Origin of the sequence: Nocardia sp. GP40 (assembly GCF_050434125.1) — a bacterium.
Lineage (GTDB): Bacteria > Actinomycetota > Actinomycetes > Mycobacteriales > Mycobacteriaceae > Nocardia > Nocardia albiluteola.
Window position 1 is genome coordinate 170,409 of record NZ_JBNPVW010000005.1, and the last position, 55,917, is coordinate 226,325.

General features: G+C 69.0%; 55 protein-coding genes and 1 pseudogene (2 of these 56 running past the window's edge). 22 read left to right on the forward strand and 34 right to left on the reverse strand.

The window, feature by feature from the left end; genetic code table 11:
- Nucleotides 1-30, forward strand: partial view of a homoserine O-acetyltransferase MetX gene (gene metX / locus ABH933_RS17240; protein ID WP_429420770.1) — the 3' end only. It extends 1,122 nt beyond the left edge of the window; the window shows 30 of its 1,152 coding nt (coding positions 1,123-1,152); its start codon lies beyond the left edge, outside the window; its stop codon occupies nucleotides 28-30.
- A gap of 58 nt (nucleotides 31-88) precedes the next feature.
- Here the strand turns inward: metX and ABH933_RS17245 are convergent, their stop codons facing one another.
- Entirely contained in the window at nucleotides 89-409 is a 321-nt protein-coding gene (locus ABH933_RS17245; RefSeq protein WP_372451959.1) for a DUF3017 domain-containing protein, read from the reverse strand.
- Nucleotides 410-463: 54 nt separating this feature from the next.
- Complete coding sequence (locus ABH933_RS17250) at nucleotides 464-946, reverse strand: nucleoside deaminase (RefSeq protein WP_429420884.1); 483 nt, start codon at nucleotides 944-946, stop codon at nucleotides 464-466.
- Between the two features lie 128 nt (nucleotides 947-1,074).
- Between ABH933_RS17250 and ABH933_RS17255 the strand changes: the two genes are divergently transcribed.
- Nucleotides 1,075-1,527 carry a tRNA (cytidine(34)-2'-O)-methyltransferase gene (locus tag ABH933_RS17255; RefSeq protein WP_245400683.1) on the forward strand — a complete coding sequence of 151 codons (453 nt, stop codon included), beginning with the start codon at nucleotides 1,075-1,077 and terminating at the stop codon, nucleotides 1,525-1,527.
- A 31-nt stretch (nucleotides 1,528-1,558) separates the two neighbouring features.
- On the opposite strand, the gene ABH933_RS17260 is transcribed toward ABH933_RS17255, so the two are convergent.
- From ABH933_RS17260 to ABH933_RS17275, 4 genes are all read right to left on the reverse strand, one after another.
- Entirely contained in the window at nucleotides 1,559-1,789 is a 231-nt protein-coding gene (locus tag ABH933_RS17260) for a DUF167 domain-containing protein (RefSeq protein ID WP_429420768.1), read from the reverse strand.
- 108 nt (nucleotides 1,790-1,897) lie between these two features.
- Nucleotides 1,898-3,007: a hypothetical protein gene (locus tag ABH933_RS17265; RefSeq protein ID WP_429420765.1), complete on the reverse strand. Its 1,110-nt coding sequence runs from the start codon at nucleotides 3,005-3,007 to the stop codon at nucleotides 1,898-1,900.
- A 56-nt stretch (nucleotides 3,008-3,063) separates the two neighbouring features.
- Entirely contained in the window at nucleotides 3,064-4,497 is a 1,434-nt protein-coding gene (locus ABH933_RS17270) for a glycoside hydrolase family 19 protein (RefSeq protein ID WP_429420763.1), read from the reverse strand.
- Nucleotides 4,494-4,808, reverse strand: coding sequence for a hypothetical protein (locus ABH933_RS17275; protein ID WP_429420761.1), 315 nt, complete (start codon nucleotides 4,806-4,808; stop codon nucleotides 4,494-4,496). Before ABH933_RS17275 ends, ABH933_RS17270 begins: the two co-directional genes overlap by 4 nt.
- 282 nt (nucleotides 4,809-5,090) lie before the next feature.
- Here ABH933_RS17275 and ABH933_RS17280 point away from each other — a divergent pair, with 282 nt between their 5' ends.
- The gene (locus tag ABH933_RS17280; RefSeq protein WP_429420759.1) at nucleotides 5,091-6,029 is read left to right on the forward strand and encodes a hypothetical protein; all 939 of its coding nucleotides are present in this window, start codon (nucleotides 5,091-5,093) and stop codon (nucleotides 6,027-6,029) included.
- 29 nt (nucleotides 6,030-6,058) lie between these two features.
- On the opposite strand, the gene ABH933_RS17285 is transcribed toward ABH933_RS17280, so the two are convergent.
- The gene (locus ABH933_RS17285; protein WP_429420757.1) at nucleotides 6,059-9,508 is read right to left on the reverse strand and encodes an error-prone DNA polymerase; all 3,450 of its coding nucleotides are present in this window, start codon (nucleotides 9,506-9,508) and stop codon (nucleotides 6,059-6,061) included.
- Between the two features lie 176 nt (nucleotides 9,509-9,684).
- Here ABH933_RS17285 and ABH933_RS17290 point away from each other — a divergent pair, with 176 nt between their 5' ends.
- On the forward strand, nucleotides 9,685-10,662 hold the full coding sequence (locus ABH933_RS17290) for an SDR family NAD(P)-dependent oxidoreductase (RefSeq protein ID WP_429420755.1): 978 nt from the start codon (nucleotides 9,685-9,687) through the stop codon (nucleotides 10,660-10,662).
- A 30-nt stretch (nucleotides 10,663-10,692) separates the two neighbouring features.
- On the opposite strand, the gene ABH933_RS17295 is transcribed toward ABH933_RS17290, so the two are convergent.
- The 3 genes and pseudogenes from ABH933_RS17295 to ABH933_RS17305 form a co-directional block, all read right to left on the reverse strand.
- Nucleotides 10,693-11,262, reverse strand: coding sequence for a GNAT family N-acetyltransferase (locus ABH933_RS17295; RefSeq protein WP_429420753.1), 570 nt, complete (start codon nucleotides 11,260-11,262; stop codon nucleotides 10,693-10,695).
- Between the two features lie 237 nt (nucleotides 11,263-11,499).
- Nucleotides 11,500-12,411, reverse strand: a complete 912-nt coding sequence (locus ABH933_RS17300; RefSeq protein ID WP_429420882.1) for a sucrase ferredoxin — start codon at nucleotides 12,409-12,411, stop codon at nucleotides 11,500-11,502.
- A 34-nt stretch (nucleotides 12,412-12,445) separates the two neighbouring features.
- Nucleotides 12,446-13,208: pseudogene (locus tag ABH933_RS17305) on the reverse strand (alpha/beta fold hydrolase).
- Nucleotides 13,209-13,319: 111 nt separating this feature from the next.
- Here ABH933_RS17305 and ABH933_RS17310 point away from each other — a divergent pair.
- Complete coding sequence (locus ABH933_RS17310) at nucleotides 13,320-14,288, forward strand: class I SAM-dependent DNA methyltransferase (RefSeq protein WP_429420751.1); 969 nt, start codon at nucleotides 13,320-13,322, stop codon at nucleotides 14,286-14,288.
- A 7-nt stretch (nucleotides 14,289-14,295) separates the two neighbouring features.
- On the opposite strand, the gene ABH933_RS17315 is transcribed toward ABH933_RS17310, so the two are convergent.
- From ABH933_RS17315 to ABH933_RS17330, 4 genes are all read right to left on the reverse strand, one after another.
- Nucleotides 14,296-16,449, reverse strand: coding sequence for a DNA polymerase Y family protein (locus ABH933_RS17315; protein ID WP_429420749.1), 2,154 nt, complete (start codon nucleotides 16,447-16,449; stop codon nucleotides 14,296-14,298).
- 418 nt (nucleotides 16,450-16,867) lie between these two features.
- The gene (locus tag ABH933_RS17320) at nucleotides 16,868-17,608 is read right to left on the reverse strand and encodes a hypothetical protein (RefSeq protein ID WP_429420747.1); all 741 of its coding nucleotides are present in this window, start codon (nucleotides 17,606-17,608) and stop codon (nucleotides 16,868-16,870) included.
- A 322-nt stretch (nucleotides 17,609-17,930) separates the two neighbouring features.
- Nucleotides 17,931-18,842: an NADP-dependent oxidoreductase gene (locus ABH933_RS17325; protein WP_215916462.1), complete on the reverse strand. Its 912-nt coding sequence runs from the start codon at nucleotides 18,840-18,842 to the stop codon at nucleotides 17,931-17,933.
- Between the two features lie 47 nt (nucleotides 18,843-18,889).
- On the reverse strand, nucleotides 18,890-20,422 hold the full coding sequence (locus tag ABH933_RS17330) for an MFS transporter (protein WP_429420744.1): 1,533 nt from the start codon (nucleotides 20,420-20,422) through the stop codon (nucleotides 18,890-18,892).
- Nucleotides 20,423-20,543: 121 nt separating this feature from the next.
- Here ABH933_RS17330 and ABH933_RS17335 point away from each other — a divergent pair, with 121 nt between their 5' ends.
- Nucleotides 20,544-21,278, forward strand: coding sequence for a TetR/AcrR family transcriptional regulator (locus ABH933_RS17335; RefSeq protein WP_429420742.1), 735 nt, complete (start codon nucleotides 20,544-20,546; stop codon nucleotides 21,276-21,278).
- 86 nt (nucleotides 21,279-21,364) lie between these two features.
- Here ABH933_RS17335 and ABH933_RS17340 read toward each other — a convergent pair whose 3' ends face one another.
- From ABH933_RS17340 to ABH933_RS17360, 5 genes are read right to left on the reverse strand one after another with little or no spacing between them, the layout of a single operon-like run.
- Nucleotides 21,365-22,129: a MerR family transcriptional regulator gene (locus ABH933_RS17340; protein ID WP_429420740.1), complete on the reverse strand. Its 765-nt coding sequence runs from the start codon at nucleotides 22,127-22,129 to the stop codon at nucleotides 21,365-21,367.
- Nucleotides 22,130-22,178: 49 nt separating this feature from the next.
- Nucleotides 22,179-23,642 (reverse strand): flavin-containing monooxygenase, encoded by a 1,464-nt coding sequence (locus tag ABH933_RS17345; RefSeq protein WP_429420738.1) that lies wholly within the window; start codon nucleotides 23,640-23,642, stop codon nucleotides 22,179-22,181.
- Nucleotides 23,639-24,559, reverse strand: coding sequence for a ferritin-like domain-containing protein (locus tag ABH933_RS17350; RefSeq protein ID WP_429420736.1), 921 nt, complete (start codon nucleotides 24,557-24,559; stop codon nucleotides 23,639-23,641). The genes ABH933_RS17345 and ABH933_RS17350 overlap by 4 nt, the downstream gene beginning before the upstream one ends.
- 1 nt (nucleotide 24,560) lies before the next feature.
- A complete protein-coding gene (locus ABH933_RS17355) occupies nucleotides 24,561-25,451 on the reverse strand; it encodes an SDR family NAD(P)-dependent oxidoreductase (protein WP_429420733.1) in 891 nt (296 codons plus the stop codon).
- Nucleotide 25,452: 1 nt separating this feature from the next.
- A complete protein-coding gene (locus tag ABH933_RS17360; RefSeq protein WP_429420731.1) occupies nucleotides 25,453-26,436 on the reverse strand; it encodes an alpha/beta hydrolase in 984 nt (327 codons plus the stop codon).
- A 241-nt stretch (nucleotides 26,437-26,677) separates the two neighbouring features.
- Here ABH933_RS17360 and ABH933_RS17365 point away from each other — a divergent pair, with 241 nt between their 5' ends.
- Entirely contained in the window at nucleotides 26,678-27,397 is a 720-nt protein-coding gene (locus ABH933_RS17365; protein WP_429420729.1) for a VC0807 family protein, read from the forward strand.
- Between the two features lie 57 nt (nucleotides 27,398-27,454).
- On the opposite strand, the gene ABH933_RS17370 is transcribed toward ABH933_RS17365, so the two are convergent.
- The gene (locus tag ABH933_RS17370; protein ID WP_429420727.1) at nucleotides 27,455-28,099 is read right to left on the reverse strand and encodes an SRPBCC family protein; all 645 of its coding nucleotides are present in this window, start codon (nucleotides 28,097-28,099) and stop codon (nucleotides 27,455-27,457) included.
- A 144-nt stretch (nucleotides 28,100-28,243) separates the two neighbouring features.
- Here ABH933_RS17370 and ABH933_RS17375 point away from each other — a divergent pair, with 144 nt between their 5' ends.
- The gene (locus ABH933_RS17375; protein ID WP_429420726.1) at nucleotides 28,244-28,873 is read left to right on the forward strand and encodes a TetR/AcrR family transcriptional regulator; all 630 of its coding nucleotides are present in this window, start codon (nucleotides 28,244-28,246) and stop codon (nucleotides 28,871-28,873) included.
- 83 nt (nucleotides 28,874-28,956) lie between these two features.
- Nucleotides 28,957-30,087: a serine/threonine-protein kinase gene (locus ABH933_RS17380; protein WP_429420725.1), complete on the forward strand. Its 1,131-nt coding sequence runs from the start codon at nucleotides 28,957-28,959 to the stop codon at nucleotides 30,085-30,087.
- Nucleotides 30,088-30,159: 72 nt separating this feature from the next.
- Here ABH933_RS17380 and ABH933_RS17385 read toward each other — a convergent pair whose 3' ends face one another.
- A complete protein-coding gene (locus tag ABH933_RS17385; protein WP_429420723.1) occupies nucleotides 30,160-30,915 on the reverse strand; it encodes a hypothetical protein in 756 nt (251 codons plus the stop codon).
- A gap of 92 nt (nucleotides 30,916-31,007) precedes the next feature.
- A complete protein-coding gene (locus ABH933_RS17390) occupies nucleotides 31,008-31,724 on the reverse strand; it encodes a response regulator (protein ID WP_215916700.1) in 717 nt (238 codons plus the stop codon).
- A 220-nt stretch (nucleotides 31,725-31,944) separates the two neighbouring features.
- Here ABH933_RS17390 and ABH933_RS17395 point away from each other — a divergent pair, with 220 nt between their 5' ends.
- From ABH933_RS17395 to ABH933_RS17405, 3 genes are all read left to right on the forward strand, one after another.
- Nucleotides 31,945-32,637 (forward strand): hypothetical protein, encoded by a 693-nt coding sequence (locus ABH933_RS17395; protein ID WP_429420721.1) that lies wholly within the window; start codon nucleotides 31,945-31,947, stop codon nucleotides 32,635-32,637.
- Between the two features lie 147 nt (nucleotides 32,638-32,784).
- Complete coding sequence (locus tag ABH933_RS17400) at nucleotides 32,785-33,654, forward strand: helix-turn-helix domain-containing protein (RefSeq protein ID WP_429420719.1); 870 nt, start codon at nucleotides 32,785-32,787, stop codon at nucleotides 33,652-33,654.
- A gap of 69 nt (nucleotides 33,655-33,723) precedes the next feature.
- Complete coding sequence (locus ABH933_RS17405; RefSeq protein WP_429420717.1) at nucleotides 33,724-34,842, forward strand: serine hydrolase domain-containing protein; 1,119 nt, start codon at nucleotides 33,724-33,726, stop codon at nucleotides 34,840-34,842.
- Between the two features lie 73 nt (nucleotides 34,843-34,915).
- On the opposite strand, the gene ABH933_RS17410 is transcribed toward ABH933_RS17405, so the two are convergent.
- The 4 genes from ABH933_RS17410 to ABH933_RS17425 all read right to left on the reverse strand — a co-directional run bounded on the left by ABH933_RS17410 (nucleotide 34,916) and on the right by ABH933_RS17425 (nucleotide 38,062).
- Nucleotides 34,916-35,182, reverse strand: coding sequence for a type II toxin-antitoxin system RelE family toxin (locus tag ABH933_RS17410; RefSeq protein ID WP_429420715.1), 267 nt, complete (start codon nucleotides 35,180-35,182; stop codon nucleotides 34,916-34,918).
- Nucleotides 35,179-35,565, reverse strand: a complete 387-nt coding sequence (locus ABH933_RS17415) for a type II toxin-antitoxin system Phd/YefM family antitoxin (RefSeq protein ID WP_429420713.1) — start codon at nucleotides 35,563-35,565, stop codon at nucleotides 35,179-35,181. Before ABH933_RS17415 ends, ABH933_RS17410 begins: the two co-directional genes overlap by 4 nt.
- Nucleotides 35,566-35,643: 78 nt before the next feature.
- On the reverse strand, nucleotides 35,644-37,077 hold the full coding sequence (locus tag ABH933_RS17420) for an ATP-binding protein (protein ID WP_429420711.1): 1,434 nt from the start codon (nucleotides 37,075-37,077) through the stop codon (nucleotides 35,644-35,646).
- A 97-nt stretch (nucleotides 37,078-37,174) separates the two neighbouring features.
- Nucleotides 37,175-38,062, reverse strand: a complete 888-nt coding sequence (locus ABH933_RS17425; RefSeq protein WP_429420709.1) for an SDR family oxidoreductase — start codon at nucleotides 38,060-38,062, stop codon at nucleotides 37,175-37,177.
- Nucleotides 38,063-38,177: 115 nt separating this feature from the next.
- On the opposite strand from ABH933_RS17425, the gene ABH933_RS17430 reads away from it, so the two are divergent.
- The 3 genes from ABH933_RS17430 to ABH933_RS17440 all read left to right on the forward strand — a co-directional run bounded on the left by ABH933_RS17430 (nucleotide 38,178) and on the right by ABH933_RS17440 (nucleotide 40,560).
- Entirely contained in the window at nucleotides 38,178-38,750 is a 573-nt protein-coding gene (locus ABH933_RS17430; protein ID WP_429420707.1) for a TetR/AcrR family transcriptional regulator, read from the forward strand.
- 66 nt (nucleotides 38,751-38,816) lie between these two features.
- Entirely contained in the window at nucleotides 38,817-40,373 is a 1,557-nt protein-coding gene (locus ABH933_RS17435; RefSeq protein ID WP_429420705.1) for a PspC domain-containing protein, read from the forward strand.
- Nucleotides 40,366-40,560, forward strand: coding sequence for a hypothetical protein (locus tag ABH933_RS17440; RefSeq protein ID WP_215916443.1), 195 nt, complete (start codon nucleotides 40,366-40,368; stop codon nucleotides 40,558-40,560). Before ABH933_RS17435 ends, ABH933_RS17440 begins: the two co-directional genes overlap by 8 nt.
- Before the next feature lie 92 nt (nucleotides 40,561-40,652).
- Here ABH933_RS17440 and guaA read toward each other — a convergent pair whose 3' ends face one another.
- Nucleotides 40,653-42,227 carry a glutamine-hydrolyzing GMP synthase gene (gene guaA / locus ABH933_RS17445; RefSeq protein ID WP_429420703.1) on the reverse strand — a complete coding sequence of 525 codons (1,575 nt, stop codon included), beginning with the start codon at nucleotides 42,225-42,227 and terminating at the stop codon, nucleotides 40,653-40,655.
- Between the two features lie 473 nt (nucleotides 42,228-42,700).
- Here guaA and ABH933_RS17450 point away from each other — a divergent pair, with 473 nt between their 5' ends.
- The gene (locus ABH933_RS17450; RefSeq protein ID WP_429420702.1) at nucleotides 42,701-43,492 is read left to right on the forward strand and encodes an alpha/beta fold hydrolase; all 792 of its coding nucleotides are present in this window, start codon (nucleotides 42,701-42,703) and stop codon (nucleotides 43,490-43,492) included.
- A gap of 12 nt (nucleotides 43,493-43,504) precedes the next feature.
- On the opposite strand, the gene ABH933_RS17455 is transcribed toward ABH933_RS17450, so the two are convergent.
- Nucleotides 43,505-44,638 carry a GuaB3 family IMP dehydrogenase-related protein gene (locus ABH933_RS17455; protein ID WP_429420700.1) on the reverse strand — a complete coding sequence of 378 codons (1,134 nt, stop codon included), beginning with the start codon at nucleotides 44,636-44,638 and terminating at the stop codon, nucleotides 43,505-43,507.
- Nucleotides 44,639-44,738: 100 nt separating this feature from the next.
- Between ABH933_RS17455 and ABH933_RS17460 the strand changes: the two genes are divergently transcribed.
- Complete coding sequence (locus tag ABH933_RS17460) at nucleotides 44,739-44,903, forward strand: hypothetical protein (RefSeq protein WP_429455046.1); 165 nt, start codon at nucleotides 44,739-44,741, stop codon at nucleotides 44,901-44,903.
- Nucleotides 44,904-44,959: 56 nt separating this feature from the next.
- Here ABH933_RS17460 and guaB read toward each other — a convergent pair whose 3' ends face one another.
- Entirely contained in the window at nucleotides 44,960-46,501 is a 1,542-nt protein-coding gene (guaB, locus tag ABH933_RS17465) for an IMP dehydrogenase (RefSeq protein ID WP_429420698.1), read from the reverse strand.
- Between the two features lie 412 nt (nucleotides 46,502-46,913).
- On the opposite strand from guaB, the gene ABH933_RS17470 reads away from it, so the two are divergent.
- Entirely contained in the window at nucleotides 46,914-47,327 is a 414-nt protein-coding gene (locus tag ABH933_RS17470) for a DUF5319 domain-containing protein (RefSeq protein WP_215916438.1), read from the forward strand.
- A gap of 263 nt (nucleotides 47,328-47,590) precedes the next feature.
- On the opposite strand, the gene ABH933_RS17475 is transcribed toward ABH933_RS17470, so the two are convergent.
- The 3 genes from ABH933_RS17475 to ABH933_RS17485 all read right to left on the reverse strand — a co-directional run bounded on the left by ABH933_RS17475 (nucleotide 47,591) and on the right by ABH933_RS17485 (nucleotide 50,365).
- The gene (locus tag ABH933_RS17475) at nucleotides 47,591-48,790 is read right to left on the reverse strand and encodes an anti-sigma-D factor RsdA (protein WP_429420695.1); all 1,200 of its coding nucleotides are present in this window, start codon (nucleotides 48,788-48,790) and stop codon (nucleotides 47,591-47,593) included.
- Nucleotides 48,783-49,361 (reverse strand): sigma-70 family RNA polymerase sigma factor, encoded by a 579-nt coding sequence (locus ABH933_RS17480; protein ID WP_429420693.1) that lies wholly within the window; start codon nucleotides 49,359-49,361, stop codon nucleotides 48,783-48,785. Before ABH933_RS17480 ends, ABH933_RS17475 begins: the two co-directional genes overlap by 8 nt.
- A 137-nt stretch (nucleotides 49,362-49,498) precedes the next feature.
- A complete protein-coding gene (locus ABH933_RS17485) occupies nucleotides 49,499-50,365 on the reverse strand; it encodes a hypothetical protein (RefSeq protein ID WP_429420691.1) in 867 nt (288 codons plus the stop codon).
- A 625-nt stretch (nucleotides 50,366-50,990) separates the two neighbouring features.
- Here ABH933_RS17485 and ABH933_RS17490 point away from each other — a divergent pair.
- From ABH933_RS17490 to ABH933_RS17500, 3 genes are all read left to right on the forward strand, one after another.
- Complete coding sequence (locus tag ABH933_RS17490) at nucleotides 50,991-51,284, forward strand: WhiB family transcriptional regulator (RefSeq protein ID WP_215916435.1); 294 nt, start codon at nucleotides 50,991-50,993, stop codon at nucleotides 51,282-51,284.
- A 471-nt stretch (nucleotides 51,285-51,755) separates the two neighbouring features.
- Nucleotides 51,756-52,409 (forward strand): sigma-70 family RNA polymerase sigma factor, encoded by a 654-nt coding sequence (locus tag ABH933_RS17495; protein WP_429420688.1) that lies wholly within the window; start codon nucleotides 51,756-51,758, stop codon nucleotides 52,407-52,409.
- 1 nt (nucleotide 52,410) lies between these two features.
- Nucleotides 52,411-52,722: an RskA family anti-sigma factor gene (locus ABH933_RS17500; RefSeq protein ID WP_429420686.1), complete on the forward strand. Its 312-nt coding sequence runs from the start codon at nucleotides 52,411-52,413 to the stop codon at nucleotides 52,720-52,722.
- A gap of 142 nt (nucleotides 52,723-52,864) precedes the next feature.
- On the opposite strand, the gene groL is transcribed toward ABH933_RS17500, so the two are convergent.
- Together groL and groES are read right to left on the reverse strand one after the other, a co-directional pair.
- Entirely contained in the window at nucleotides 52,865-54,472 is a 1,608-nt protein-coding gene (groL, locus tag ABH933_RS17505; RefSeq protein WP_429420684.1) for a chaperonin GroEL, read from the reverse strand.
- A gap of 87 nt (nucleotides 54,473-54,559) precedes the next feature.
- Nucleotides 54,560-54,859, reverse strand: a complete 300-nt coding sequence (gene groES, locus ABH933_RS17510) for a co-chaperone GroES (protein WP_215916433.1) — start codon at nucleotides 54,857-54,859, stop codon at nucleotides 54,560-54,562.
- A gap of 687 nt (nucleotides 54,860-55,546) precedes the next feature.
- Here groES and ABH933_RS17515 point away from each other — a divergent pair.
- Nucleotides 55,547-55,917 carry the 5' end (the start) of an Hsp70 family protein gene (locus ABH933_RS17515; protein WP_429420681.1) on the forward strand. Its footprint extends 1,096 nt past the window's final position, so only the first 371 of its 1,467 coding nucleotides appear in the window; its start codon is at nucleotides 55,547-55,549; its stop codon lies beyond the right edge, outside the window.

The window sequence follows — 55,917 nt, forward strand, 5'->3', positions numbered from 1 at the left end:
ACGATGGATCTGGCGCGCAACTCGCTGTAGCGGGGTCAGCCGAGGCTCGGCGGGGCACCGGGCCGCAGTGCCTTGGCGCCGTAGTGCCTCAGCCGATGCCGAGGGTGCTGATGGTGACCGCCAGGGCAATGATCGTGCCGCCCAGCACCGCGTAGGCGCCGACGTCGAACGGTCTGCTGCGCACCGCCAGCAACCCGACCCGCGCCTCGGGCAGTACCAGCCGCAGTACCGCCGCGAGCAGCGGTGCGCCGCCGATGAAGAGGGCACCGCGCCGCCATCGGTCCTGCGCCATGAACACCACGGCCACCAGCAGCACCACCGCCACCAGCAGTATCGGCAGCTGGTTGCGCAGTGACCCGAGGAATCCGAGCGGGCGGGTGGGCGGAGTGGTCGCGGGCGCATCGGTCACCCCCAGATTCTCGCATTCACCCGGCGGCGGCGCGGTGGTCAGTCGGCTCGGACGTCAGTCGCCCCGGCTCCGCTCGGCGTGCCGGACGTGCAGCCGGCGAACCTGGTCGGCGAGTTCGGGATCTGGACCCGCGACGGGAATTCCGGGTGCGACCTCGTTGATCGGCAGTGGCCGGACCGGGCCGGACGGCAGCCCGAGTTCGGCGCGCCAGGCGGTCAACTGGGTGGTGGAGCTGGCATAGACGATGCGCCCGAGCCCCACCCAAGCGTGCGCGGCCGAGCACATCGGGCAATGCTCGCCGGAGGTGTAGACGGTCGCCTCGGCGCGCCGATCGGCGGGCAGATTGCCCGCGGCCCAGCGCGCCAACTCGAACTCCGGATGTTGCGTCGCATCACCGCCGCCGACCTCGTTGATGGCCTCGGCGACGATCGCATCGCCTGCCAGGAGCAGCGAGCCGAACGGTTCGTGCCCCAGGTCGAGTGCGCGCGCGGCGAGTTCGACGCAGCGTGCGAGGTAGGTGTGGTCGTCGGCGCTGATCATGGTGCCGATCCTAGGACGGGAGCGCTCGGCGGTGACCAGGCCGACGCCGCAGGACGGCCCGGACCACGCGTAGAGTTCTCGCAGCCGGACGTGACGAGAGGCTGTCTCCTGCTGTGTTGAAGCTGATGTTCTTCGAGCCGCGCATCCCGCCGAACACCGGCAATGCGATCAGGCTGTCCGCGGGGACGGGATGTTCGTTGCATCTGATCGAGCCGCTGGGGTTCGATCTGTCCGAGCCGAAGCTGCGTCGCGCCGGGCTGGACTATCACGACCTCGCCTCGGTGTCGGTGCACGAAAATCTCGCCGCCGCCTGGAAAGCCATTCGCCCGGACCGAGTGTTCGCCTTCACCACCGGCGGCGCCACGCGCAACACCGATATCGTGTACCGCCCCGACGACGTGCTGCTGTTCGGTCCCGAGCCGACAGGGCTGCCACCGGAGGTGCTCGCCGATCCGCACATCACCGACCAGGTGCGGATCCCGATGCTGCCGGGCCGGCGCTCGATGAACCTGTCGAATGCCGCGGCGGTCGCGGTGTACGAGGCGTGGCGACAGCTGGGATTTCCCGGCGGGGTGTGAGTCGGCGGGCTGCCCTGTCTCGGAGGGTGCCTCAGGCGTCGATCTCGAAGCGCTTGAAGCGCGAGGTGGCGCCGCCGGTGAGGCGGACCGAGCCCTTGGACACGCCGAGGTGCCTGGCCAGCAGCTCGATCGCCGCCTTGTTCGCCTTTCCTTCGACCGCGGGCGCGCGCACGTACAGTCGCAGGGTGCCGTCGTCGAGGGTCTCGACGACGGGGCCCTTGCGGCTGTTGGGCGTGACGGTCGCCCGGACCACGGTCGGCATGCGATGCTCCTGGCTCGGCGGGGTGACCGCAGCCTAATCGGCGCTGCCTGCGCAGCCGTTGGTACACCGCGCACCGCCGGAGCGAAGGCGGAGGTACGCACAGTGGGCTCACCCATGGGAAAGCCTCAGGTCCAGGACGTCGTGCGCGAGGACGAGGGAGTCTCCGGCGGCGGCGAGAACCAGATCGCCCGAGTGGGATCCGTGGGGCCGGTCGTGACCGGTGCGGCGGATCTCGAGCGCCACCTCCGATGTCAGCGCACCGTATCTGACGGTGCGGTCGTCACCGCGCCGATCCCAGCGCGTGCCGGATCTGCTCCAGACCGCGGTGGCGAGCCGGTCCGGGGATCGTGACTCCCACGTTGTATCCGTGACGGTCAGCTCGGCGTCGTCCCAGCGCAGATCGGCCAGCTCCGAGCAGCTGTGGCTCGCCGGAAGCTCGACTGCCTCGAGCCGCTCACGGTACAGGTCGATGCGTAGCAGACGCGTTGTGCCGCAGGCAATTCCGTCCCGCACCCGACCGGACAGGGCGACGGCCTGCCCGTCGGGACGCAGCACTGCCCGATCCAGCGCGGTGTTGACGCCCTCGACCGGCCCCAGTGCCCGCACCGATCCCGTCCCGATGTCGACGAGGGACAGGTGATTGACACCCCAGGATGCACCGGGCGGCGATTCCAGCTGGTCGAGAATCAGTATCCGCTCCCCGGCCGCGAGCAGCCGCGGCCCCGACACCGCTGCACCGGGTACGACCGGCATCGGCAACGGGAGCGAAACCGCCGCCCGCACAGCGGGATCCGGATCGCGCAGATCGGCCTGCATAAGCCGGCCCGGCTCCTGCCACCAGCCGACCTCCGAGTCGTGCAGCGGGAAGACCCGATCGCAACCGCAATCAACCCGCCACGGCAGCCGTATGCCGTCGGCCACCCGGATCGCGGTGAGCACACCCGATTCGTCGAGTGCGTAAATATGCGAATTGTCCTGCGCGAAACCGGCATCGACGTAGACGCCCGGGTACCGCGCGAGGACCCGCTCGGCGGTGGCCAGGACCAGTTCGGTCCGGGAGCGGAAGACGAACGGGCGACCCGCCGCGGCCGCAGGCGCCGAATTGCTCATCAGTGCGGGCGCTTGGACCGCCGCCGACCCGGATACCCCGCCTGCACATCCCGAGGCAACGAGAACCCACACCATCAGCGCCAGCGCGGGCAGGCGGCAGATCCCCATAAGGCCAGGGCGCGGGCGCGCAGGGCGCGGCGGAGCGGCCGGGATGCCGCCCGGGCTCATCCCAGCACCCCCAGCGCCCGCCGGTAGAACGCCTCCCGGGATTCCATGCCGTTGTAGCCGCCGTTGATCGCGCGAGTGACCGCGGCGAAATCACCCGCGTCGGCCAGCGCGTTGATATCGCGAGATGTCCAGTACCACTGGGCGATTCGGAAGCCAACATCCGGACGGGCCGCAATCTCGGGATCACCCTCGAGATCCAGGCCCAGGGCCTGCCCCGCGGCACGGTAGTTGGCACGACCGGTCAACTGAATGGGACCGCGCCCGTGGTAGCGCGGGCCGTCACCCGGCTCGGTGTTGCCGGCCGCGGCATTGGGCCGGCCCAGGTCGTACTGGTGAAAATAATCGTCGTCGCCGAGCTCCTGGAAATACCGGAGCTGGCAGCTCTCGTGGGCCAGCTGTGCCAGAAATGCCGCCTGTCGTTGCGGTGTGGTGATCCCGCCCTCCTGCATGGCAGCGTTTAGCGCGGGCAGATACTCCCGCGCCTGATCCATCGGCAGATCCGGCATGATCGCGATGAGCTGTTCGGCGGAAACCCCCGGACCGGGTGTCGGGGCGACATCGGTCCCCGACAGCGGAAAATGCTGCGCGGCAGCCAATTCCATGGCAGATTCCGTTCGACCGCTGTCTACCGCAGCGGCGACTTCCGTAGCCGAAGACTCGTCCAGGACTGCGGGTTCGGAGTTCGATGCCGCATCGGCCCCCACGGCGGGCAGCATCGACGAATCGGCCCCGGTACCGTTCGACATCGCGCAGCCCGGTCGACCGTTCAAGGCCGCGAGTCTGCTCGCATCGCTGGCCCACCCAGGCAAATCGTCGTCGGTCCGCGCGGGCGAATCGTCGCCGGACTGCTCGGGCAAACCATGGCCGGTCTGCTCGGGCGAATCGTCGCCGGTCGGGCCGGGCACATGGGGGTCCGAGGACCGCGGCCCGAGATCGCCGCCGAACGCGCCGGCCAGGTGCCGCAATTCGTGGCCCACGGCCAAAATCGCCTGTCTGCCTCGCTGTTCGGCGCGCTCGACGGCGGCCAGGGCCTCACCGATGACCTCGCTCCATTCCGCTCCGGCCGCGGATTCGGCGGTGACGGTCCAGTCCTGCGCGACCGTGCAACCGTCCGCCTCGGCATCGGCGACGTAGTCCAACAGCGCCAGCGCCGTATAGTGCAGATCGGACAGGGCTCGTACACCCGCATCGCGCAGGCCCTCGGCGTGATCACACAGCATCCGGTTGTGCCGGTGCGAGGCCTCGACGGTGGCGAGCACCGCCTCGAAGGCCGCACCGCGCCAGCCGGCGCCGTCGAGCCGATGACATTCCGCGCGCACCGCCGCGGACAGTGCCTCCAGATCCCCGATGCGCCGGTCGAATTCGGCGCGTACCCGATCGGCCGCCTCCAGGGCGCGCCAGTTCTCCAGCACCGACCGCGGCGGGGTCATATCCGGACCTCCAGCCCGGCGAACAGCCCCGCGTGCGCGAGATCGGCCTCGAGGTACGCACTCAGCGCGCGGTCGGTGTGCTCGGCCAGGCGCCCGAAACGATCGGCGCTGCGTTGCACGAGATCGGCCGCGGTACTTGCCGATTCGCACCACGCGTGCACCACCACGCTGTGCGGAACCAGCCGCGCGAACAGCCCGACGGTTCCGAGTTCCGCGCCCGGGGAGCCATCGATCTCCCGGCATGCCCGGCGTGCGACGGCCCCGAACCGCCGCACGGCATCGGAATCGACAACACACGAATTCGACATCATCCATCCCCCTTGCCCGAATGATTTCCCACCGATATCCGGCACCGTAATCAGCGTCGACGGCCTTGTCACGAACAAGGCCACATCCGCACCCTCACTCCTGAAACGCACCCCATTAGTCGCCAAACGCACCCGCCGGAACGGCCCGGACGAATATCTCCGCGAAGTCTGGGAACTCACGGGATGCGCGTGCCGAATCCGGACCGCATGGTCTTGTCCGACCGGTTCGGTAGGCTCGCATACGGACGGGGCGGCAGTGTCCCTGTACAACCCAGAGAGTGCGGTATGGCCAAACGACTTGCAGTCCTGCTGGCGATGGCAGCGGCGACGTTTCTGACGACCACGGGTGTGGCGACGGCCGGTCCGGTCACGATCGACGACGCCGCGAACATCCTCGACAGCGGGCAGGTCACCACCGCGGGCAACGCGCTGTCCGACCCGGTGAAGATCTACACCGTCAATGCATTCCCGGGCGGCTCAACGGCGTTCGACAACGAGGCGCGCAAGCACGTCACGGGCGCGACCGACGTGGTCATCGCCATCAATACCAAGCCCCACGAAATCGCGATAAGGACCGGCTCGAACTCCCACATCCGCGATACCTCGGCCGCGATCTCCGCGTTCAAGAGCGGCTACGGCACCGGTAACTACACCGGCGCGACGGTAGCCGCGCTGCAATCGCTGGCCACCACCCTCAACCAGGCGGGCGGCACGAATGCGACCGGCCCGCAGGCCTCGCACTCCAGCAGCCGCGGCCACATCGGACTGTTCGGCATCCTGTGCCCGGTGATCATCATCGGGCTGATCGTGGCGGCCGTGGTGGCGGTGTTCCGGCGGCGCGGCCGGGGTGGCGGCGGCTTCGGCGGCGGCGCCCCCGGCGGCTACGGCCCCGGCGGCCCGGGCTACGGCGACCCCGGCTACGGCGGCGGCGGTTACGGTCCCGGCTACGGCCGGGGTGGCGGCATCGGCCCGGGCATGGCCGGTGGCATCGGCGCGGTCGGCGGCGGCCTGCTCGGCTACGAGCTGGGCAAGATGGAGGGCCGGGACGAGGAGCGCGACCGCGATTACGACCGCGGCGGCTACGACCAGGGCGGCTACCAGGGCGACCAGCAGTTCGGCGGCGGGGGCGGCGACTCCTACTTCGGCGGCGACAGCGGCGGCGGATTCGACGGTGGCGGTGGCGGATTCGACGGCGGCGGTGGCGGAGGCGACAGCAGCTTCTGACTCGGCGGCCCGGCGAGGAGGGCGGCCACTCAGCGGAAGTCGCGCGAACGCGACGCGACGCGTAAATCCATGCGCTGCAGATGTTCCGCGACGACTGTGACCGCTCCCTCGGCGTTCTGCACGCGCCCGCGCACCAGCAGCGCGGACGCCCCCTGGGCGATGCGGCGATAGCGCTGCCACAGCCCCACCGAGCACACCACGTTCACCATGCCGGTCTCGTCCTCCAGATTCAGGAAGGTGACCCCGCCCGCGGTGGCCGGGCGCTGCCGATGCGTGACGGCTCCGCCCACCAGCACTTTCGAGCCATCCGGCACCTCGAGCAGTCTCGCCGCCGGGATCACCCCGAGCGCATCCAGGTGCGGGCGCAGGAATTCGGTCGGATAGCTGCCGGGCGAGACCCCGGTCGCCCAGACGTCGGCCGCAGCCAGCTCCAGTTCGCTCATGCCGGGCAGTGCGGGGGCGGCGGTGGCCGCACCCGTGCCGGGCAACCGGTCCGCCCGCTCCCCCGCCGCCGCGCCCGCGGCCCACAGCGCCTCGCGACGGCCGATCCCGAGACTGTCCAGTGCACCAGCGGTGGCCAGCGATTCGGCCTGCGGCACAGTGAGTTCCACGCGGCCGGTCAGATCCAGGAACGAGGTGTAGGGCCCGCTCCCCCGGGCGGCCACGATACGCTCGGCCAGTTCGGCGCCGATGTGCCGGATCGCGGCCAGCCCCAGCCGCACCTGTGTGCTGTCTCCATTGGGCTCCGCTGCCGCCTCCGGCCCTGACTCGCTCGTACCGCCCGGTTCCAGCGTGGCCGCGGCGAGGCTGTGGTTGATATCGGGACCGTGCACCACCACCCCGTGCCGCCGGGCGTCCGCAACCAGCGATTGGGGTGAATAGAATCCCATCGGCTGAGCGTTCAGCAGGCCCGCGCAGAACGCCGCCGGATGATGCAGTTTGAACCACGCCGAATAGAAGACCAACGAGGCGAAACTCTGCGAATGACTCTCCGGAAAACCGAAATTCGCGAAGGCATAGATCTTTTCGTAGATCCGGTCCGCCAATTCTCCCTCGATACCGTGCAATTCACGCATGCCGCGGTAGAACCGCTCGCGTAGTCGTTCCATCCGCTCGGGCGATCGCTTGGAACCCATGGCCCGGCGCAGCTGATCCGCCTCGGCCGCGGTGAAACCGGCCACGTCCACGGCCATCTGCATGAGCTGCTCCTGGAACAGCGGCACGCCGAGCGTCCGGGACAGCGAATTACGCAGGGCGTCATGATCGTAGGTGATCTCCTCCTTCCCGTTGTAGCGGCGAATATAGGGATGCACCGAACCGCCCTGAATGGGACCGGGCCGGATCAGGGCCACCTCGACGACGAGATCGTAGAATTTCTTCGGTTTGAGCCGCGGCAGGGTGGCCATCTGGGCCCGGGATTCCACCTGGAAGACCCCCACCGAATCGGCGCGCGAAAGCATCTCGTAGACACCGGCTTCGGCGAGGTCGAGCCGGTACAGGTCGACGCGATGCCCCTTGTGCTCGTGCACGAGATCGATCATGTAATGCAGCGCCGAGAGCATCCCGAGGCCGAGCAGGTCGAATTTCACCAATTTCACCGCGGCGCAGTCGTCCTTGTCCCACTGCAGCACGCTGCGGCCGGGCATCCGGGCCCATTCCACCGGGCAGACGTCCGCGATGGGCCGATCACAGATCACCATGCCGCCGGAATGGATGCCCAGATGCCGTGGCAGTCCCTCGATCCGGCCGGCCAGCTCCAGCACCTCGGCGGGAATATCGGAATCGACCTCCTGCGCGACCCCGTGCCAGCGGCTCACCTGTTTACTCCACGCATCCTGCTGGCCGGTCGAAAACCCCAGTGCCCGTGCGGCATCGCGGACCGCGGACTTGCCGCGATAGGTGATTACGTTGGCCACCTGGGCGGCGTATTCGCGGCCGTAGCGGGCGTAGACGTACTGGATCGCCTCCTCGCGGCGATCGGATTCGATGTCGATATCGATATCGGGCGGACCGTCGCGCTCGGGCGACAGAAATCGTTCGAACAACAGATCATTGGCCACGGGATCGACATTCGTGATACCGATCGCGTAGCAGACTGCGGAATTGGCCGCCGAACCCCGTCCCTGGCACAGGATGTCGTTGTCGCGGCAGAAGGTGACGATATCGTGCACCACCAGGAAGTAGCCGGGAAAATTCAGCTCCTGGATCACCCGCAGCTCATGTTCGATCTGCTTGTACGCCTTCGGGTATTCCCACGGCGGGCCGTAGCGCCGCACCGCACCCTCATAGGTAAGCCTGCGCAGCCAGGAACTCTCGTCGTACCCGGACTCGACCTCGAACGGCGGCAATTTCGGCGCGATCAGCTGCAGATCGAAGGCGCATTCGCGGGCCAGGGCAGCCGCATCGGCGACCGCCCGCGGGCAATCCGCGAACAGCCGCGCCATCTCCGCGCCGGAGCGCAGATGTGCCCCGCCCGCGGGCGCGAGCCAGCCGTCCATATCGTCCAGGCTGTGGCGGGCCCGCACCGCCGCCAGCGCCATCGCCAGCCGCCGCTGGCCGGGGGTCGCGAAATGCGCCGCGGTGGTGGCGACGACCGGCAGGCCCACCCGGTCGGCCAGGGCGATGAGCCGGGCATTGCGCTCGTCGTCCTGCGGAATGCCGTGCTGGGTGAGTTCCACGCTCACCCGGTCGGAGCCGAATCGCTCCATCAGCTCCCGCAGCGCCGCCTCGGCCGCCGCGTCGCCGTCGGCAAGCGCCTGACGCACATGACCTTTGCGGCATCCGGTGAGGATCTGCCAGTGCCCGCCCGCCGCCGCGGTGAGCCGGTCCAGGTCGTAGCGCAGGATCCCCTTCTCCCCGCCCGCCATGTGCGCGGCCGAGATCTCACGTGATAACCGACGGTAGCCCTCCTGCCCACGCGCCAGCACCAGCAGATGCGGGCCCGCGGGATCCGGTGCGCCCGCACGCGGTTCGGAATCGGCCGATCCCGCGCCCGCCCTCCGCGGCGCCCGCATCGCACCCTCCCCGGCGTTCCGGCGACCGGCTTCGCTATCGCGCCGCACCGCACCCTCGTCTCCCCGGCGTGCGGTCATTGCGTCCGCACCCAGCGACAATTCCGCGCCGAACACCGTCGGCAGCCCCCATTCGGCCGCGGCCTCCGCGAACCGCACCACGCCGTAGAACCCGTCGTGATCGGTCAGCGCGAGCGCCTCGAGTCCGAGTCGCACCGCCTCCTCCACGAGTTCCTCGGGCTGGCAGGCGCCGTCGAGAAAGCTGTAGGCCGAATGGGTGTGCAGCTCTGCATACGGCACCACCGGTCCGCCGGGCCGCGGCCGCTCGCCCGCCCGATACTCCCCGCGCCTGCGCGACCAGGCCGGGCTGTCGCCGCCGTCGCCGGGAGGTTCGGGGGCGCGGCCGGGCCGCCCGGAGAGCACCCGCTCCATCTCCGACCAGGTCGGCGGGCCACTGCCCCAGCCCATGCGCACCTCCGCGAACCATCTCGTATCGAACAAATATTCGATATCCGGTTGCCTGATATGTCAAGTGCTCGACCGTGGACGCGGCCGACGCGGATCGAAACTGTGACGAACCCCTAGTGGCACCGGAACTTACTCTGGAGTAAGTTAATGGCAAATCGACCTGCAAGGGAGCACTGATGACGGACAACCACGCTGCCGGGAACTACGTGGACCGCCGGCGCGCCCGCCGGGATCTGACCGGCAAGCATGTGCTCATCACCGGCGCCTCCTCCGGCATCGGGCGGTCCGCCGCCCTCGCGGTCGCCGCGAAGGGCGCGGTGGTGCTGCTGCTGGCCCGGCGCGAGGACGAACTGGCCGAGGTGGTGCGGGAGGTCGACGCCGCGGGCGGGCGGGCATACGGATACCGCTGCGATGTCACCGATGCCGAATCGGTCGACCAGACCGTCAAGACCATCCTCGCCGAGCACGACCACGTCGACATGCTGGTCAACAACGCCGGACGTTCCATCCGCCGCGCGGTGCACCGCTCCACCGACCGGATGCACGACTTCGAGCGCACCATGGCGGTCAACTACTTCGGCGCGGTGCGGATGACGCTGGCGCTGCTGCCGCAGATGCGCGAGCGCAAGTTCGGGCACATCGTCAACATCTCCAGCGCCGGCGTGCAGGTCGCCACCCCGCGTTTCGCGGCCTACCTGGCCTCCAAGGCCGCACTGGACAAGTTCGCCGAGGTGACCGCGGCCGAAATGCTCGCAGACAACGTCACATTCACCACGATCCACATGCCGCTGGTGCGCACCCCGATGATCACCCCCAGCGGCAACCAGGGCCCCTCGGAATCCCCGGAGTGGGCCGCGGCGACCATCGTGCGCGCACTGACCGAGCGCCCCAAGCGCATCGACGTCCCGCTGGGCACCCTGGCCGAATACGGCACGCTGTTCGCCCCGCGTATCAAGGACCGGGTGCTGCACCGCTACTATCGCGCGCTGCCCGACTCCCCCGCCGCCAAGGGCGAATCCGCCCCGGATCCCGAGGTGAGCCCCGAATCCCTGGCGCCGCAACGCAAGCCGCGACGCCCGCAATCACCGGCCGGGCGCGTCACCCGCACGGCCCTGCGCCGGGCGGCCCGCCTGGTACCGGGCACCTACTGGTAGGAAGGCCTGAGCCTTCACCATGAACGGACGCTAACGGTCACGTACCCAGATCATCTCCCGCCCGGATTCGGCTGGGGCGCGGGGTGCGCGCTCCTGGATGCGATCGAGTCGGTAGCCGAGGCGGCGAGGCACCGCCGCGCTGCGCTCATTGGTTACGTCGCAATGGATTTCGATGTGATCGATACCCGGCAAGGACAACCCGATCTCGGTCACCGCGCCCGCGGCACGGGTGATGACGCCGCGGCCGGTGTGCTCGGTGTGACACCAGTATCCGATCTCCAGCGTCCTGCGCCCGACCTGATCGTGCAGACCGAGGGAGGCGAGCAGGGTTCCACCGGAATCGAATACGCCGTAGTTGCAGTTCCCGTTGACGGGCCAGTCCGCGACGTTCATCCGGAAGTATTCCTGCTGCTTCTCCACCGTCAGCGGCTCAGCCAACCAGGACAACCAGCTGTGCAGTTCGTCGTACGACGCCTCGATCGCCTGCAACTGCGCCTCGGCGTCGCTCAGCAGCCAGCGCCGGATCACCAAGCCGTCGAGTTCGATTCGTTCGGGCGGGGCAACACCGGGTGCCAGCGCCTGCGGTCGTTCGGTGTCCATCGTCCGATCGTGCCGCCACCGGCACGGAACAGCAACGCAATTTCACGACCCGGCGCATCTGCGTCGCTCTGCCGATATAGGCGTCATGGGTCTCGTCGTCACCACATGCGGCCGGAGTCCATCGCGATCTGCTCATCGGGCGCGGGCGCCATGGAGTAACCGGCCGAGTCCAGGGCATGAGCGATCAGCAGTTGCGGGCTGATTCCAGTTGCCGATGCCCGAGTGAGACAACCTCGTTCAGGGCAGGGGCCGGGGTGGGTCCGCAACGATGGCGGTAGCGGGCTTCGGGGCGGCGCCGCAACTGGCCTGGCGCGGCGCGTGCGCGACGGTATGCGCGGTGACCAGCCATCGGCGGCCATCGAGGTGAGTGACCAGGGCGGCTCCGGCGAAGGTCGCGGGATCACCGGAGACAATCGCATCGGATATCGAGGCGACGGAAAGTTCGATATCCGTCGATGATCGATCCGGCGAAAGCTGCTCGAGCACAGCGATTTCCGCCACCTGCTCGACGGGCGTGTAACAGCTGCGTCCACGGAATCCATTGAGCGACAGATCATTCCGACTATAAGCGGCCACCGCATCGAGCGCCGCGTCCTCGCCGACGCGCCCATAGGTCAGCCCGCCGGGCAGCAGCACCATCGCGGGCGCGAACCGATGACCGCCGGTATGCGAGCACTCCCAGACCTGTTCGGGATACACCCCGGCCAGCCCCGCCGCGATCGGACGCCCCAGCAGCGCGCAGCACTGATCGCGCTTGCCGTGCGCGCATACCAGCACCACCGGATCCGTCACGCGCGCACCGATTCCGGGCGCGGGACCGTTCAGCAGTTGCAGGTCCAGGTCCAGTAGCTGCTCGAGGTCGCTGATCTCCAGCCGCTCGCACCAGGGATCCCGCGGGCCGGTCGAGGCGATCAGAACCGTTCGCGCACCGGTGAATTCGCTCCGCCCCGGCCGCCGGATCAGGGTCGGGCGCACCCCGGCGGCCTTCGTATGGGCGGCAAGTTCAGCGGTGATCCGGCTCCCGAGCACTTCGTCGCCGATCACATCGCGTCCCCAGGCCCCGGGCTGTTCGACGCACAGCCATCCGGTCACCCGCGTGGCGCTACCCGGCAGGGGAATATCCACCGCGGCAGCGGCCGAGCACGACATTCCTTCGAACACGGTTTCACAATAGAGAAGGGCGTCAGTGCCCGAGGAACGGCAGGACCGTGGCGGAGAACTCGTGGTAGCGGTCGCGGTGGATGCTGTGGCCGCAGTCGAAGGATTCGATCGTGCAATCCCGGACGCGGGCGCGGAAGTGCTCCAGTTTGTCCGGGTCGACCATGCCCCCCCGGGCCGCCGCGCAGCATCAGGGTGGGTGCGGTGATCTCGCCGAGCCGGTCCCACCACTGCGGATTGGGCCTGCGGAACTGTTCCAGCGCGGCCCTGGTCATCGATCGGTCGAAGGCCAGCACCGCGCGCGGATGCCGCAGCAGGCTGGTGGTGGCGTGCCACAGCTCCGGCGCCGTCGGCAGGCGACGGGTGAGGGCCATCTGCTCGTCACCCTGGCGCATCGGCAGCGGCTGCTCCTCGATCACCAAGCGCCGCACCAGGCCGGGCCGCTCGATCGCGACGCACGACACCGCGTAGCCGCCGAGCGAATGCCCGACCAGATCCACCGACGTCAGCCCCAGCCGCTCGCACAGCTGCAGGATGTCCGCGCCGAACTCGTCGAATTGATAGGAGCCGGTGTGCGCGCTGCGGCCATGGCCGCGCAGATCCGGGATGATCACGCGGCGGCCCAGCCGCACCAGCCGGTGCACGAACCGATCCCAGGTGTGCCCGTCCCCGCCCATGCCGTGCACCACCACCGGCGCCTCGGGACCGGGGGCCGAGTCCGTCGCACCCGTATCGCGATAGGCGATACGGGCGCCGCGCAGCGAGACCCCGGCAACCGTCAACTCCACGATCAGCCAGAATACGTGCCCCGTCGGGGCCCACGCCGCCGAATGTGCCGGGAGTCATAGCAGTGGCCAGGCTATTGAGACTGCCGTCACCTCAACCGCCGGGGTCCGTACATGCATGCCCGCGAACCGGCCTGGGTGGTCGGCGGCACAGCCAGCACGAGCGCGACCGTTGCGACCCCGCGCATCCCTGCCCACCAGGACACCAGCGCCCGAACGCCGGCGTTCACGCACATGCCGATGTGTACGGCGCAGCGGTCGTTCGCGGTGATGGACGCAGCCCGGGCCGCAAACGACGACGATCCTCCCGGGCGCATCGACCGCGGCGAACTGTGCGGAAATCCCCTGGCCGCCGCCCGCTCCGACCGGCAATACTGCCCCATGCCGACTTTCGCGGATTTCGATCGCCGTAACTACCCCACCGTCGATGTCGCCACCGGATACGACGGATGGGCCCCCACCTACGAGCAGACCGTCATGGACGAGATGGACATCGCGCTGCTGGACCGGCTGCGGCGACCGACCTGGGGTCGCGTCCGCCGGGCCGCGGACCTGGGCTGCGGGACCGGACGGACCGGCCACTGGCTGCGCGAACGGGGAATCGACCGGATCGACGGGGTGGATCTGAGCGAGGGCATGCTCGGCGTGGCCCGCGAGCGCGGCGCACACGCCACGCTCACCCGGGCTGACGCGCGCGAGAGCGGATTACCCGGCGGCGCCTACGATCTGGTGATCTCGTCCCTGATCGATGAGCACCTGCCCGAACTCGCCCCGCTCTACGCCGAGGCCCGGCGGCTGGCCGCGCCGGGCGGCATCTTCGTCCTGGTCAGCTACCACCCGCAGTTCCTCATGGTGACCGGAATGCCCACGCACTACACAGGCGAGTCGGGCGAACCGCTGGCGATCAGCACCCATCTGCACCTGCTCAGCGAGCACGTCGCCGCCGGGGTCGAGGCGGGCTGGCGCCTGGACGAGGCTGCCGAGGCCCTGGTCGAGCAAGCCTGGCTGGCGACCAAGCCGAAATGGGCGAACCTGCTCGGGCATCCGTTCAGCATGGCGCTGGTCTGGACGCTGCCCGAGTGATCCCGGGTTATTCGTAGAGGCCCTCCACATGCCAGGCGTTGTCATAGCCGAGAAGTAGCAGGGCACGCACCGCGGCGTCCAGCAGGACCTGGGCGCGCACGGCGTAGCCACCAGGATGTTCACCGGCCCACCAGCGTTCGTCCAGAAGCCAGGGCCCGGCCCATCCGGTCACTTCCCACTGCTTGCTGCCCCAGCGCAGGAGGCCCGGCTCGGCGGTGAAAACGCCGCGATCGGTGACCCAGACCTGTTCTCCGGCAACCGTTTCCAGCGACACCGGGGGATGGTTGATCAGCACGACGGCGGGGGCGGGCTCGGGGAGCCGGCCGGGCCAGGGCAATGCCGGATCGGCGGCGGGGTTCTGCTCGTCGCCGAGCGCGATCAGCGTGATGCGATCGAGGGGACCGCGACCACCACTGAGCATGCCGACCTGCACGGCCTCCCCGCCCAGCAGCCCCTGCACCCGCACCAGCGCCCGCCGCGCCCGCTCCTGCTCCTCGCCGACCCCACCCCACAGTCCCAGCTGCAGAGCTCCGGCCGCCACCACCTCGACCGGTTCCAGGCGCAGCAGCACGATCGGCGCCGCCGGCGCACCACCGACCGCCCCTCCTCGACGCATCTGCGATCGGCCATCCGCCCCGGCATTCCTTCTCGCCCCCCAACGCTCGCTCTCCGGCGTTCGCAACTCCTCGGCATCGGTATCGGAATCACCTCGGCCCCCACCGTTTCCGTCCCTCCCCCCTCCCTCTGTCCGCCGCACAGCCTCCCCAGCCGGCGACGCCCCACCACCGTTTCCGGCACCCCGCCGACGGATATCCCCCCTCAGCTCCGCACCGCCGCCGATCGTCGCGGGACCGGCCCATTCGCCCTCGCCGGGATCCCTTGTCTCCGAGCCTGTCTCAGCACCAGATCCTCGCGGCTTCGATACCCCGGACTGCGGCACACCGCCTCCCCCGGTCCGCGGCCCGCCACCAATCGCGGCTGGGCCGGTCCACTCTTCCTCGCCGGAACCCCTTGCGCCCCCCTCGGATACCCCGAGTATCGGCGCCTCGGCACCTGGTGCACCGACCGTCGCTATACCGCCACCCGAATCTCCCCTGGGCCTCGATACCCCACCCTCCGGCGCACTACCGACCGTCGCGATACCGGCCCAGTCGTCCGCGGCCGCGCCGTGCAGGGCGCGGTGGGTGAGCCAGCCGTCGAGCTGCCAGCGGATGCGGTCGGCGGTGGTCTCCGGGGTGAGCGGTTCGGCACAGCGCCAGGTGCGCGCGAGGCGTTCTCCGGCGGCGGTGTGCGCGATCACGGTCAGCCGGGTGCAGGCCGACGACGCGGCGGCCAGTCGCTCGTGCAGCCGGGCGGCCAGCAGGCGACCAGCGAAGGCGGCGGCATCGACGCGCTCGATCGGGGGATCGCAGGGGTATTCCACGGCCAGGTCGGGTGCGGGCGCGGCGGCCGAGGGTGGGCGTTCGGGTTCGGCGCGGGCGCAGCGGTGCGCCGCGATCGCATCGGCGCCGAAGCGGGAGGCGACCTCGGCCGGTGTCAGCGCGGCGAAATCGCCGATGCGCCGTAATCCCAAGCGGTGCAACAGGTCCACCAGATCGTCGCGCCCCGGACCGGCCAGGCTCGGCTCGACGGCGAGCTCGGACACCGGCCGCGGCGCCAGGAATCGCGCCCCCTCACCCGGCGGCACCAGCGCGGCGCGGCGCGCGGCGAGCACCGCGGTGGACAACTCGTCGGCGATCCCGATCCGGCATTCGATTCCGGTCACCGCCACCGCATCGACCAGGCGTTCGGCCGCGGACTCCTCCGAGCCGAAGAACCGCGCGGCGCCCCGCGCGGCCAGCACCAGCAGCCCCGGCCGCAGCACCTCCACCCCCGGCACCGTCGCATCCACCGCGGCCACCACCGGCTCGAACAGCCGCGCATCGCGATCCGGATCCGACTGCGCCACATACAGATCGGGACACCGGGCCTGCGCCTCCCGCCGCCGCAACCCGCGCCGCACCCCCTGCGCCCGAGCCGCCTCCGAGCACGCCACCACCCGATTGGCGTGCAGCACCACCACCGGCCGCGACGGCGAGATATTCGCCGCCGCGCCCGCGGCCACCGCGGGCCAGTCCTGGCACCACACCGCCAGCACCCGGGATCCGCCCCGCGCCCTCATCGGCGCAGCCGTCCGGTGATCGACCGGTCGAGGAGGCACGCCGCCGAATCCGGACGTCGTCCGACCGCCCCGCACACGGGCGCGGCCACGAAGGGAGTGGCCATGCGGCCGCCCTCCGCACACGGATGGCCAGCAGATCGGCCGCGATCCGCGGGCGACACAGGCCACAGCAGCCGACCGGGCATCGGCAGCCCAACCCTGGAAGCCTTGCAACACTTGGTCTTCCACCGAGGTGACGGATCGGATGCCGGCACCGGAGGGCCACATATCCCCGATCGGCGTGCACCACCGCCCACTCCGGCGCGCCGCTGCCCGATAAGCGTGCACCACCGCCTGCTCGTGATGCGCCGCAACCCCCTCGACGCATCCGAAGACTTGCGACGCTCCGGCTTCCACCGCGATACCGAATCGCCCCCCATCATCCGACCGCCTCGGTCGCCGTCGCATATACCGAATCGGATTGCCCGGCAACCCATTCGACGCGACCCTCGCGGGGAGTGAGGGCGAGTTGGCCGGTGCGGGGCGGGGCCGAGCGGCCACGTACGCACACGTCCAGGCGCACGGTGCGGAGGCGGCCGCGGCCGCGGCCCAGGCCGTCGTAACCGGCGACCCGCGCATCGATCCGCAGCACCGACCCGCTCCAGGCGCCCCCGGTCACCACGAGCACGGCGCCCTTGCTGCGGGCGCGCGCGGCGAGCACCTTGGCGCGGCTGGGCGGCACCGCGCGGCCGCCGAGGCCGAGCACCACCAGATCCAGACCATCGAGCAACACCGAGGCAATCTCCAGCGGATCAGGCCCCGGGTCGGGCACCACGGCCAACCGGCCCAGATGGGCGCCCATCTCGGCCGCGGCGAGCAGGCCGAGCCGGGGCAGGGCGACCGCCGCGGCATGCCCACCGGCGGCGGTCACCGCCGCCAGCAGCCCGGTCAGCAACGAGCCCGCGCCCGAATATTCGACCACCGCCCCCTTGACCAGCCCCCCCTCGGGCAGCAGCGCGGCCAGCGGGGACGGCACCGGCAGCGGCGCACCGTGCGCACCCCCGGACGCATCCCCCAGCGGCACCCGCGCCGACGCCCCCGCCCCGCGCGCCGGAATCGCGGCCATCCGCCGCCGCAGCTCCTCCAGCCGCTCGCGCTGCACCTCGTCGGGCGAACCCATTCTCGACCACCTACCTCCATCGAATGGACCCCAGCACCGATCCAGCTATCGATAGTAGTCGAATATATGTTCGATACACTGTCAGTCTAATGCGTAGCGCTTTCCGGCAGGGGCACTCGGTTAACGCTCTGCGCACATCGAGCCAGGTCACAGGGGAAGATGCCGGTCGAGGACGCGGCTCGAGCGGTGTTGTTTGTGCTCGCTCAGGAGATGAGTGCCGCAGAGGCTGCTCGGGAGACCGGTGTCAGGATGGCGGTCGATCCGTCGAACGCGCGGAACGAGCGGACCGTTCGCCCGCTCGTCCACATCGGTAATGCGATCTTCACTTGGTGATCAGTACGAGTCTGCCGCGGAGGTGGCCGCGCTCGCCGGCGCGGTGTGCTTCGGCGATCTCGGCGAGTGGGAAGGTCCGGTCGACGGGGAGCCAGAATCGCCCGGCGGCGATCAGCTGACCGATCTCGGCCAGCGCGTGGTAAGCAGGGCCGTCGGCGAATCCGTTGCTGAAATGCACGCCGTGCTCTGCTGCGCCTTCGAAGTCGGCGAGGGTCAGCACGTGCTGTGCGCCGCCGGCCAGGTCGATGAGCTCGGGTAGAACGCCGCTTCCGGCGACATCGAGTGCGGCATCGACGCCATCGGGGGCAAGTGCGCGAACCCGCTCGGACATGCCTTCGCCGTATGTCACGGGCTCTGCGCCCAGCAGGCTCAGGTAATGCTGGTTGGCAGCGCTCGCGGCGCCGATCACGCGGGCGCCGCGAGCGACGGCGAGCTGGACGGCGGTGCTGCCGATCCCGCCGGTGGCACCGTTGATGAAAAGCGTTCTGGCGGTGGTGATGTGGAGCTGATCGAGGCTGCGCGTCGCCGTTTCGAGCGCGCAGGGCAGGCCGGCGGCGTCGACGAACCCGAGCGACGGCGGGATGATCGCACGGTACGTCAGCAGCGCCAACTCGGCCGCACCGGCGCCGTCGTCGGAGACACCGAAGACGCGATCGCCGACGGCGACGTCGGTGACGCCCTCGCCGATCTCGTCGACCACCCCCGCGACGTCGCGCCCGGTGGTCTGAGGAAGCTGCGCGCCGAAGCTCAGCACCCCCTTGCGCAGCTTCCACTCCGTGGCGTTGATTCCGGCCGCGTGCACGATGACTCGGACCTGACCGGGGCCCGGATGTGGATCGGGAAGTTCCACGATCTCGAGAACCTCGGGACCTCCGAACCGGCTGAATTGTGCTGCTTTCATTGTGATCCTCACTTTCGACGGAAACCGCGAGATGTTCTCCCGGGTTCTCAATGCACTGCGACGGTTGCTGTTTCGGTGTCGGCCGCTAAGGGGCCACGGCGCAACAGGAGGGCGGCCAGTACGGCGCCGGCCAGGAACAGCGCCGCCGCGAGCCAGAAGACGAAGTGGTAACTGGTGAGAGTTGCCTCGGCGATCGTGGCCGGGCGCGTCGCCGTCGCGGCGTGCCGGTCGAGGTAGTTCGTGGTGGCCGTCGCGCTCAGCGAGCTGAACACGGCCAGCCCGATGGACCCGCCGATCTGCTGGGCGATGTTCACCATGGCCGACGCCACACCGGACTCGTGCGGCCGCACTCCGCTGGTCGCCGCGTTCTGGCCCGGCCCGAAGATCAATCCCAGCCCCGATCCGATAGCGAGCAGGGCCGGCAGCACGCCCCCGGCGTAGCTGGATCCCACACCGATCCCGGTGAGCATCGCCATTCCGATCGCGGCGAGCAGGCCGCCGGCGGCCATGATCGGGCGCGGTCCGGTACGCGGCATGAGCACCGCCCCCGAGACGATCGCACCCACCATCACCGATCCGACCATCGGCAGGAAGGCCGCACCGGCCTGGATGGGGGTGAACTTCAGGGTGTCCTGCAGGTAGTAGGTGAGGAACAGGAACACCGCGAAGCCGCCGATTCCCGAGATCCCGATCGATAGATAGGCCGCGCCGCGGACTCGGTCCAGCAGCACCGACAGCGGGAGCAACGGCCGACTGACACGGCGCTCGATCAGCACGAAGACGATCACGAGCAGCACACCGGCGACCACCGGCCCCAGCGTCCGAAAGTCGTTCCAGCCCTTCGATGCCGCATCGCCGAGCCCGTAGGCGATGCCGACCAGGCCGAGTACCGCGGTGACCGTCCCCGAGACGTCGAGCCGGGTGCGTTCGGGCCGGCCGCCGGCGGCGAGGAATCCGAACGCGCCGACGAGCGCGGCAACGGCGATGATCAGATTGACGTACAGGCACCACCGCCACGACAGGTCCTGGGTGAGGATGCCGCCCAGCAACAGTCCCAGCGCACCGCCGGCGCCGGAGATCGCACCAAAGATCCCGAACGCGCGACCACGCTCGTTCGGATCGTCTGCAAATGTCACCGACAACATCGACAGTGCCGCCGGTGCGAGCATCGCACCGAACGCACCCTGGACGATTCGGGCGAGCAGCAACATCTCGAACCCGTTCGCGGCGCCGCCGACAGCCGAGGCGATCGCGAAGCCGACCAGCCCGATGATGAACAGTCTCCGGCGTCCGTAGAAGTCCGCAAGCCGCCCGCCGAGGAGCAACAGACTGCCGAACGCGAGTGCGTACCCGGTCACGATCCACTGCCGATCGTCGGTAGAAAACCCCAGGTCGTGCTGGGCGCTGGGCAGTGCGATATTCACGATCGTGGAGTCGAGAACGACCATCAGCTGGGCGAAGCTCAGTACGACGAGGGCGATCCATCGATTCGCAGTCCGGGGTCGGCTACCCCCCGCGCCTCGGCCGCGGAACCTGCCGAAGGCAGCCCGCCGATCGGCTTCATACACGTCAAAACTCATTTCAACCTGCGATTCGTCAGCTGAGGGATCAGCACTTATTTACCGTCGGAAAGTTAACTTATCATTGATAAGTTCAACTTACCAGAGATAAATAGCCTTACCATGAGTAGGCTGGATGACCGTGACCACAGAAGAACCCCGAGCAGGCGAGGGCGCGGTGCCGGAGGCCGACAGCGTGCTGTGGCTTCGTCACGCCGAGGAACGTCCCGCACGCCGTGCTACCCCGCTCACCCGGGAGCGGATCGTCGCCACGGCCGTCGACGAGCTCGACGCGCTCGGGGCGGAACAACTGACCATGCGGCGCCTCGCCCAGCGTCTCGATGTGTCCTCGACGGCGCTCTACTGGCACGTCTCGACCAAGGAGGACTTGCTCGACCTTGCGGTCGACCATGTCATCGGCGAAGTCCCGATCCCCGAGCCCGGCCTCGACCCCCGCTCCGCGCTGCGCGTACTGCTGCCCGGCTGGCGCGCCGCGATGCTCGCGCACCCCTGGTCGCCCAGCCTGATGGGGCGGCCTCTGCTGGGCCCGAATGTGCTGGCGCGCACCGAATTCCTGCACGCGACGCTGACCCGTGCCGGCCTATCCGGTATCGACCTCGCCTCCGCCGCCCGCCTGCTGGCCGATTTCGTCATCGGCACGGCGATGGCCGATGCCACCTGGCGCAAGCTGAACGATTCGGCCGTCCTCGCCAAGGCGCGGGACCACATCACCGGCCTGCGCGGGCTCTATCCCACACTCAGCGCGTCCAGCTTCCTCGACAGAGCGTGGTCCGACGACGACCTGTTCGACCTCACCCTCGAACGAATACTCGACACGGTGATACCTGCTACCGAGCCACAATCCGCCCCTTCATAGAGACGTCGCGATATCCCGGCGATTGCAAGGTCGGGTGGGCCCGCCCAGCGGATTACGCCGTGTTGAACCGGGCGGCACAGCGGTGATCACTCCCCCGCGCGCTGACGCGCCGCCGTCTCCAGATATGCGCCGAGCTCGGCCTGCAGCACCTTGTCCAGGGCCTGATCGAGGGCGTCGCGCACCGAGCGGGTGCCGAGTTCGCGGAAGTGGTTGAGCATGCCGGTGGTCTCGGCGATCTCGGCGTTGGATTCGGGGAGCCAGCCGGGGCCGTGCTGGGCGACGATGTGGTCCTTGGCCGTCACCACCATCAGGCGGGCGATGTCCTCGAGCCGCTCGAACAGCGCGGCGTGCAGGTCGATGAGGGCACTCAGGCTCAGGCCGTAGGCGCTGAGGCCGGCGAAGATCTCGAGCACGTGGGGCCGGGTCAGCTCGACGGTGTCGCCGTGCAGGCGCACCAGCCCGAGCTGCTCCAGGCGGGCCAGCTGGTCCTGGTCGATCCCGGGCGCGCCAGCCTCGCCGAAGAAGGTGTCCACCAGCTCCCGCGGTACCTCCACCGGCTCTTCGGCGCTGCCCCAGGTCGCGGTGACCGCGCTCTGCAGCCCGAGGATCTCGGTGAGATCCTTGCCGGTCTCCCAACTGGTGATGAAGTCGGCGATATGCGCGATGGTGAACCCGCGCTGCAGCAGCGAGTCGATGATGCGCAGCCGGGCCAGGTGGGTGTCGTCGTACAGCAGCGCCCGCCCGCTACGACGGGTGGGCGTGGGCAGCAGCCCCTTCTCCTGGTAGGCCCGCACATTGCGGGCGGTGGTGCCGGCGGCCTGGGCGAGATCGTCGATGCGGTAGTCCGCCATCCGTCTCGCTCCCATCCCGTCCGCCGGCCACCCTAGTCCGCCCACGACCTTAGCTCAGGTGGAAGTCCGCCAGATCCACCCTGGCCAGCTGACGCGTGTATTGGGTCCCGAAACCGGGGTACATGGTGGCGTTGAAGCCGTCCTCGGTGAGATACCAACTGCGGCAACCGGAGTTCCAGGTGGTGGCGGTCAACCGGTGCTGCAGGCGGCGGTTGTAGCGGTCCTGCCGGTCCTGCCGGGCCTCCAGGGTGCGCAGGCCGCGGTCGAGCACGATCCCGATGGCGTCGGTGATGTACTCGATCTGCGCCTCCATATAAACCAGCGCCGAATTGTGCCCCGGCCCCGAGTTCGGCCCGAAGGTGAGGAACAGATTCGGGTACCCCGCCACCGTCACGCTCTTGAATGCGTAAGCGCCCCTGCTCCATTCGTCTCCCAGTACCCGACCGTCGCGGCCGGTCACCGGAATCGGCGCGCCCTGCTTGGACACTTCGAACCCGGTGGCGAAGACGATGCAGTCGGCCCGGTGCTCGATGCCCTCGGCGGTGCGGATGCCGTGCGGCGAGATCTCCGCGATGGGCCAGGTGATGAGCTTGCAGTTGTCGCGCTGCAGCGCCGGATAGTAGTCGCTGCTCATCAGCAGCCGCTTGCATCCGGCCCGGAAGTCGGGGGTGAGCTGGCGGCGCAGCCACGGATCGTGCACCTGGGACCGCAGATGCAGGAGCGCCACCGATTCGACGACGCGGGTCAGCGGCGTATTCCACACCACGCCCAGCGCCACCGACTCGTGTCCCCAGAACCAGGCCTCGCGCGCCAGCGCCTGGGTGAGCGGCAACTGCCGGTACACCTGCTTGGTCAGGCCGTTGGTGCGCCGGTTCACCCGGGGCAGCACCCAGCCCGGGGTGCGCTGGAAGACCTTCACCGCGGCGGCCCGTTTCACCAGTTCGGGAATGATCTGTACGGCGCTGGCGCCGGTGCCGACCACGGCCACCTTCCTGCCGGTGAAGTCGTAGTCGTGATCCCAACGGGCGCTGTGGATCTTGTGGCCCTCGTAGGCGTCGATGCCCGGGATGTCGGGCCATCCGGCATTCGAGAGCGGTCCCGAGGCGAGAACCACCGTGCGCGCCCGCACTTTTCGGCCGTCTGTGAACGAGAGCGTCCACAGCCCGGAGTCCTCGTCGAACACCACCCCGGTCACGTTGTGCCCGAACCGGATATGCGGCGCGATACCGAACTCCGCCACCATGGAGTCGATGTACCCGAGGATTTCCGCGCTGCCGGAATAGGTTCGGGACCAGTCGGGATTCGGGGCGAAACTGTAGGAGTACAGCCGCGACGGAATGTCGCAGGCCGCACCGGGATAGGTGTTGTCCCGCCAGGTCCCGCCCACCCGGTCGCCGCGCTCGAAGACGGCGAAGTCGCCGATGCCCTTCTGCCGCAACCGAATGGCCGCGCCGATCCCCGCGAATCCGGCCCCGATGATCGCCACGTTCAGTGGCTTGCTCGCCGCACTCATGCGACCGGCTCGTAGGTGAGTTCCTTGGACCAGGTCGGCTGTCCGGGCAGCAGGCGGTCCGGGATCACCCCGGTCACCTTGACCATCGCGTCCGCGAACAGGTGATACGGGTGCTCGCGGTTGACGACCCAGTCGGAGTGCATCTTGACGAACCGGTACATGGGCAGCCGGTTGACGACCGGGGCGCGCTCGCCGACCTGCTTGAACCGGGCCATGGCGGCATAGAGCTTCTCCTCGCTCACCCCCATCTCGACGATGTTGTCGCGCATCTTGTTCAGCAGCGGAATATAACTGAGCAGTCCGATGAGCAGCGAGGGCTTGATCCAGCCGCCGACCAGATCGATGGCCAGCTTGCGCGCGCTCGCGTTGCCCAGCAGCTCCATGACCGCGTAATCGGTGGCCAGGTGCCGGGATTCGTCGTTGTTGATCTTCTTGAAGACCTCCTGCGCCACCGGGTCGGCGATCTCGTCGGTGATGAACTTGATCAGCGCGCCGTCCAAGGCCACCTCGAGCATGGGGATGACGGTGCCCAGGAACGACAGCGACATGCCGTCGGAATACTTGTCCAGGAAGTCGATGACCAGCTTGACATTGATATTGGGCTCGGGGATCTCGTCACCCTCGAGCATGCCCCACCGGCGCATCAGGGCCAGTTCGGCATTGGCGTGCCGCTGCTCCTCGGCGTGGAAGTAGCGATAGATCTCGGCCAGCACCGGCGTCGGGGCCTTCCTGGCCATTGCCGCGAAGCCGCGCGCACCGACGTTCTCGATCCACATCAGATCGGCCATGAACGGCTTCAGCTTGGCGTGTAGCGCCGGGTCGACGAGCTCGGCTCCCGGTGCGTCCCAGTCGATGTCGGCCAGCGCCCACTGCCGGGACTTGATCTTTGCCAGCATGGTGTCGAAGTCGAAGGACATGTCAGACTCCCGTCTTCGGGGTGGTGGTAGTCGAATCCTGCTGCGGCAGGGCGCGATTCATGACACCCAGGGCCTGGGTGTAGAGGGCCGGGAAGTGCCGCTTGAGATGCCAGAGCACGCGGGCGTCCAGCTGGGGCAGCACGTACAGCGTGCCGCGGTCGTGCGCGTCCAGGGCGGCGCGGGCGACCCGGTCGGGCGAGAATCCCGTCCAGCGCATGAGCTCGTCCGCCAATCGCGAGGGGCCGGAGGTGATCCGGCCGTCGGCGACGACATTGGTCCGCACGAAGGTCGGGCACAGCGCGGTGACCGCCACCCCGCTGCCCGCCAGCTCTGCCGCCATGGTCTCCGACAGCGACACGACCGCGGCCTTGGACACGTTGTAGGCGGCCATGCCGGGCGCGGCCGCGAAGCCCGCGGCCGAGGCCACATTGATGATCCCGCCGCGCCCGGCCGCCCGCAGCTGCGGCGCGAAGATCTCGCACCCGTACACCACACCCCACAGGTTGATGCCCAGCGCCCATTCCCAGTCGCCGAAACCGATGTCGCCCACCGGTTTTCCGCCGATGCCGACACCGGCATTGTTGATCACGAGGGTCGGCGCGCCACCGAACAGCAGCGCCGCGTGCTCGGCCAGGCTCTCCACGTCCTCACGACGGGAGACGTCGCAGAACACCGCGTGCGCGGTCCGGCCGTGGGTGCGCTCGATCTGCCGCACGGTCTCATCCGCACGGTCCTTGTCGATGTCCGCACACACCACTTCGCCACCGCGCGCGGCGATTTCGAGGGCGAAGGCCCGCCCGATCCCGCTGCCCGCACCGGTTACCACGGCCTTCGCGTCGTGCGTGCGGCGCTTGCCGCCGAGTGCGAACACGAGCTCATCGATCGGCCACATATCAGCCCACCTGCTTTCCGGAATTCGAATCGACCTGCGCCAGTACCGAAGCCGCGAATGCCGCGACACGTCGCAGAGCGGGCGTGGCCTCGGGAACCAGCAACGGCAGCGCCTGGAAGACATGGATCCGCCCGGGCCACAGCTCCAGCTCGCACGGCACCCCCGCCGCCACGGCCATGTCCCGCAGGTGGCGAGCGTCATCGGCCAGCATCTCCCCCGCGCTGGCCTGCACGAACAGCGGCGGCAGGGGCGCGCCGGGCGGAATCGTGAGCCGCAGCCGCGGCGAATCCGCCGGCGCGGTGGCGGTATACAGCTCGATGAGCCGTCGCCCCGCCGCCGCCGGGGCCATGGGGTCCGGCAGCACCCGATCGCGCCGCCGCGCGAGGGTCAGCGTGGTATCGATCAACGGCGAGAACATGAACGTCCCCGCAGGCTGTTCGATCCCGGCAATCGCGTTCTGCAGCAGCAGATCCAGCGCGAGGTGGCCGCCGGCCGAATCCCCGCCGATCACCAGATCCCCGGCGCGGTAACCATGTTCGAGCAGCCAGCGGTATCCCGCCGCGGTGTCCTGCGCGGCCGCCGGAAACGGATGCTCGGGCGCGAGCCGGTAGTCCAGCACGAATACCGGCAGCCCGGTCGCCTTCGAGATGCGTGCGGCCAGTCCCCGATGCGTGCGCGCCGAGCACACCACATATCCGCTGCCGTGGAGATAGTAGACGGCCCGATTCCCGTGCCGCACCCCGGCCGCCCGGACCCATTCGCCGCGCACGCCGCCCGATCGGACCGGCTCGACTGCGGTCCCCGGCGGGACCGGCCCGCCGAGCGCCATGACCGCGGCAATGAGTCCCCGCCCGGCCTCGATTCCGATCCGATTGTTCGGCAACCACCCATTGACCTGGCGCAACCCCACCACCGACGCCGCGGCCGCGAGTCGCGTCCGCGGCGTCGCCCGGGTGGGGATCGCCGACGGCGGGTGGGTCGCCATTGACCCTGTCCTCATGAGGCTCAGCATCGCAACCAATGTGCCAGTTGTCAATGGCACATTGATCAACACCTAGTCACGGTGAATACCGAGTCGGGTGGACGAGGATGGAGCGAGCTACTCCACCCTTCTCGACCGCTCGGCTGATGCGGGCGAGCGGGTCGGCGCGGAAGATGGAAGCCGGTGCCGGAACTGCGGTTTCGGCGAGCACCCCGGGCGACCATCAGATCGAGAGGGACACACCATGGCATTCGCAGACGCGCAGAACGGCCTGGGTACAACACAATCCGAGCCGAGCCGAGCCGAGGCGCCCATCCAAGTGCCACAGGCGAGCACCGCCGCACCCGGAGTGGACCGCAAGGCCCTGGCCCGGCAGTTGCTCCGCGATGTCGGGGTACCGATGGCCGCCTACTACGGGCTGCACGCCGCGGGTGCGAGCAATCTGGTCGCCCTCGGCGCCGGGACGGTGCTGTCGGGGATGTTCCTGGTCGCCGAGATCGTGCGCAAGCGCCAGCTCGATCCGTTCGCGGCGGTGATCCTGGCCAGCTTCGCGCTCGGGCTCGCGCTGACCTTCACCTCCGGCGATGCCCGCTTCGTGGTCGCCAAGGACTCCTTCACCACCGCCCTGATCGGAGCGGCCTTCCTGCTCAGTACCGCGATCGGCCGGCCCCTGATCTACGTGAGCGCACAGCGCGGCATGTCCGCCGAGGCCGCGGCCGCATTCCGGGAGCGGTACCGCACCAACCCGCGGATGCGGCGCACACTCGCCACCCTGAGCGTCGTCTGGGGCGCGGGACTGTGTGCCGAGGCGGCGCTGCGGGTGGTGCTCGTCTACCACCTGTCCATCCCGACCATGGTGTGGTTGTCCAACGTCATGATGGTGACCACCTTCGGCGTGCTGATCGCCGTCACTCTGGCGGTCGTCCGCCGTGCCCGCGCCCGCGCCGAGGCAGCCGAGGTCTAGCGATCCGACTGGGCGGCAACGGATTACGTGGCCGCCCAGCGCGATGAGGCCTCCGACTCAACGCTCGGCGGCGTTCCGCAGATCAGTCAGCCAGGCCTCGAGGCCGGCGCCGAGAAATCGGGTGGAGGTCGGGACGTCGGACTCGACCTGCGCTCCTCGCCAGTTCTCCTGGGTCCGCACCAGGACGCCGTCGTGGACCGGGGTGAAGGTCCAGACGTGGGTGCCGCCGTCGATGCGCATTCCGTCACCGATCGCCGGACCGGTCCAGCGAATGCACTGATGCTCACGAATCTGCTGGACGGTCGAGGTGATGCTCAGGGTGGTCGCGGGGGTCGTGGCGGTGGCGGGAGCCGGGGTGGTCCAGCGGAACTGCGAGCCCGGCCGCAGCGGCCCCGAATCCAGGCGGCGCATGCTCGTGACCGGCTTCTGCCAGGCGGGCCAGTGCGCCACATCGGTCTGAATGTTCCAGATCTTCTCCAGCGGCGCCTTGATCAGCGCCTCGGTCCGGTAGTGGATCGGGGCGGTGCGATCGATGGTCTGCCCCTCGCAGGACAGCGGCGCCGGATCGGTCACCGGGCCGTCGGCGAGCGCGGGCGCCGTTGTGGCGCCGAGGATTCCGGCGGTCAGCGCGATGCCGAGCAGCGCCCTGCGACCACCGCGGGAGGCCTGTTTCGGGGCGCGGGACGAGCGGGTGTCGGTCATGGCTCTACTCCTGATTTTCGAGGCCGATCCGAGAGCCGGATCGTTAGCATCCCTTGCTTGAGTTAGAGGCTATAACTCTTCTGTCGTTAGAGTCAATAGAAAAAGTGATAGCCTCTAACTAACCGAGGAGTCGAGGAGTGGCCCATGACGCACGTGCGGAGTCCGCGCGAACGGTATCGCGAGCAGATGCGCGCGGAGATCAAGCAGCACGCCTGGGAGCAGATCGCCGAGTCGGGCGCGTCCGCGTTGTCGCTCAACGCGATCGCCAAACAGGTGGGCATGAGCGGCCCCGCCCTCTACCGGTACTACGCCGGCCGCGACGAGCTGATCACCGAACTCATCGGCGATGCGTACCGCAGCCTCGCCGACGCGGTCCGGGCCGCCTCCGACGACGGCGCCGACGTGGCCCAGCTCGCCCACACCGTGCGGGACTGGGCGCTACAGGATCCGCAGCGATACTTCCTGATCTACGGCACGCCAGTCCCCGGATACCGTGCGCCCGAGGACACCACGGCAATCTCGGACGAGATCATGACCGTGCTGCTCGCGGCGTGGAGCAGTGTTCCACCAAGGCCCGCAACTTTTTTCGACACCCACCTCGCCGAGCGCACCGACCGGGAACCGGAGACGGCCGCGGCTCTGCATCGGGCCCTGACCTTCTGGACCCGCGTACACGGCGTGCTATCCCTGGAACTCGCGGGCCATTTCGCCGGCATGGGGTTCGACCCGGCGCTACTCTTCGCCGAGGAAGTGGAACGGCTCTCGGCCACTTGACTCGTACCCGTTCGAGTCGTACTGACGAATCTCGAGATTCCGAAGCAGGCCAGGCAGCATCGTTTTCGGCTATTCTCGCGCCCGTGACCGAACGCGCGCGCCCCATCGTCGGCCCCGACTATCTGGTCGCCGGCCGCTACCGTCTGCAGTCCAAGCTCGGCGGTGGCGGAATGGGTGCGGTGTGGCTGGCCCGCGACCGGCTGCTGAACCGCGACGTCGCCATCAAACAGGTGCTGACCACCGCGGGCCTGAGCGAAGAGGTGGCCAAGGCGGTCCGCGACCAGATCGTGCACGAGGGCCGGGTCGCGGCCAAGCTGTCGCACGAGCACGCCATCGCCGTCTACGACGTGGTCCTCGAGGCCGGCGAGCCGTGGCTGGTCATGGAGTACCTGCCCTCGCGCAGCGTCGCCAAGGCGCTGGCCCTGGCCGATGCGCTGCCGCCGATCGAGGTGGCACAGATCGGCGCGCAGGTCGCCGACGCGCTGGCCGCCGCGCATGCCGCGGGCATCGTGCACCGCGACATCAAGCCGGGCAATATCCTGGTCGCCGACCGCGGCGCGGAGGTCGGCACGGTGAAACTCAGCGATTTCGGCATCTCGCGCGGCGCCGGGGAGCTGTCCGACGAGCCGGAGGACGTCATCACGGGCACCCCGGCCTATATGCCTCCGGAGGTGGCGCGCGGCGCCCAGCCGACCACCGCCAGCGACGTGTATTCCCTTGGCGCAACGCTATACACCGCGGTCGAGGGAAGGCCGCCGTACGGCTTCGACGAGGACAACGACGTCATCGTGCATCGCGCCGCGATGGCGCAGATCACCCCGCCCGCCCGCAGCGGCGCGCTCACCGAGGCGCTGCTGCACATGATGGAACCCGCGCCGCAGCGCCGCCCCACAATGGCCGAGGCCCGCAACGAAATCCTCACCGCCGTATTCGGTCCCGGCACCGGGCCCTACATTCTCGGCGCCCCGGTCCGCACCGACGACGGCACCATCCCGGCCTGGGCCACGCGCAACTCCGCCGCCGGACTCCGCAGCCCGCACTCGGTTCCGCTGCCCCGCGCTCCCCGCGCCAACGCCCCGAGCGCCCCTGCGCCGCAACGCAAAGTGGGCCTGCGCCTGGACTCCATGGGCCCGAATGCCGCGCCGCTCGCGATCGCGGTGGGGCTGCTGATCGGACTGCTCATCCTCATCGTGATTCTCGTCGCCGTGATGTAGGGCGGGAGATCCACGAGTCCGGGTCCGCGCTGAGTTGAGAATGACGGCCGCGTTACGCCTGCACGGCAACCACTACCAGCGCGGCTGGCCCTGCTGCGCATTGGGATACTGCTGCTGGTTCGGAACCTGCTGTGCGCCATTGGGATACGCCTGCTGCGGGGGCTGCCCATAAGGCTGCTGCGCCGCAGCGGGATTCGGCGCCGGGTAGGGCTGTTGCGCGTAATTCTGTTGCGGCTGCTGGGCGTAGGCCTGCTGCTGGCCGTAGGGCTGCTGGCCGTAGGGCTGCTGCTGGCCGTAGGGCTGCTGCTGACCATACGGTTGCTGCTGACCGTAGGGCTGCTGCGCCGGATACGCCTGCTGGCCGTAGGGCTGCTGCCCATAAGGCTGCTGCGGAGCGCCGGCCCCGCCGCCGAACTGCACATGCCACTGCCGAATCGTCGCGAGCTTCTGCTCGAACTCCGGATCCTTGACCAGCCAGTGCGTCATGGGTGCGAGCGAAATCTTCGCACCGCCCTGGCGTCGAATGAATTTCACCTGCTTGGTGCCGAGCCAGTTCCGCTCGACGACGGACTGGAGCTCACCCCACCCAATGACCGTGGTGCCGTATCGCTTGATCGTCACCCCTTCCGGAGTGAGCGTCAGCGACCACAGCGCACCGAGCCCGAAGTTCAGCGCCGACACCACGATACCGAGCACGAAGAAGGCGACCCCGAGTGCAAGACCCTGGGTAACCAAACGCAGCAATCCGATGATGGCGAACACGACGAGACTGAAGCCGGCGTTCGCCGCGCGCTGCGCGGGCGAAAGCCGGAATTCGATTTGTTGCATGGGATCTCCCCCCTGGAACGAACAATGACGACTGATCCTATCGGGCCGAACCGCGGCCCGCTGATCGCCGTTCGCCGTTCGCTCCAGCCGAGTCAGTCGATCCGGCGGCGGTGTGCCCAGCGTGTCAACGCATTCCGATTGGACTGCTGAGTCTTGCGCAGCACGTTGGAGGCGTGAGTCTCGACAGTCTTGACCGAGATGAACAGGGACTCGGCGATCTCGCGATAGGTGTAACCGCGCGCGAGCAGGCGCAACACCTCCAGCTCGCGCGGGGTCAGCGAATCCAGTTCCGGATCCAGGGGCGGCTCGGGCGCCGGGGACCGGCCGGTGAACGAGTCCAGCACGAATCCGGCCAGGCGCGGGCTGAACACCGCGTCGCCGCCCGCGACGCGACGAATACCGTCGGCCAGTTCGGGTCCGGAAATGGTCTTGGTGACATAGCCCCGCGCGCCCGCGCGGATCACCGCGATCACATCCTCGGCGGCGTCGGACACGCTCAGCGCCAGGCAGACCGGCCCCGCACCCTCGCCCCGTCCGTTCCCCGCCCCCTTCTCGATCCCCTGCAGCACCGCAACCCCACCACCATCGGGCATGTGCACATCCAGCAGCACCACATCCGGGCGGGTCGCCGCGACACCGGCGATGGCCTCGGCCACCGCACCGGCCTCCCCCACCACCTCCATGTCGTTCTCACGGCTCAGCTCGGCCCGCACCCCGGACCGGAACACCGCATGGTCATCGACCAGAAACACCCGGATAGCCACAGTTCTCCTCACCTCGGATGAATGCCACGCTACCGAGCACAGCATCACCACCGGCACCACATCCCGGCATCCACCTCGACAGCCCCGTTCGGCCGCTTCGGTAGGCGTCGGCCCGGCGCGAGACCGCAGCGCCGGCGACGACGATCTCACCGCCGCCGATCGGGCACTCGACCCCATCCGCCGGAGGTGTCCGGACCGGCCGCTTTCTCGGCCTTGCGTGATCCCGCTTCGACGAAAGTGTTTCGGCGAGCCATAGGCTGACAGCATGCCCGTACAGCTGATCTTTCTCGTACCGCTGCTGTGCTGGTTACTGGCGGCACGCAGTCCGCGAATTGTGCTGGGGGGTGGGGTGATTCTGGTGGCCGTGGCAGCGGGCGAGTTCGCCGTCGCCAACGACCGGCTACTGTCCGCGCAGAAGACCACCGTCCTGGCGATACTCATCGTGGCGGACGTGGTTGTCTTCGTCTCGGGGTTGTATGTCGATGGGTGGACGGGCGGGCGCGTCACCGCCATCACCATCGCCGGCACGATCCTCGGTGCCGTGTACTGCGTACTGAGCCTGGGCGGCATGGTGGCTATCGCCCTGATCACGCACGGACAGCGGGCCTCGATCCCATCCGCCGGCATCCTGCCGCCACTGCCCGCGGGACTGACACCGACCGGCAGCCAGACCCGGTGCCGCGACTACGACGACTCCGACAACGATTCGACCGTCTGCTCTCGATCGTTCGAGATCGGCAGCACCCGCGGGGCACCGGCGACGGAGGTAGCCGATCTGATGGTTCAGCACCTGCAAGCGCACAACTGGCCGTTCGTATACGACGAGAAGCGAAACAAGTGGAGCGCCTGCCATCCCGCGGGCTGGGGTCTGGACCGAAGCACCCTCTGCGCCACCGTCACGATCCGGCAAGACCGAACCTCGGTGTCGTTCGACGATGCAACCCACATTTCCGAGTAGCCGGGCGCACCGCAACCGCCCGATACGCCCGATGCCGCGTCGGCCGGTGCTGCACAGCGACAACGGGTTCGAGCATCAGGCCGAGGGACAGGTCGCCATCGAGATGCACGGGAGCTCCGCTGCCGCGTCGGCCGTAGCCTGGAAAGGGTGAGAGTTGAGGATCCCGGTCGCGAGCCCGGTGCCGAGTGGGACTTCGCGAGACACGCGGATGCCGGGGCGGCAGGCACCGCGATCATCGGGTATCGGGATGCCGGTGGCGCCGGGCTGGATCTGCGGGTTGCCGGGACGCCACAGGTTACCGTGCTGATTCAGTTCGGGGACAGCGCTGTTGTCGTCGACGATGCCGAGGGGCGGCGCGCGGTCGGCGGGTTCGTCGCGGGACTTCCCATCGAGGCCATGCGGATTCGGAGCGAGCGGGCCGAGTGCGTCGAGGTGCGGCTGACTCCGATCCAGGCTTCGTTATTGGGCCTTCCCCCAACGGATCTGGGGCGTGGCATCGTCGACCTGGAGGACCTGTGGGGAGCGCGCGCTCGGCTGCTGCGTGAACGACTCGCGGGCGCCGACACCTGGGACGAGCGTTTCGCGCTGACGAAATCATTTCTGGCACAGTGTGACCGGCCGACGAGAGCGCCGGATCCCGAGGTGCTCGCCGGCTGGAATCGCATACTCACCACCCACGGCCAGGTGCGGATCGGTGAGCTCGCCGACTCATTCGGCTGGAGCCGCAAACGGCTGTTGTCGAGGTTCGAGGCGCAGATCGGGCTGCCGCCCAAGCGAGCGGCGATGCTGGTCCGGTTTCGGCACGCGGTCGACGGCCTGCTGGCGGGACGGCCCGCCGCCGACGTGGCCGCCTCCTGCGGATACACCGATCAGGCGCATCTGATCCGGGATGTGTCGATCTTCGCCGACCGTACGCCGCGGGCGCTGACAACGCACTACCTGCCCACTATCGCCCGTCACCGCTACCGGGCATGGGAAACTTTTTTCCAATATCGGGAGGGGCCTGCCGGTCGATAGTGGTGTCCGCCTCGGGCGCGACGGCGCACCCGAGCGCTACACCGATTCGACTACGAGAGGACACGTTTCGTGACCACCTCCCTGGATCCCGCCGAGTTGCAGCGAGCCCTGGACACCGTCCACCGCGCGGGCATGCCCGGAATATTCGCCGAGGTGCGCGACGGTGACCAGCTCTGGCGCGGCGCGGCCGGAGTCGCCGATCTCGCCACGGGCCGTCCCGTCACCCCCGATATGCGGCACCGCGTCGGCAGCATCACCAAGACGTTCACCGCCGCCGCCGTGCTGAAACTGGTCGAGAGCGGCGAGATCGAACTCGACGCACCCATCGGTCACTATCTGCCGCAACTGGTTCCGGGCGAGCGCGGCGCGGCGATCACCGTCCGGATGCTGATCGGCCACACCAGCGGCCTCGCCGAATATCTCCCGCATGCCTATTCGTCGCTGGAGGCCTTCCCGGCCGTGGCGAGGACGACGCCGAAAAGCCTGGACGACAACCGATTTACGCGGTTCGATCGCGCCGAGCTGATCAGGATGGGTGTCGCTGCGCCCCCCGCAGCAATCCCGGGCGGCGCGCCGGGGGTGTATTCGAACACCAATTATCTGCTCCTGTGCCAACTTCTGGAGCTGGTCACCGGAATCTCCGCGGAGCAGTGCATAACCCGCAATGTCATCGAACGCGCCGGACTGCGGGACACCGTACTCCCGGCCGGGCCGCATATCGACGGACCGCACTCGCTCCACTACGAGGCGTGGCTGGGCATGATCGATCCGCCGCGCGATTACAGCGTCTACGACATGTCGTTCGTCGGCCCGGCGGCCGCGCTGATCTCGACCGTGGCGGACCTCAACCGCTTCTACCGCCTGCTGCTGGCAGGAGAAATCGTCAGCCGATCGTCGCTGGAGCAGATGCAACGCACCGGACCCGTCATCTCCTTCGAAGGCAAGACGCTCGACTACGGCCTCGGGCTGCATCGCATGGACATCCCCGGTCACGGCACCTTCTGGGGCCACGACGGCTCGGTCTGGGGCGGCGGCGCGATCTCCATGAGCAGCGCCGACGGGAGCCGCCAGCTATCGCTCGCGGTCAACCTGCAACGCTGGAATCGACTCGACCCCAACGGAAGCCCTCAACCCCACCCCATCGACGCCGCCCTGCAAGCCCTTGTCCGCCTGGGACTGTGCGGTTGATCGGCTGGCGGTAGGCCGTATGCCGCCGGGGTCTGCTGGACTGGGCGTGAAGTGTCCTGCGTCTCGATCTTGCTCAGCCGCTTCGGTAAGCATCGGCCCGGTGCGAGACTGCCGTGACCGCGACGATGACTTCACCGTCGTCGATCAGATAGAGCACACGGTATTCACCGCGGCGGGCGGAGTACTGCGGTGCGAGGGGTTCGTTGAACGGCTTGCCGACCCGGTGGGGGTTTTCGGCCAGCGGTCCAGAAATGAATTCCCAGCAGGCCGCGGCGATCTTCTCCGGCATCCGAGACAGCGTCCTTTGGGCAGCTGGTCGCAGGACGATTCGATACGTCATGCTGCGGCAGCAGCGATCATGGCGCGCAAAGCCGTCATGCAGACGGCGTCCGGAACGCCGGCGGCGTGCATGTCCGCTATGACGTCGACATGGTCACCGAGGTCGATCCCCGTCGCCCGCGCGGCCATGATCTCGGCCATCTCCTCGCCGGTGAAATAACGTCCGGCGGCCTCGTCCGCTGTCGACTGGATGATGTCGCGGACCAGTGCACGATCCGACAGCACGTCGATGGTCTCCATCAGTGACTCGTAGTCCTCGCTCGACAGCAGCACCACCGCGGGCTTGCCGTTGCGAGTGACATGTACCCGATTGTGGGTCTTCACCGCGTCGTCGACCAGCGCGGAGAACTGCTGTCGGGCCTCGACCACAGGAATCGTCGTCATGTACAGAATTCTAGCGTGTTCACCCCGCCTTGGCTGAGCTGTGTGCGCACCGCTGATCGACGTCCCTGGTCGGCTCCGTCATCGATGCGGAAATGCGCGCCTCCGGCCGACGTCCTCCGGCATGTCCCGGTCGCCAACCGGACTGGACCCTGCGTCCGGCTCGGGCGATGCGGCATCACACTCCGCATCATCGTCCGCGAGCCCCCCGCCCACGACATCCTGGCTACCTGGCGCATCCACCCCCTCGGAATCCTTGCGGGGCATGGTGATCCGAACCTCGGTCCCACGGCCGGGGGTGGAATCGACCACCACCGTCCCGCCCCGCCGCTCGATGCGGGCATGGATGGATTTGGACAGGCCCTGGCGGTCGGCGGGGACGTCGGTGGGATCGAAACCGGCGCCGCGGTCGCGCACGAAGACGCTCACCTGGTGCGGCTCGACCTCCGCGAACAGGTCGATGGTGGGGACCCCGGCGTGCTTGGCGGCGTTGACCAGCGCCTCGCGGGTGGCGCCGAGCAGTGCGGTGAAATGCTCACGGGGCAGGCCGATTCCGGTCTCGCCCGGGTCCATCGACACATCGCCCACCGTCACGGGGGCAACCTTCACACCGTGCTGATCCTCCACCTCGCCCGCGATGGTGCGCAGCGCGGCGGCCAGACTCGACTCCGCGGGCATGGCGTCGGAGAACAGCCACTTGCGCAGTTCGCGCTCCTGGCTGCGGGCCAGGCGCACCACCTCCTGCGCGTCGTGCGCCTGACGCTGGATCAGCGCGAGGGTCTGCAGCACCGAATCGTGCAGGTGCGAGGCGATCTCCTCGCGCTCGTCGTTGCGTATGCGCGCGGCTCGTTCGGCATTGAGCGCGCGCATCATCCGCAACCACAGCGGCACCGTGAGCAGACCGACGCCGATCAGCGTGACCCCGACCGCGAGCAGCGCCGACCCCATCGAACTGAGATTGATCCGGCCCAGGAACACCACGCCCAGCCCGACCACGATCAGTGTTGCCCCGGCCAGCACGCGCGTCCAGGTGAGGACCGACGGCCGCACGGGCAGCCCGAGCAGCGAACGCGGCCCCTCGGAATCGAATTCGTGCCACACCAGGGCCGCGCCCACCGCGACCACGATGATCGGCCCCACCACACGCGCCGCGGTGCCGTTGAACAGCCATGCCATCGAGACCGCGAGCGTGACCCCCAGCAGCACCAGCCCCGCCGCCTGCCGCCGCTCGGCGGCCGTGGGCGGCGGGCCCTCCCCACCGGACGGGGTGAAGATCCACAGCATTCCGTAGGCGACGATGCCCGCTCCCATCAGCGCCGACAGGAGTACGAATGCGATGCGCACCTTCAGGACGTCGACCCCGAGGTGATCGGCGATACCCCCCGCGACCCCGCCGACGACCCGCCCGCCGGAACGCCGCAGCATCCGCGGATACGGCGCCGAGCCCTCGGGCGCGACGGCCGCGCCACGATGACCGGCCCCGCGGGCATCGAAGGCAGGCATGGACGGGTACATGCCTTCGATACTGGCACGTGCCACCGACACCGACCATCGGGGAATCACCCCATTCCCAGCTCAGGGTGGTGGGCGATAACCAGGTGGCGGCGAGCTCTCACTCCGGATAGTTGCCCGATGCCAGATCCTCCAGCAGGCTCGGATGGGTTGGCTCCCAACCGAACTGCTTGCGAGTCAGGACGCTCGAGGACGGCTGGTCCAGAGAGAACACCTGCCCGAGGAATCCGAAGCTCTCGGCGGGCACGCTCGCGACCGGCAGGCCGAGCTCCCTTCCGATCGTCTCGGCGAGGGTGAGCATGCTGTCGCCCTCGTCGGCGACGGCGTGTGCGACCGATCCCGGGGTGGCCTGCTCGGTGACGAGCCGGAACAGGCGCGCGGCGTCCAGGCGGTGCACCGCGGGCCAGCGCTGGCTGCCGTCCCCGACGTAACCGGACACCCCGGTGGCCCGGGCCGCCCGGATGAGCATCCCGGCGAAGCCGTACCCGTCACCGGGGTTGCGCCCGTGGACCGACCGCGGCAGCCGAACGACAGCGGAGCGAATGCCGTCCCTGCCCGAAGCGAGCACCGTCTTGGCGTTTCGAGCCCGCCCGGCGAGCGGGCCCTGCATCGGCATCTCGTCCTCCTCGGTAGCCACCCGGCCCGGCGCGACCGGCGTCCCCGACGCGATCACCAGCGCCTTCCCGGTGTCGCGCAGCGTCTGCGTGAAGACCTCGACAGCGAGGGCCTCCTGCGCCATGTTCGCCTCGATGTTGGTGAAGTCGTTGCCGAAGGCGAGGTGGATGACCCCGTCGGCGTCCCGCGCGCCGGACCGCAGCGCGTCCGCGTCGTCCAGATCGCCCCGGATCGCGGCGGCGCCGAAGCCGGCCAGCTTGGCGGCCGACCCATCGGAACGGGCGAGGCCCACCACCTCGTGCCCGGCGCCGATGAGCTCGGGAACGACCGCGGAACCGATACCGCCCGTGGCACCCGTAACGAAGATTCGCATGATGACCCCTGACTGTGATGCGACTAGTGTCCCATCAGCCTACCGAGTGATGCGACATCTGTCCCGTCACGGTGCCAAAGTGTTGCGACATCCATCCCATCACTAGAATCGAACGATGCCCCGATGGAAGCCCGACGCGCGCCAACGCCTGGTCACGGCGGCGTTGCAGCTGTTCTCCGAGCAGAGCTACGACAAGACGACGGTCGCGGAGATCGCCGATCGCGCGGAGCTGACGCGGAGCACATTCTTCCGGCACTTCTCCGACAAGCGCGAGATCCTGGCCGCGGGTCAGGAGACGTTGTCGAGGCTGTTCACCGAGGGCATCGCCGCGGCGCCCGCGCAAGCCTCGCCTCTGACCGCCGTCGAGCACGGGCTCGAGGCCGCCGCCGCGAGCATGACGCCGTTCAATCGGGAGCTCGCCCCCCGCCTGCGGGCGGTCATCGCGACGAGCACCGAACTGCAGGAGCGCGACCAGCTCAAACACGTCGGGCTGGCGGCCTCGATGGCCGAGGCGCTGCGCGCGCGTGGCGTGCCCGAAGCCGTCGCGGCCATCGCGGGAGAGGTCGGCATGCTCGCATTCCGGGATGCCTTCGCCGACTGGGTGCGCGGGGACGACCAGCAGGATCTCGCGGAGCTGATGCGCACGGCGCTGTCGCGCTTGCGCGAGGCGATCGCCGAACTGGGCTGAATTCAGGCGTCCAATCAGGGTCATCCCCGATGTGGCCCGAGGTCCCCCACGGCCACCATGGACACCATGACCAGAGCGAGCGGCTGGGCCGGCAGCACCGGCCGGGCGGGATTCAACGGACAGCTCCAACATCTGTGGCAGACACGGCCCGTGCGGCTGCCGCATCACGGGCCGGGCGCGGGCGTGGCGGCCGGATTCGGCCGGCGCTACGGGGTCGATCCGGTGCTGGTGCGGGTCGCCTTCGTGGTGTCGACGATCTTCGGCGGCTCGGGCATCGTGCTGTATCTGCTGGGCTGGCTGCTGCTGCCCGCAGCTCAGGACCAGGTGTCCGCGGCCGAGGGACTGGTCGGCCGCGGACACAGCACGCAGTCGCCGACCAAGACGGTGGTGCTGATCGTGGCGCTGCTGATCGCGGTCAGCACCGTGGGGCCGGTGGGGGCCGGCCTGGGCGGAGCCGGGCTGATCAGCTTCGCACTGATGCTGGCCGGGTGGTGGCTGCTGTATCTGCGGCAGCCGCAGCCGCCCGCCGACGATTTCGAGGCACTGACACCGGACGCCGGTTTCGCCGCGACCGGATATCCGGGCGCGATGTTCCCGGGTGGTTCCCCGTGGGGTGGGACCACCTACGGCCCGTACACCAGGCTGCCCGACCACTACGAACCGGATCATCCGAAAGACGCTGCGGCAAGCGATATTCCGCCGCAGCCGACCGAGGTGATCGCGCAGCAGACGACCCCGGGCGCAGGTGACACCGCGGTGCTGTCGCACGACACGGCCGTGCTGCCGGACGATGCCCCGATGGATGCCCCTGTCGAAGAACAGGATTCGGTGGCCACCGGCGCCTCGAGTGCCGCCCCGTCGCCCGGACGTTCCACCGACAACGATGCGGCACAGCGGATCACCCCGTCGGCCACCCCCTTTCGAACCATCCCGGACCCCTCTAAGATCCGGCCGGACGCCTCGGGCTGGGATCCGCTCGGCGTGAGCCCGACGGCCTGGGATCTGCCCGACCCCAACACACCGCCCGCCCCGGTGCTGCCGCCCCTGCCTCCGCGCCGCGCCCGCTCCCGGCTCACCCCGGTGGTGATCGGCCTGGCCATCGTGGCGGCGACCGCGGCCGGCGTGCTGGCCGCGGTCGGCGTGGACTGGATGACCCCGGGCCGGATCGGCGCGGTGGCGCTGGCGGTGGTCGGGCTCGGCCTGATCGTCGGGGCGTTCCTGCGCCGCGGCTACGGACTGCTGGCGCTGCTGGCGCCCCTGGCCGGATTCGTGGTCCTGGCCTCGCTGATCGGTCCGGTCCGTTTCGACCGCGGCGCGATGGGGGACCACACCTGGACCCCGGCCACGGTGGCCGAGCTGCAGCCGTCCTACCGGGTGAACGCCGGCGACGGCACGCTGGATCTGCGATCGCTGAGCCTGACCGAGAACCGCACCGTGAAGGTGGAGGTCCGCGCCGGCGACTTCCATGTCCTGGTGCCGAATTCGATGCGCCTGGACGCCACATGCCGGGCCAGGATGGGCGATGTCACCTGCCCGCAGGGCCTGTCCGGCCCACCCACCGGGCCGGTGCTCACCCTCGATGTCGATGTCCACGCCGGAGATGCGGAGGTGACCCGTGGATAGGAAGCGCGGACCGTCGTTCTCGCTGCTACTGGCAGGAGTACTGGCGCTGCTGGTGAGTGTGTGGGCCATCCTCGGCCCGGGCGCCTGGCCGGTGCACAACAACTTCCCCGGGGGCTGGATAGTGCTCGCGGCCGTCGGCATCGTCGGGATCGTGATGGTGATCTCGCCGCGGCGGCGCAAGCGCTGAGCCGCAAAAATCGCAGGGGCCCTGGATCCGCATCGGATCCAGGGCCCCTGTGCTGTAGGACTATCGGTGCCCACGCGGGGCTCGGCCTGGTCCTACTCCCACTCGATGGTGCCTGGGGGCTTACTCGTCACATCCAGCACCACCCGGTTGACCTCTGCCACCTCATTGGTGATGCGGGTGGAGATGCGCTCGAGCACGTCGAACGGCAGTCGCGTCCAGTCCGCGGTCATGGCGTCCTCGCTCGACACCGGGCGCAGCACGATCGGATGGCCGTAGGTGCGCCCGTCGCCCTGGACGCCGACGCTGCGCACGTCGGCCAGCAGCACCACCGGGCACTGCCAGATCTGCCGGTCCAGCCCCGCCGCGGTCAGCTCCTCGCGGGCGATGGCATCGGCCTGGCGGAGCGTCTCGAGCCGGTCCCGGTCGACCGCGCCGACGATGCGGATGGCCAGGCCCGGGCCCGGGAAGGGCTGGCGCGCAACGATTTCCTCGGGCAGGCCGAGCTCGCGCCCGACCGCGCGCACCTCGTCCTTGAACAGCAGCCGCAGCGGTTCGACGAGGGAGAACTCCAGATCGTCCGGCAGGCCGCCGACGTTGTGATGGCTCTTGATGTTCGCGGTGCCGGTGCCGCCACCGGACTCCACCACGTCCGGATACAGCGTGCCCTGCACCAGGAATTCCACGGACGGGGCCGAATCGTCCTGCACCCCGGTCTCTTTCACCACCTGCGCGACCGCGTCCTCGAAGGAGCGGATGAATTCGCGCCCGATGATCTTGCGCTTCTCCTCGGGATCGGTGACGCCGCTCAGCTCGCCGAGGAATTTGCCCACCGCGTCGACGGTCACCAGCTTGGCCCCGGTCGCGGCGACGAAGTCGCGCTGCACCTGCTCGCGCTCGCCGGCCCGCAGCAGGCCGTGATCGACGAACACACAGGTGAGCTTGTCGCCGATGGCCCGCTGCACCAGCGCCGCGGCCACCGCGGAGTCCACGCCGCCGGACAGGCCGCAGATCGCGTGGCCCGTGCCGACCTGCGCGCGCACCTGCTCGATGAGCGCCTCGGCGATATTGGCCGGAGTCCAGGATGCGGGGATCCCGGCGATCTCGTGCAGGAATCGGCTCAGCACCTGCTGTCCGTGCGGGGAGTGCAGGACCTCGGGGTGATACTGCACACCGGCCAGCCGCCGCGCCCGATTCTCGAAGGCCGCGACCGGCGCGCCCGCGCTGGTCCCGGTGACCTCGAATCCCGGCGGGGCGTCGGTGACAGCGTCACCGTGGCTCATCCACACCGGCTGGCGCGTGGGCAGTCCGCCGTGCAGCACGCCGCCGTCCACGCTCAGCTCGGTGCGGCCGTATTCCCGGGTGCCGGTGTTTGCCACCGTGCCGCCGAGGGCCTGCGCCATGGCCTGGAAGCCGTAGCAGATACCGAAGACGGGCACCTCGAGGTCGAACAGGCGGGGATCCAACTGCGGTGCGCCCTCGGCGTATACGCTCGACGGCCCGCCGGAAAGGATCACCCCGAGCGGGCGGCGCTCGGCGATCTCCTCGACGGTCGCGGTGTGCGGAACCACCTCGGAATACACGCTCGCCTCGCGCACCCGCCGCGCGATCAGCTGCGCGTACTGCGCACCGAAGTCGACAACAAGCACCGGTCGCTGGGTTTCTGCCACCGGCACAGTCTACGAAGCCGCCCGGACGCGACCGCGCTCGGCTGGCAACCCGGGGTGAGCTGCCCCGATGCGGCAGCCGACGATACCGCCGCAACCACCGGTCGCTCCCCTCGTTCCCTGGCCGCCGACAACGCACCGGTTACCACTCCGGCTCGCCTGTCCCGGGTCGCGACCCGACCGCTGCGAGCCGACGCCCGCGAAGCACGGATCGTCCGGCGCCGGACCGCAGCGCGGCCGGCGCAATCCCGCAGCGTGCCCGGAGTGCTTGACGTGAACGAGTCATTGGCGCAACCCGTCCGGTTCGCGTCGCCCGGGCGGTACGGATGCCGAGGTGAAGCCGAATTATGGTGCGCCGCAACGTCCTGCGGGCGAATGGGGAGCAGCCTGCAATTCGCATGACAACTGTCGAGCACCACCGGTCAAGGTGGACAACCCACCGATGCTTGTCGGCGGTTGCAGCTATCCTCGTGCTCGTGCCATTCGCCCGCGCGATCGACGCCGAGATCCACTACGAGGACGGCGGCGGTCGTGGACCCGTGGTACTGCTGGGGCACGAATTCTTCATGGACCGAACGATGTTCGCCGCACAGGCGGCGGCGCTGTCGCCGGAATTCCGCATCGTCACCTGGGATGCGCGCGGGCACGGCGACACCCGGGATCAGGGGCTGCCGTTCACGTACTGGACCTCCGCGCGCGACGCGCTCGCGGTGCTCGATCAACTCCGGGTCGAGCGGGCCGTCGTCGGGGGCGCCTCCCAGGGCGGATTCAGCGCCATCCGCACCGCCTTGCTGGCCCCTGAGCGGGTGGCCGCGCTGGTCCTGATCGCCGCCGAGGCGCACGGCCCGACCCAGCACGAACTGGACAATTCCCGCCGCTTCCTGGAGCGCTGGCACGAACCGAGGCTGCGGCATGGGATGTCGAACCAGTTGGCACAGTGGCTGATCGGCGACGACGCGCGGACGCGCGCGGCATGGGTCCAGCGCTGGGTCGAGCGCGACTCACACGCCACGGAGGTGGCCGCGGGCTGCGTCCTCGGCCGCGACTCCATCCTGGACCGGCTGCACGAGATCACGTGCCCCGTCCTGGTGATCCACCCCACCCGCGCCGGCGTCGCCCGCTCCCACGCCCTGGAAATGGCTCAGGCGCTGACGAATTCACACTTCCTGGAGATTCCCGACGCCCGCCAGGCAGTGAACATGACCCACCCGGAACAGATCAACGGGGCCATCCGCGAATTCCTCCGCGAAACCATCCTCACCCAATGAGCACACCGCGGCTCAGGCGCGGACGCTGAGGCCGACCTTCTGGAACTCCTTGAGCTCGCTGTATCCGGCCTTGGCCATCGAACGGCGCAGACCGCCAACGAGATTCACCGAGCCCCACGGATCGCTGGAGGGACCGTACAGCAGCTGCTGCAGCGTGGGCCGCTCGTCCTCGTCGGCGAATTTCAGCAGGGCGCCGCGCGGCACCGACGGGTGCGCGGCCGCCGAGGGCCAGAACCAGCCGCGTCCGGGAGCCTCCTGCGCCAGCGCCAACGGCACACCCAGCATCGCGGCGTCGGCGCCGCAGGCGATGGCCTTGGCGATCTGCCCGGACGACACGATGTCGCCGTCGGCGATGACGTGCACGTAGCGGCCGCCGGTCTCGTCGAGGTAGTCCCGACGCGCCGCGGCCGCGTCGGCGATCGCGGTCGCCATCGGCACCCCGATGCCGAGCACCTCGCCGGTGGTGGTGGCGCCGGGCGTGGAACCGTAGCCGACGATGACCCCGGCCGCGCCGGTCCGCATCAGATGCAGCGCGGTGCGATGGTCGCTGACCCCGCCGGCCACGACCGGAACATCCAGATCGGCGATGAAGGTCTTCATGTTCAGCGGCTCATCGCCGCCCACGTGCTCGGCGGAGATGATGGTGCCGTGCACGACCAGCAGGTCGACCCCGGCCTGCACCAGCGCCGGGGTGAGCGCGCGGGCGTTCTGCGGGCTCACCCGCACCGCCACCGTCACGCCCGCGGCCCGCACCTGCGCCACCGCGGCGGCCAGCAGATCCGGCTGCATCGGCGCGGCGTGCAGCGACTGCAGCAGCGCGATCGATGCCTCGGTGCCCTCCTTCTCGGCCACCTCCATCAGCCGATCGATGCAGGCGGCCACGTCCGCGTGCCGCGCCCACAGGCCCTCGCCGTTGATGACGCCCAGCCCGCCCAGGCGGCCGAGCTCGATCGCGAAGTCGGGCGACACCAGCGCATCGGTCGGGTGCGTCACCAGCGGGATGTCGAAGCGGTAGGCATCGAGCTGCCAAGCCAGCGACACCTGCTTGGACGAGCGGGTGCGCCGCGACGGAACGATGTCGACATCGTCCAGTTCATAGGTACGCCGGGCGGTCCGGCCCATACCGATCTCGACCATGTCGCGCACGGTTACTCCTTGTCTCATTGCGCCCGCACGGGCGCGTGTCTGTGGCGTCGGCTGGGCGGCGCGGGCTTGCGGCGCTCACGGCGATCGGCCGTGGGAACCGATGGCCCGCCCGCCGGACCGTGGCGCTCCTCGGCTCGCGGTGGGCGCCGCGCACTCCGTCGCCGCACAGGAACCCGCCGACGGGCGGGCCGTGGCGCGCACCGCGGCGATCGCGCCCGCGTTCCTCGCTCGTGACGACCCGTGGCGCGATCGCATCTCAGCCTAGTTACCCCGTAACCGGCGGTTCACGCCCCGACTGTCCGGGGCGCGTGACTCACCTCGTCAGCCGCGACCAGTGTAGTTGGGCGCCTCGACGGTCATCGTGATGTCGTGCGGGTGGCTCTCCTTCAGGCCCGCCGCGGTGATCTGCACGAACTGCTTCTCCTGCAGATCGGCGATCGACTGCGAACCGGTGTAGCCCATCGCCGCCCGCAGGCCGCCGACCAGCTGATGGATCACCTGGTTGACCGGGCCGCGGAAGGGCACCCGGCCCTCGATGCCCTCGGGCACCAGCTTGTCCTCGGCCAGCACGTCGTCCTGGAAGTAGCGGTCCTTGGAGTAGGACTTGGCCTGACCACGGCCCTGCATCGCGCCGAGCGAGCCCATGCCGCGGTAGCTCTTGAACTGCTTGCCGCCCACCAGGATCAGCTCACCCGGGGATTCGGCGGTGCCCGCCAGCAGCGAGCCGAGCATCACCGTGGACGCGCCCGCGGCGATGGCCTTGGCGATATCGCCGGAGAACTGGATGCCGCCGTCGGCGATCACCGGCACATCGGCCTGCTTGCACACGGCCACGGCCTCGAGGATGGCGGTGATCTGCGGCGCGCCGACACCGGCGACGACGCGGGTGGTGCAGATCGAGCCGGGGCCCACGCCCACCTTCACCGCGTCCACACCCGCGGTCACCAGGGCCGCGGCGCCCTCGCGGGTCGCGACGTTGCCGCCGACGACCTGGATGCGGTCGCCGACCTCGGTCTTGACCTTGGTGACCATCTCGAGCACCTGGGTCTGATGCCCGTGCGCGGTGTCGACCACGAGCACGTCGACCCCGGCATCGGCGAGCGTCATCGCGCGCGACCAGGCATCCTCACCCACACCCACGGCGGCGCCGACCAGCAGGCGGCCATCCCGATCCTTGGTGGCGTTCGGGTACTGATCGGTCTTGACGAAGTCCTTGACGGTGATGAGCCCGCGCAGCCGGCCCTCGCCGTCCACGATCGGCAGCTTCTCCACCTTGTGCCGGCGCAGCAGGCCCAGCGCGGCCTCGGCGGTGACGCCCTCCTGCGCGGTGATCAACGGCGCCTTGGTCATCACGTCGGCGACGCGGCGGTTCTGATCCACCTCGAAGCGCATGTCGCGGTTGGTGATGATGCCGACCAGCTCGCCGGTCTCGTCGACCACCGGGAGACCCGAGATGCGGAAGCGCGCACACATGGCGTCGACCTCGGCGAGGGTATCGGTGGGGCGGCAGGTGACCGGATCGGTGACCATGCCCGCCTCGGAGCGCTTCACCGTCTCCACCTGCGCGGCCTGGTCGGCGGCGGCGAGATTGCGGTGCAGCACGCCCATGCCGCCGGCACGGGCCATGGCGATGGCCATGCGGGCCTCGGTGACGGTGTCCATCGCCGAACTCACCAGCGGGGTGCGCAGGGTGATCTCCCGCGTCAACCGGCTCGACGTGACCACCGAGCTCGGGATCAGATCCGACGCGGCCGGCAGCAGCAGCACATCGTCGAATGTGAGGCCGAGCATCGCGATCTTGTTCGGATCGTCACCACCCGTATGCGGGCGGACGGCGCGCTCGCCCATCACGGGACTACTCATCGGATCGACCCCTCCTGGACATCGAACGCTTATCGGTCCGGGTTTTGCCCGGGTTCGCGAACATCTGTTGATGGATGGCCGAGCCGAAGTGCTACCCGGCGCCTGTGCGTACATGGTATCGGCCCGGACTCGGCGCGATTGCGGCGGCTCGGCCCCGCGCGGTCGCGGCCTCCGGACCCCACCCGGAGTCGGGGCTTTTGTCCGAGTTGCGCGGGTGGGGGCACAGGGGGTTTGCTGGTGACGCCGATAACGCGGGACCGAAGGAAATTCCGCGCGAGGCACTGAGTAGCTGAGAGTTTCCCGGGTGGGACGGTCCGGCGCACCGCGTCGCCGGCGTCGAAACGCTGCGACAAGCGCTCCAAAATACGCGCAGCGCTGGCGCGGAGGGGGTGGTTCTGCGTACCGTGGGAATGTGCGTAACGACCTACCACCTGGCCTGCCGCCGGATCCATTCGCCGGAGACCCCTCCGACCCGTCGGCTGCGCTGGATGCCATCGAGCCTGGGGAGCCGCTGGATCCTCACGAGCGGCTAGCGGTAGAAGAGGATCTCGCCGACCTCGCCGTCTACGAAGCACTACTGGCGCACCGCGGCATCCGCGGACTCGTGGTCAGCTGTGAGGACTGCCGGCAGGATCATTATCACGACTGGGACATGTTGCGCGCCAACCTGCTTCAGCTGCTGGTCGACGGCACGGTGCGCCCGCACGAGCCCGCCTACGATCCGACCCCGGAGGCCTACGTCACGTGGGACTACTGCCGCGGGTACGCCGACGCCTCGATGAACGAGGCGCTGCACGGCGACGGATTCGACGGGTTCGACGCCTGATCCTGCCGCCCAGCCGCGACAGCTACGTCATTTCCACCACCGGCGTTCGGTGACGCCCGCACAACGTCACGCCGCCGCCCGGTTTCGGTGGCAGCACCCTATGAGTTGCGTCTCAACGACACCCGCCTCCGGTCGGCTGTTCGCCGCGGATGTACGGATGAAAATCACACTCTTTCGCAGTGGCGAGTGCGGTTGCTGACGCACGAAAACCGCACGCCGGGACCAAGTCCGGAACGTACGGTTCGATATGGGGGTCGAGCGGCCTACCTGGCGCCGGGCAGGAGCGGCGGCAACTGGGGGAGGCTGGTCGGTAGGGGGAGGGCGGTCGGCAGGATCGGCCCCGGGCCCGGGTGTGCACTGGGCACCCCGGGCGCGGTCGGCTTCTGCTGCGGTATCGACACCGTGGGTTCCACGGCGATCGTGCTCGGGGTGCCGGGCATCGACGACGGATGGGCCGTCGTCGAGCCGGGCTTGGCCGGTGGCACAGTGGTTCCCCCGGCCGGCGGCGGCGCGGCATGCGTCGGGCCCGGCTGCCCGGGCAGACCCGGCAGGGTCGGCACCACGATGGGCGGCAGGGTAGGCATCACCACCGGCGGCAGCGTCGGCACGACAACCGGCGGCAGCGTCGGAATCGGAATTCCGCCGGGCAGCGTGTTGGGCGGCCGAGAGGTCGGCGACGTGGTCCCGCCGCTTGCCGGGTTACCGCCCCGGCTCGTCGTCGGCGAGGACGGCGTGGTCGTCGACTCGCCCGTCCCGTTCGCCGGTGGCGGTAGGAGGGAAGCAGCGATATCCGGGTGCTGAGCGTTCAGACTCGTCCAGACCTGATTCCACTTGCTGGTCACTGTCTCCTTGCGACTGGAATCGTCGAGCTGGGTCGCATTGGTCTGCGCGCTCTGCAGCAGGGCCTTGGCCTGTAGCGGCTCCCCCTGCTCGATCATGACCTGTGCCTTGGCAAGATCGTTGGTCGCATTGTTCGCAATGGTGGTCTGGGCCTGTTCGCTGAACACGACCTCCTTGACCTTCCACAGCGGATCGCCCGGCTGGGCGCTGTAGGAGAATGCCGTCATGCCGCCCGCGATCAGCGCGATCGCCGCTGCCGCACCCATGAGTGGGCGCACCAGCCGCAAATGCCCGCGCTTGTTCGCGACGGTTCGTACCTGCCGAGCTCCGATTTCCTGATTGACTGCCGCGACGATGTCGTCCAGATCAGGGCCGGCCGGTAGTGGCTCGTCCACGATGTCGGAACGCCAGTTGGCCAGCAACGCCGCGAGCGCGAACTCCTCGTCGCTGCCCGTCTCAATGGGCCCGTCGCTGGCGATCGCGTCGATCAGGGCATCATCGCGGCGCACCGCGACGATGTCCACCGGTCCGGTGTCACCGGAATCGTCGGCATAGGGACCGCTGTTGTGCGATCCAAGCCGCGCCTTCCAGTCACCCCGACCGCGCTCGCCATCCCTAGCCATACATTTCACCTGCCCTCGCCACTTGTGACTTCAGTTTCGCGAGCGCCCGGTGCTGGGCGACGCGTACCGCCCCCGCCGTACTGCCCACGGCGGTGGCTGTTTCTTCTGCTGACAAACCCATCACCAGCCGCAGGATCAGGATCTCTCGATGCTTCTCCGGAAGCGTGGCCAGCAGACTGTTCATCTGCCGACTCGCCTCCGACTCGAGAGCTCGCTGCTCCGGCCCCTGGTCGGTGGATATGACATCTGGTACTTCGGCCATCGCGTCCGACTTGTTACGGGCGGCGTTGCGATGTGCGTCGGCGACCTTGTGAGAAGCGATTCCGTAAACGAAGGCCATGAACGGCCGCCCCTGATCCTGGTATCGGGGTAGGGCGGTCATCACGGCCAGGCAAACCTCCTGCGCTACGTCATCCGCGGAGAGCTGCCCACGCTCCGCGGAACCGATCCGCGAGCGGCAATAGCGCACCACTAGCGGACGGACGATCTCCAGTACCTGGGCTAAAGCCGAACGATCGCCCTGCGCTGCAGCAGCGACGGCGGCGTCCAACTCCTCGCCCGTGTGCGTCATCGTCAGAGATATTCCTGGCGTTACAAGTGGCACGGGTCAATTTCGACCGGTGCTTCCACCGGTCGGCGGAACGATCCAACAATAGCCGTTCCGGACGGCGTGATCGGCAACATGGGGCATCAGGCGGCGCCGAGAACTCAGGTCTCCGAACGCAATCGGCCGCCGCGCACGGCCAGTTCCCGCGCACACTCCGCGGCCTCGGCCGCCGCATGCCTTGCGGTGGAACCGGTTTCAACCCCGCTGCGGAGCATCGCGGTCGCCCACCGCAGCGGCAGCAGGCCGTACTCGGCGCACTGCTCCGCCACCACCGTCGCCATCGCCGCGGACCGATCGGGCGCACCGGCTGCCGTCGCGGCCGCCAGTAGTAGAGCCGACTTGACACGGTGCCGGATCGAGGGGCACTGCCGCGAGATCTCCACCGCGGCCTCGGCGTGCTCGAGCGCGGGGGCCGCGATCAGTCCCGAGCCGGGCGCGGCCAGTGCGGTCTCGGCGCACACCCAGTGCCATCGCAACCGCGGCCGCCAGCCCCCGGCCGCCTCAACCGGACCTCGGCAACGTTCCAGCAGCCGAGCCGCTAGCGTCGGCCGCGCGGTCCCGAGCGCGTCGGCGGCCAATCCGGTCAACGCGTCGCACATCGGTTCGGCGGCCGCGTCCACACCCGGCGCGGCCGCCGCCCGTGCCGCCAGCGCGAGCGCCCGGCCGTCCACCGCGGCGGCGTGCGCGTGCCAGCCGAGCTGGCGCAGGAGCGATGCCTCCGTGCTCGCCGCCAGCGACCACAGCACGGGATCGCGGGTCAGCCGCCGCGTGCGGCCCAGTTCGGCGCGCGCGCCGGCATAGCGGCCCTGGCCACCGAGAACGACCCCGCGCAGCCACGACTCGACCGCATCGTCGGCGGCGGGCAGCGCGGCGGCGGCAATGCCGGGCCGGTCGCCGAATGCGGCCTCGGCGAATAGCGCGCGGCCCGGGGCGAAGGGCAGGCCGGCGGGCAGACTCAACTCGTGCACCGCCGCACCCTATCGAGGCGCGCCGCCGATGTGACACGGCATCGGACCATAACGGCGGGCAACCATCCGGCATGCAGAAAGCCTCGCGGGTGTTTCCATCGCGTAAATCTGTGGTGGGCTACCGCCTAGCACGCACATCAAGAATTCGTATGCTTTTCGGGCATTTAACCTGCACGCCATCCAATGCGGACCGAAACCTCGCCGTGATTTGTTCAAACCATGACGTCTGTCACATCTCGGATGGTCGCTCGAGCAGGCCGGAGGGGCCGGATTCGATCACAAAAAGAACCTTTCACCTGCAAGTATGTGAGCGTTCACAGGCCCTCTGGCCTCGGCCTCGAACTTGGCCAACCGATCAGTATCGCTATCACGAGCGCAAAAGTACATAGTTTGGAGGTTAAATCTACGATTCCCTCGTTTTGAAATCCCCAATGTGGAAACTATTGACTCGATTTCATTGTCCGTCCTAACGTACGACATCGCCGACGTTGGCGCCGTGCGAAAATGCCCGGGGCCACGAACCGCGACTCGGCGGGCCCGAACCGGCCACGCCCGGGTCCGGGCAGACCGCTGCTACACGCATCGCTCGACAACGCCGACGAGCTCGCACCATAAGGAGTTCATCATGCCCATGCCCACTCACCTTCCCGGTCCGAACGCCGACGTCTGGGATTGGCAGATGCGCGGCTCCTGCCGCGGGGTGGACTCGTCGGTGTTCTTTCATCCCGATGGCGAGCGCGGCCGCGCCCGCACCCAGCGCGAGATGCGCGCCAAGGAGATCTGCCGCAGTTGCCCGGTGCTGATGCAGTGCCGCAGCCACGCTCTCAAGGTGAGCGAGCCGTACGGCATCTGGGGCGGATTGTCCGAGACCGAACGCGAGATGCATGCGCGCCGCAACCGCCGCCGCATGGCCGTCTGAACACCTCTCCATCCTCTTTGACGGGCCGAGGATAAATTCCTCCCATCCGCAAGCCCGGGCGCGCCGAATTCCTAGCAAACACCCGGCCAATCAAGCAAACGGCCAGCGAACGGCGATGGAGGGCGCGCACCCAGATCCGGCTACCCCGGATCGGCCGCCGCGCAACGGCGGGCCGCCGTGCCATGTGAGATCCGGCACGCACCGCCAGGTCAGGGCGTAGGGCACACCGCGCGAACGCGCGGCGCCCTGCACGTCGCAGCGAGCGCGACGATTCGGAAACAACATAATGCACGGATGCAGCGTTTGCCCGGAGGTTTTCGGCGTGCCTGTGGCGTGTCGCTCGACGACACTCCCCGACATGTCGGTGATGTCCGAAATTCGCTGAGTCACATGCGGTTTGCCGATACCCCACCGGAGAGGAGGTGATAGCGGCACGCTACGGTAGTGATCGATGAGACACAATGGAGAGTTGTGACAACGCGGCCGACGGCCGCAGAGGGCGACTCGTTCCACAGAGCGTTTCGGGACGGGCGGGTTGACACCCCCAGCGCAGACTCTGCGATCACGGCACGCGCAGCCGAAGGCATCGAACTGGCCGCACTTCTCGAACGCTGCGGCCGGTCCGACCAGCAGGCCTTTGCCGAACTGTACGACCGCACCTGTGCCCGGGTATTCGGGCTGGTGTTGCGTGTCCTGCACGACCCCGGTTACGCGGAGGAGACCACCCAGGAGGTCTACCTCCAGATCTGGCGCACGGCAGCCAATTTCGATCCCACCAAGGGATCGGCGGTTACCTGGCTCATGACGCTCGCCCATCGGCGGGCGGTCGATCGAGTACGCGCCGAACAGGCCCACGCCCTGCGCGAGGTCGCTTACGGCACAAGCACTCTCGGTCACGAGTTCGACGAGGTGACCGAAGAAGTCGGTAGACGACTCGAGCAGCAGGCCGTGCGTGCGGGCCTGGCCACACTGACCGAGACGCAGCGGGAGGCGATATCGCTCGCCTATTTCGGCGGGCGGACTTATGCAGAGGTAGCGGACTATCTCGGCGTCGGGTTACCGACCGTTAAGTCCCGTATTCGGGACGGCTTGACTAGACTGAAAAAGAATTTGGGAGTGACGTGAGATGAACGAAAGCCAGATCGATCTCGCGCACGCGGTCGCGCTCGGGTCGATCGGCGACGAGGACCAGCGCGCGGTGCGGGAGATACTCGAGGGTAACGACCCGGTGCTGCGCGCGGACTTCAACAAGGAAGTGCAGCTGACCAAACAAGCTCTCACCCTGTTCGCCTCGGCGTCGGCGACCCCACCGCCCGCCTCCCTCCGCGAAGGCCTGCTGGCCCGGATCGCGGAGGAGCCCGCTCCCGTTCCCGCTCAGTCCCGCCCGCGCGGCCCGGTACACCCCGGAAACACCCGGCGCCACGTGCGCGACTGCTGACCAGCTATTCGAAAGCCAACGGGCCGTTCACATCCGGGGATGTGAACGGCCCGTTTCTGTATTCGTTGCCGCCGCTTCTTCAGGGCCCTACGTGGTTACGCAGGCTGCCGCCTCCGGGCCCGCCGGTGCACGGCGGTCGACTCTAGTGCGAGTGACCGTGGTGGTCGTCGGCCTCGTCCTCGGCCGGCTTGTCGACAATGCCGACCTCGGTGGTGAGCACCATGCGCGCCACGGAGACGGCGTTCAGGACCGCGGAGCGGGTCACCTTCACCGGATCCACGACGCCGTCGGTCACCAGGTCGCCGTAGGTGAGGGTGGCGGCGTTGAAGCCGTCCTTGCCCTCGGTGACCTTGTTGACCACGACCGCGCCGTCGACGCCGGCGTTGCTGGCGATCCAGAACAGCGGGGCCTGCAGGGCCTTGCGGACCACATCGACGCCGACGGCCTGATCACCGGACAGCGAGTCGCGCAGCTCGTCCAGCTTGGCGCCGGCCTGCACGAGTGCGGTGCCGCCGCCGGGGACTATGCCCTCCTCGACCGCCGCCTTGGCCGCGCTGACCGCGTCCTCGACGCGGTACTTGCGCTCCTTGAGCGCGGTCTCGGTGGCCGCGCCGACCTTGATCACCGCGACGCCGCCGGACAGCTTGGCCAGGCGCTCCTCGAGCTTCTCCCGGTCCCAATCCGAATCGGTGGCCTCGATCTCGCCGCGCAGCTGCGCCACGCGGGCCTCGATGGCCTGCTGGGTGCCCGCGCCGTCGACGATCGTGGTGTCGTCCTTGGTGACGACCACCCGGCGCGCCGAACCCAGCACGTCCAGGCCCGCCTCGCGCAGGCTGATGCCCAGATCCGGGTTGACGACGGTGGCGCCGGTGACGACGGCCAGGTCGTCCAGGAATGCCTTGCGGCGGTCGCCGAAGAACGGCGCCTTGACCGCAACGACCTTGAGCGTCTTGCGAATCGCGTTGACGACCAGGGTGGACAGCGCCTCGCCCTCGACGTCCTCGGCGATGATCAGCACGGCCTTGCCGGATTCGGCGACCTTCTCGAGCAGCGGCAGCAGGTCCGGCAGCGAGCTGATCTTCTCGCGGTGCAGCAGCACCACCGCGTCCTCGAGCACCGCCTCCTGCTTGTCCAGGTCGGTGACGAAGTAGGCCGACAGGTAGCCCTTGTCGAACTGCACGCCCTCGGTGACCTCGAGTTCGGTGCTCAGCGTGGAGGATTCCTCCACGGTGACCACGCCGTCCTTGCCGACGACGGTCAGCGCCTTGCCGACCATCTCGCCGATCTCCTCATCGCGCGAGGAGACGGTGGCGACCTGCGCGATGGCCTTCTCGCCGGAGACCGGCTTCGCGGCCGCGAGCAGCGCCTCGGAGACCGCGTCGGCGGCCTTGCTCATGCCCGCGCCCAGGGCGATCGGGTTGGCACCGGCGGCGATGTTCTTCAGGCCGTTCTTGATCAGCGCCTGGGCCAGCACGGTGGCGGTGGTGGTGCCGTCACCCGCGACGTCGTTGGTCTTGGTGGCCACGCTCTTGACCAGCTGCGCGCCCAGGTTCTCGAAGGGATCCTCGAGGTCGATGTCGCGCGCGATGGTGACGCCGTCGTTGGTGACCGTCGGGCCGCCGAATGCCTTGGCCAGCACGACATGCCGGCCGCGCGGGCCGAGCGTGACCTTCACGGCGTCGGCGAGCTTGTCGACCCCGCGTTCCATTGCCCGACGAGCCTTCTCGTCGAACTCGATCTGCTTTGCCATGGTTTGTCTACGTCCTTTTAGGAGGGGCGAACGACCGCTGCCCCGGAACCCGAACGGGGCACCGGGGCAGCGTGCGTCACAGCTCGGTCACTTGCTGACGACAGCCAGCACGTCGCGCGCCGACAGGATCAGGTACTCCTCGCCGTCGTACTTGATCTCGGTGCCGCCGTACTTGCTGTAGATGACGGTGTCGCCCTCCTGGACGTCCACCGGGATGCGTTCGCCGTTGTCGCTGACCCGGCCCGCTCCGACGGCGATGACGGTGCCCTCCTGGGGCTTCTCCTTCGCCGTGTCGGGGATGACGAGGCCGGAGGCCGTCGTCGTCTCGGCCTCGTTGGCCTTGACGAGGATCTTGTCCTCGAGCGGCTTGATGTTCACGCTCGCCACGTTGAGCCCTCCACTTTCAGGGGATTTCTACTCGTCCGGGGCTGTTCCCCGGACGCACGGTTTCGGTCGTGTGCCAAATCCTGCGCATAGCCCCGTCGTCGCGGGTGCCGGGACCCCAGCGCAGAAGTCGTGCCGGCCCCGAGCAACATCCATTCGGGGCCACCTAGCACTCTATACAGCAGAGTGCCAGCACTCAAGGTCGGGTTCTGCTCGGGGTCGCGGACCCGCCGGACGCCGCGACACGTTGCGCGACACGCCGACGATTTCGCCCCGAAGCCCCGCGTTGACCATTGTTCTCAGGAGTCACTCTCGTCACATCTTCAACATGGTGGTAATTGATCCGGAAAATCTGTAACGTTCGGATAACGGAATGTGACACTATGGATGACGGCTCTGTGATGTTGCTGTGCCAGCAGGCGCCATGCCGAGAGGGGGCATAGTGCCGATTGGGATCTCCGTCGCTCGGCTCGCCGAGCGTGACAACAAACGCTTCACCCGCGCGAGTCCGTGGCGCGCACCTGATACGAGAGCAAGACCGCAAGTGATCGTCGGCCGGTCCCCGCACCCGAACGGGCGCAGGGTTCGGCCGGGCCCGCTGTGCGGCTCTCCGCCATCCATGCGGAGGCCCGCGACGTCCGCATCAGATGGTCGGCGACACGATGACCATCCGCTCGAAGGGAGGTGAACATGCGAACATCCCTCGGTATCTCCGCCGGGAACGAAGTGGTCTGCTCGGCGTTGGTCGCCACCGCACCCAACGGCGCACAGGACTTCGACTACCGCGTCGTCTCGGCCGACGTCGCGCATTCGGACCTCGGCGATCTGGTGGCGTCCTCGATCGAGCTGATGACCACCCCGATGCCCCGCGATTACCTGCATCCGCTCGGCGCGCACGCCGTCCGCCCCGCGAGCGCACATCCCGAACCCGTCACCGCGCCCGGAGCCATCGCCGTCGCGTATCGCGACCGCGAACAGGCCGTCGCCATCCGCTCGGCCATCGGCCGCCAGCGCCGCGACGTTCAGCTGATCCCCGAGAGCACCGCCGCACTGACCTACCT

Coding starts and splice junctions, on each gene's coding strand:
- ABH933_RS17255 (WP_245400683.1), top strand. CDS start 1,075: ATGTTCTTCGAGCCGCGCATCCCGCCGAACACCGGCAATGCGATCAGG.
- ABH933_RS17260 (WP_429420768.1), bottom strand. CDS start 1,789: ATGCCGACCGTGGTCCGGGCGACCGTCACGCCCAACAGCCGCAAGGGC.
- ABH933_RS17265 (WP_429420765.1), bottom strand. CDS start 3,007: ATGGGGATCTGCCGCCTGCCCGCGCTGGCGCTGATGGTGTGGGTTCTC.
- ABH933_RS17270 (WP_429420763.1), bottom strand. CDS start 4,497: ATGACCCCGCCGCGGTCGGTGCTGGAGAACTGGCGCGCCCTGGAGGCG.
- ABH933_RS17275 (WP_429420761.1), bottom strand. CDS start 4,808: ATGATGTCGAATTCGTGTGTTGTCGATTCCGATGCCGTGCGGCGGTTC.
- ABH933_RS17280 (WP_429420759.1), top strand. CDS start 5,091: ATGGCCAAACGACTTGCAGTCCTGCTGGCGATGGCAGCGGCGACGTTT.
- ABH933_RS17285 (WP_429420757.1), bottom strand. CDS start 9,508: ATGGGCTGGGGCAGTGGCCCGCCGACCTGGTCGGAGATGGAGCGGGTG.
- ABH933_RS17290 (WP_429420755.1), top strand. CDS start 9,685: ATGACGGACAACCACGCTGCCGGGAACTACGTGGACCGCCGGCGCGCC.
- ABH933_RS17295 (WP_429420753.1), bottom strand. CDS start 11,262: ATGGACACCGAACGACCGCAGGCGCTGGCACCCGGTGTTGCCCCGCCC.
- ABH933_RS17300 (WP_429420882.1), bottom strand. CDS start 12,411: ATGTCGTGCTCGGCCGCTGCCGCGGTGGATATTCCCCTGCCGGGTAGC.
- ABH933_RS17310 (WP_429420751.1), top strand. CDS start 13,320: ATGCATGCCCGCGAACCGGCCTGGGTGGTCGGCGGCACAGCCAGCACG.
- ABH933_RS17315 (WP_429420749.1), bottom strand. CDS start 16,449: ATGAGGGCGCGGGGCGGATCCCGGGTGCTGGCGGTGTGGTGCCAGGAC.
- ABH933_RS17320 (WP_429420747.1), bottom strand. CDS start 17,608: ATGGGTTCGCCCGACGAGGTGCAGCGCGAGCGGCTGGAGGAGCTGCGG.
- ABH933_RS17325 (WP_215916462.1), bottom strand. CDS start 18,842: ATGAAAGCAGCACAATTCAGCCGGTTCGGAGGTCCCGAGGTTCTCGAG.
- ABH933_RS17330 (WP_429420744.1), bottom strand. CDS start 20,422: ATGAGTTTTGACGTGTATGAAGCCGATCGGCGGGCTGCCTTCGGCAGG.
- ABH933_RS17340 (WP_429420740.1), bottom strand. CDS start 22,129: ATGGCGGACTACCGCATCGACGATCTCGCCCAGGCCGCCGGCACCACC.
- ABH933_RS17345 (WP_429420738.1), bottom strand. CDS start 23,642: ATGAGTGCGGCGAGCAAGCCACTGAACGTGGCGATCATCGGGGCCGGA.
- ABH933_RS17350 (WP_429420736.1), bottom strand. CDS start 24,559: ATGTCCTTCGACTTCGACACCATGCTGGCAAAGATCAAGTCCCGGCAG.
- ABH933_RS17355 (WP_429420733.1), bottom strand. CDS start 25,451: ATGTGGCCGATCGATGAGCTCGTGTTCGCACTCGGCGGCAAGCGCCGC.
- ABH933_RS17360 (WP_429420731.1), bottom strand. CDS start 26,436: ATGGCGACCCACCCGCCGTCGGCGATCCCCACCCGGGCGACGCCGCGG.
- ABH933_RS17365 (WP_429420729.1), top strand. CDS start 26,678: ATGGCATTCGCAGACGCGCAGAACGGCCTGGGTACAACACAATCCGAG.
- ABH933_RS17370 (WP_429420727.1), bottom strand. CDS start 28,099: ATGACCGACACCCGCTCGTCCCGCGCCCCGAAACAGGCCTCCCGCGGT.
- ABH933_RS17375 (WP_429420726.1), top strand. CDS start 28,244: ATGACGCACGTGCGGAGTCCGCGCGAACGGTATCGCGAGCAGATGCGC.
- ABH933_RS17385 (WP_429420723.1), bottom strand. CDS start 30,915: ATGCAACAAATCGAATTCCGGCTTTCGCCCGCGCAGCGCGCGGCGAAC.
- ABH933_RS17390 (WP_215916700.1), bottom strand. CDS start 31,724: ATGCTGTGCTCGGTAGCGTGGCATTCATCCGAGGTGAGGAGAACTGTG.
- ABH933_RS17395 (WP_429420721.1), top strand. CDS start 31,945: ATGCCCGTACAGCTGATCTTTCTCGTACCGCTGCTGTGCTGGTTACTG.
- ABH933_RS17410 (WP_429420715.1), bottom strand. CDS start 35,182: ATGACGTATCGAATCGTCCTGCGACCAGCTGCCCAAAGGACGCTGTCT.
- ABH933_RS17415 (WP_429420713.1), bottom strand. CDS start 35,565: ATGACGACGATTCCTGTGGTCGAGGCCCGACAGCAGTTCTCCGCGCTG.
- ABH933_RS17420 (WP_429420711.1), bottom strand. CDS start 37,077: ATGTACCCGTCCATGCCTGCCTTCGATGCCCGCGGGGCCGGTCATCGT.
- ABH933_RS17425 (WP_429420709.1), bottom strand. CDS start 38,062: ATGCGAATCTTCGTTACGGGTGCCACGGGCGGTATCGGTTCCGCGGTC.
- ABH933_RS17430 (WP_429420707.1), top strand. CDS start 38,178: ATGCCCCGATGGAAGCCCGACGCGCGCCAACGCCTGGTCACGGCGGCG.
- ABH933_RS17435 (WP_429420705.1), top strand. CDS start 38,817: ATGACCAGAGCGAGCGGCTGGGCCGGCAGCACCGGCCGGGCGGGATTC.
- ABH933_RS17460 (WP_429455046.1), top strand. CDS start 44,739: ATGGCCCGCCCGCCGGACCGTGGCGCTCCTCGGCTCGCGGTGGGCGCC.
- guaB (WP_429420698.1), bottom strand. CDS start 46,501: ATGAGTAGTCCCGTGATGGGCGAGCGCGCCGTCCGCCCGCATACGGGT.
- ABH933_RS17475 (WP_429420695.1), bottom strand. CDS start 48,790: ATGGCTAGGGATGGCGAGCGCGGTCGGGGTGACTGGAAGGCGCGGCTT.
- ABH933_RS17480 (WP_429420693.1), bottom strand. CDS start 49,361: ATGACGCACACGGGCGAGGAGTTGGACGCCGCCGTCGCTGCTGCAGCG.
- ABH933_RS17490 (WP_215916435.1), top strand. CDS start 50,991: ATGCCCATGCCCACTCACCTTCCCGGTCCGAACGCCGACGTCTGGGAT.
- ABH933_RS17500 (WP_429420686.1), top strand. CDS start 52,411: ATGAACGAAAGCCAGATCGATCTCGCGCACGCGGTCGCGCTCGGGTCG.
- groL (WP_429420684.1), bottom strand. CDS start 54,472: ATGGCAAAGCAGATCGAGTTCGACGAGAAGGCTCGTCGGGCAATGGAA.